At 69.7% G+C, this 43,265-nt stretch carries 48 protein-coding genes; 9 read left to right on the top strand and 39 right to left on the bottom strand.

Features of this window, described 5'->3' with window-relative positions; translation table 11 throughout:
- The 3 genes from N803_RS16520 to pyrR all read right to left on the bottom strand — a co-directional run.
- Window positions 1–802 (bottom strand): dihydroorotase (locus N803_RS16520; RefSeq protein WP_035907458.1); only part of this gene is annotated, 802 nt, incomplete at its 3' end.
- Window positions 799–1,794 (bottom strand): aspartate carbamoyltransferase catalytic subunit, encoded by a 996-nt coding sequence (locus N803_RS16525; RefSeq protein ID WP_035907461.1) that lies wholly within the window; start codon window positions 1,792–1,794, stop codon window positions 799–801. The genes N803_RS16525 and N803_RS16520, both read right to left, overlap by 4 nt.
- A 17-nt stretch (window positions 1,795–1,811) precedes the next feature.
- Window positions 1,812–2,390: a bifunctional pyr operon transcriptional regulator/uracil phosphoribosyltransferase PyrR gene (gene pyrR / locus N803_RS16530; protein ID WP_052112410.1), complete on the bottom strand. Its 579-nt coding sequence runs from the start codon at window positions 2,388–2,390 to the stop codon at window positions 1,812–1,814.
- A gap of 219 nt (window positions 2,391–2,609) precedes the next feature.
- On the opposite strand from pyrR, the gene N803_RS16535 reads away from it, so the two are divergent.
- Entirely contained in the window at window positions 2,610–2,789 is a 180-nt protein-coding gene (locus tag N803_RS16535) for a hypothetical protein (RefSeq protein ID WP_035907394.1), read from the top strand.
- 59 nt (window positions 2,790–2,848) lie between these two features.
- Here N803_RS16535 and N803_RS16540 read toward each other — a convergent pair whose 3' ends face one another.
- The 7 genes from N803_RS16540 to N803_RS16570 form a co-directional block, all read right to left on the bottom strand.
- Entirely contained in the window at window positions 2,849–3,430 is a 582-nt protein-coding gene (locus N803_RS16540) for a dihydrofolate reductase family protein (RefSeq protein ID WP_035907397.1), read from the bottom strand.
- 13 nt (window positions 3,431–3,443) lie between these two features.
- Window positions 3,444–3,863: a type II toxin-antitoxin system VapC family toxin gene (locus N803_RS16545; RefSeq protein ID WP_035907398.1), complete on the bottom strand. Its 420-nt coding sequence runs from the start codon at window positions 3,861–3,863 to the stop codon at window positions 3,444–3,446.
- Window positions 3,860–4,114, bottom strand: coding sequence for a FitA-like ribbon-helix-helix domain-containing protein (locus N803_RS16550; protein WP_035907400.1), 255 nt, complete (start codon window positions 4,112–4,114; stop codon window positions 3,860–3,862). The genes N803_RS16545 and N803_RS16550 overlap by 4 nt, the downstream gene beginning before the upstream one ends.
- Before the next feature lie 182 nt (window positions 4,115–4,296).
- Complete coding sequence (gene nusB / locus N803_RS16555) at window positions 4,297–4,710, bottom strand: transcription antitermination factor NusB (RefSeq protein ID WP_035907403.1); 414 nt, start codon at window positions 4,708–4,710, stop codon at window positions 4,297–4,299.
- 3 nt (window positions 4,711–4,713) lie between these two features.
- Complete coding sequence (gene efp, locus N803_RS16560) at window positions 4,714–5,274, bottom strand: elongation factor P (RefSeq protein WP_035907406.1); 561 nt, start codon at window positions 5,272–5,274, stop codon at window positions 4,714–4,716.
- A gap of 163 nt (window positions 5,275–5,437) precedes the next feature.
- Window positions 5,438–6,004, bottom strand: a complete 567-nt coding sequence (locus N803_RS16565; RefSeq protein ID WP_035907408.1) for an NYN domain-containing protein — start codon at window positions 6,002–6,004, stop codon at window positions 5,438–5,440.
- Between the two features lie 37 nt (window positions 6,005–6,041).
- A complete protein-coding gene (locus tag N803_RS16570; RefSeq protein ID WP_035907410.1) occupies window positions 6,042–6,920 on the bottom strand; it encodes an intradiol ring-cleavage dioxygenase in 879 nt (292 codons plus the stop codon).
- Window positions 6,921–7,027: 107 nt separating this feature from the next.
- On the opposite strand from N803_RS16570, the gene N803_RS16575 reads away from it, so the two are divergent.
- Entirely contained in the window at window positions 7,028–8,608 is a 1,581-nt protein-coding gene (locus tag N803_RS16575; protein WP_035907411.1) for an FMN-binding glutamate synthase family protein, read from the top strand.
- A gap of 19 nt (window positions 8,609–8,627) precedes the next feature.
- On the opposite strand, the gene aroB is transcribed toward N803_RS16575, so the two are convergent.
- From aroB to aroC, 3 genes are read right to left on the bottom strand one after another with little or no spacing between them, the layout of a single operon-like run.
- On the bottom strand, window positions 8,628–9,692 hold the full coding sequence (aroB, locus tag N803_RS16580; RefSeq protein WP_035907412.1) for a 3-dehydroquinate synthase: 1,065 nt from the start codon (window positions 9,690–9,692) through the stop codon (window positions 8,628–8,630).
- Window positions 9,689–10,213, bottom strand: a complete 525-nt coding sequence (locus tag N803_RS16585; RefSeq protein WP_156969839.1) for a shikimate kinase — start codon at window positions 10,211–10,213, stop codon at window positions 9,689–9,691. The genes aroB and N803_RS16585 overlap by 4 nt, the downstream gene beginning before the upstream one ends.
- The gene (gene aroC, locus N803_RS16590; RefSeq protein ID WP_035907414.1) at window positions 10,207–11,430 is read right to left on the bottom strand and encodes a chorismate synthase; all 1,224 of its coding nucleotides are present in this window, start codon (window positions 11,428–11,430) and stop codon (window positions 10,207–10,209) included. The genes N803_RS16585 and aroC overlap by 7 nt, the downstream gene beginning before the upstream one ends.
- Before the next feature lie 113 nt (window positions 11,431–11,543).
- On the opposite strand from aroC, the gene N803_RS16595 reads away from it, so the two are divergent.
- Window positions 11,544–12,068, top strand: coding sequence for a hypothetical protein (locus N803_RS16595; RefSeq protein WP_035907415.1), 525 nt, complete (start codon window positions 11,544–11,546; stop codon window positions 12,066–12,068).
- Between the two features lie 21 nt (window positions 12,069–12,089).
- Here N803_RS16595 and N803_RS16600 read toward each other — a convergent pair whose 3' ends face one another.
- Genes N803_RS16600 through alaS form a run of 5 tightly spaced genes read right to left on the bottom strand, consistent with a single transcriptional unit; the run spans window position 12,090 to window position 17,983 of the window.
- Window positions 12,090–12,788, bottom strand: a complete 699-nt coding sequence (locus N803_RS16600) for a prepilin peptidase (RefSeq protein ID WP_052112411.1) — start codon at window positions 12,786–12,788, stop codon at window positions 12,090–12,092.
- Window positions 12,785–13,609, bottom strand: a complete 825-nt coding sequence (locus tag N803_RS16605) for a shikimate dehydrogenase (protein WP_245617360.1) — start codon at window positions 13,607–13,609, stop codon at window positions 12,785–12,787. The genes N803_RS16600 and N803_RS16605 overlap by 4 nt, the downstream gene beginning before the upstream one ends.
- A complete protein-coding gene (mltG, locus tag N803_RS16610) occupies window positions 13,603–14,772 on the bottom strand; it encodes an endolytic transglycosylase MltG (protein WP_035907418.1) in 1,170 nt (389 codons plus the stop codon). Before mltG ends, N803_RS16605 begins: the two co-directional genes overlap by 7 nt.
- The gene (gene ruvX / locus N803_RS16615; protein WP_035907420.1) at window positions 14,769–15,287 is read right to left on the bottom strand and encodes a Holliday junction resolvase RuvX; all 519 of its coding nucleotides are present in this window, start codon (window positions 15,285–15,287) and stop codon (window positions 14,769–14,771) included. Before ruvX ends, mltG begins: the two co-directional genes overlap by 4 nt.
- A 2-nt stretch (window positions 15,288–15,289) precedes the next feature.
- Window positions 15,290–17,983 (bottom strand): alanine--tRNA ligase, encoded by a 2,694-nt coding sequence (gene alaS, locus N803_RS16620; RefSeq protein ID WP_035907422.1) that lies wholly within the window; start codon window positions 17,981–17,983, stop codon window positions 15,290–15,292.
- A 154-nt stretch (window positions 17,984–18,137) separates the two neighbouring features.
- On the opposite strand from alaS, the gene N803_RS16625 reads away from it, so the two are divergent.
- From N803_RS16625 to N803_RS16635, 3 genes are read left to right on the top strand one after another with little or no spacing between them, the layout of a single operon-like run.
- Window positions 18,138–19,178 (top strand): LLM class flavin-dependent oxidoreductase, encoded by a 1,041-nt coding sequence (locus tag N803_RS16625; RefSeq protein WP_035907424.1) that lies wholly within the window; start codon window positions 18,138–18,140, stop codon window positions 19,176–19,178.
- A 53-nt stretch (window positions 19,179–19,231) separates the two neighbouring features.
- Window positions 19,232–19,558 (top strand): PadR family transcriptional regulator, encoded by a 327-nt coding sequence (locus tag N803_RS16630; RefSeq protein ID WP_245617362.1) that lies wholly within the window; start codon window positions 19,232–19,234, stop codon window positions 19,556–19,558.
- Window positions 19,555–19,932, top strand: coding sequence for a hypothetical protein (locus N803_RS16635; RefSeq protein ID WP_035907428.1), 378 nt, complete (start codon window positions 19,555–19,557; stop codon window positions 19,930–19,932). The genes N803_RS16630 and N803_RS16635 overlap by 4 nt, the downstream gene beginning before the upstream one ends.
- Window positions 19,933–19,934: 2 nt before the next feature.
- On the opposite strand, the gene N803_RS16640 is transcribed toward N803_RS16635, so the two are convergent.
- Window positions 19,935–21,308: a replication-associated recombination protein A gene (locus N803_RS16640; RefSeq protein ID WP_035907431.1), complete on the bottom strand. Its 1,374-nt coding sequence runs from the start codon at window positions 21,306–21,308 to the stop codon at window positions 19,935–19,937.
- Between the two features lie 206 nt (window positions 21,309–21,514).
- Here N803_RS16640 and N803_RS16645 point away from each other — a divergent pair, with 206 nt between their 5' ends.
- From N803_RS16645 to N803_RS16655, 3 genes are read left to right on the top strand one after another with little or no spacing between them, the layout of a single operon-like run.
- Window positions 21,515–22,330, top strand: a complete 816-nt coding sequence (locus tag N803_RS16645; protein WP_035907433.1) for an alpha/beta fold hydrolase — start codon at window positions 21,515–21,517, stop codon at window positions 22,328–22,330.
- Window positions 22,327–23,091, top strand: a complete 765-nt coding sequence (locus N803_RS17725; protein ID WP_052112412.1) for a GNAT family N-acetyltransferase — start codon at window positions 22,327–22,329, stop codon at window positions 23,089–23,091. The genes N803_RS16645 and N803_RS17725 overlap by 4 nt, the downstream gene beginning before the upstream one ends.
- 4 nt (window positions 23,092–23,095) lie before the next feature.
- Window positions 23,096–23,419 carry a TfoX/Sxy family protein gene (locus tag N803_RS16655; protein WP_035907435.1) on the top strand — a complete coding sequence of 108 codons (324 nt, stop codon included), beginning with the start codon at window positions 23,096–23,098 and terminating at the stop codon, window positions 23,417–23,419.
- A 5-nt stretch (window positions 23,420–23,424) separates the two neighbouring features.
- Here the strand turns inward: N803_RS16655 and N803_RS16660 are convergent, their stop codons facing one another.
- The 20 genes from N803_RS16660 to N803_RS18650 form a co-directional block, all read right to left on the bottom strand.
- Window positions 23,425–24,447: a GTP pyrophosphokinase gene (locus N803_RS16660; RefSeq protein WP_035907470.1), complete on the bottom strand. Its 1,023-nt coding sequence runs from the start codon at window positions 24,445–24,447 to the stop codon at window positions 23,425–23,427.
- Window positions 24,444–25,115 carry an HAD family hydrolase gene (locus N803_RS16665; RefSeq protein ID WP_035907437.1) on the bottom strand — a complete coding sequence of 224 codons (672 nt, stop codon included), beginning with the start codon at window positions 25,113–25,115 and terminating at the stop codon, window positions 24,444–24,446. Before N803_RS16665 ends, N803_RS16660 begins: the two co-directional genes overlap by 4 nt.
- On the bottom strand, window positions 25,115–26,947 hold the full coding sequence (gene aspS / locus N803_RS16670; protein WP_035907439.1) for an aspartate--tRNA ligase: 1,833 nt from the start codon (window positions 26,945–26,947) through the stop codon (window positions 25,115–25,117). The genes N803_RS16665 and aspS overlap by 1 nt, the downstream gene beginning before the upstream one ends.
- 162 nt (window positions 26,948–27,109) lie before the next feature.
- On the bottom strand, window positions 27,110–27,583 hold the full coding sequence (locus N803_RS17730) for a LysM peptidoglycan-binding domain-containing protein (protein ID WP_052112413.1): 474 nt from the start codon (window positions 27,581–27,583) through the stop codon (window positions 27,110–27,112).
- 157 nt (window positions 27,584–27,740) lie between these two features.
- Window positions 27,741–28,154 (bottom strand): YchJ family protein, encoded by a 414-nt coding sequence (locus tag N803_RS16680; RefSeq protein ID WP_035907472.1) that lies wholly within the window; start codon window positions 28,152–28,154, stop codon window positions 27,741–27,743.
- Window positions 28,151–28,801 (bottom strand): NUDIX domain-containing protein, encoded by a 651-nt coding sequence (locus N803_RS16685; RefSeq protein ID WP_342666697.1) that lies wholly within the window; start codon window positions 28,799–28,801, stop codon window positions 28,151–28,153. Before N803_RS16685 ends, N803_RS16680 begins: the two co-directional genes overlap by 4 nt.
- A 5-nt stretch (window positions 28,802–28,806) precedes the next feature.
- Complete coding sequence (locus tag N803_RS16690) at window positions 28,807–30,516, bottom strand: CTP synthase (RefSeq protein WP_035907475.1); 1,710 nt, start codon at window positions 30,514–30,516, stop codon at window positions 28,807–28,809.
- Between the two features lie 78 nt (window positions 30,517–30,594).
- Complete coding sequence (locus N803_RS16695; RefSeq protein ID WP_035907441.1) at window positions 30,595–31,677, bottom strand: glycosyltransferase family 4 protein; 1,083 nt, start codon at window positions 31,675–31,677, stop codon at window positions 30,595–30,597.
- Complete coding sequence (gene murJ, locus N803_RS16700; RefSeq protein WP_035907443.1) at window positions 31,674–33,326, bottom strand: murein biosynthesis integral membrane protein MurJ; 1,653 nt, start codon at window positions 33,324–33,326, stop codon at window positions 31,674–31,676. Before murJ ends, N803_RS16695 begins: the two co-directional genes overlap by 4 nt.
- Complete coding sequence (locus tag N803_RS16705) at window positions 33,323–34,135, bottom strand: hypothetical protein (RefSeq protein WP_035907445.1); 813 nt, start codon at window positions 34,133–34,135, stop codon at window positions 33,323–33,325. The genes murJ and N803_RS16705 overlap by 4 nt, the downstream gene beginning before the upstream one ends.
- Window positions 34,132–35,085 (bottom strand): copper transporter, encoded by a 954-nt coding sequence (locus tag N803_RS17735; protein WP_052112416.1) that lies wholly within the window; start codon window positions 35,083–35,085, stop codon window positions 34,132–34,134. Before N803_RS17735 ends, N803_RS16705 begins: the two co-directional genes overlap by 4 nt.
- Window positions 35,082–36,263 (bottom strand): putative cytokinetic ring protein SteA, encoded by a 1,182-nt coding sequence (gene steA / locus N803_RS16715; RefSeq protein WP_035907447.1) that lies wholly within the window; start codon window positions 36,261–36,263, stop codon window positions 35,082–35,084. Before steA ends, N803_RS17735 begins: the two co-directional genes overlap by 4 nt.
- Window positions 36,264–36,350: 87 nt before the next feature.
- Entirely contained in the window at window positions 36,351–38,054 is a 1,704-nt protein-coding gene (gene recN, locus N803_RS16720) for a DNA repair protein RecN (protein ID WP_035907449.1), read from the bottom strand.
- A 6-nt stretch (window positions 38,055–38,060) separates the two neighbouring features.
- Window positions 38,061–39,038: an NAD kinase gene (locus N803_RS16725; protein WP_052112417.1), complete on the bottom strand. Its 978-nt coding sequence runs from the start codon at window positions 39,036–39,038 to the stop codon at window positions 38,061–38,063.
- A complete protein-coding gene (locus N803_RS16730) occupies window positions 39,035–39,910 on the bottom strand; it encodes a TlyA family RNA methyltransferase (protein ID WP_084764635.1) in 876 nt (291 codons plus the stop codon). Before N803_RS16730 ends, N803_RS16725 begins: the two co-directional genes overlap by 4 nt.
- Window positions 39,840–40,208: a hypothetical protein gene (locus N803_RS16735; protein ID WP_035907454.1), complete on the bottom strand. Its 369-nt coding sequence runs from the start codon at window positions 40,206–40,208 to the stop codon at window positions 39,840–39,842. The genes N803_RS16730 and N803_RS16735 overlap by 71 nt, the downstream gene beginning before the upstream one ends.
- Window positions 40,205–41,026 carry a hypothetical protein gene (locus N803_RS19070; protein ID WP_052112419.1) on the bottom strand — a complete coding sequence of 274 codons (822 nt, stop codon included), beginning with the start codon at window positions 41,024–41,026 and terminating at the stop codon, window positions 40,205–40,207. Before N803_RS19070 ends, N803_RS16735 begins: the two co-directional genes overlap by 4 nt.
- 66 nt (window positions 41,027–41,092) lie before the next feature.
- Window positions 41,093–41,998: an HAD-IIA family hydrolase gene (locus N803_RS16745; protein WP_035907456.1), complete on the bottom strand. Its 906-nt coding sequence runs from the start codon at window positions 41,996–41,998 to the stop codon at window positions 41,093–41,095.
- A complete protein-coding gene (locus N803_RS16750) occupies window positions 41,995–42,687 on the bottom strand; it encodes a tetratricopeptide repeat protein (protein WP_052112420.1) in 693 nt (230 codons plus the stop codon). Before N803_RS16750 ends, N803_RS16745 begins: the two co-directional genes overlap by 4 nt.
- Window positions 42,684–43,148, bottom strand: coding sequence for a hypothetical protein (locus N803_RS18650; RefSeq protein WP_052112421.1), 465 nt, complete (start codon window positions 43,146–43,148; stop codon window positions 42,684–42,686). The genes N803_RS16750 and N803_RS18650 overlap by 4 nt, the downstream gene beginning before the upstream one ends.
- Between the last annotated feature and the right edge of the window lie 117 nt (window positions 43,149–43,265).

Below are 43,265 nucleotides of genomic sequence, written 5' to 3' on the forward strand. Positions count from 1 at the left end.
GGAGGTCCTGGGTGAGCAGCAGGTGGTGCGGCGTCACCTCGGCGGTCAGGTCGATGCCGCGCTGTTTGGCCCACCGGATGACCTCGACACCCTCGGCGGTGCTCACGTGGGCCACGTGAACGCGCGAACCGGTGTGCTGTGCCAGCTGGGCGTCGCGGGCGATGATGCTCGACTCCGCCACTGCAGGCCACCCGGGCAGACCGAGCCGGCCGCTCAGTTCCCCCTCGTGGCAGCACGCGCTGCTCCCGGCGAGATACGGGTCCTGGCTGTGCTGGCTCACGACGCCACCGAAGGCGCGGACGTACTCGAGCGCGCGGCGCATGACTCGGGAGTCGTGGACGCAGCGGCCGTCGTCGGAGAACACGCGCACGCCGGCACGCGAGCGATGCATGAGGGCGAGCTCAGCGAGCTCTTCACCGGCCAGTTCCTTCGTGACCGCCCCGATGGGCTGGACATCGACGAGGCCGGCGGCACGACCAAGGTCATGGATGCGTTCGGCGGCCTCGGCCGTGTCCGTCACCGGGCTGGTGTTGGCCATGGCGAGCACAGCGGTGAATCCGCCGACCGCCGCAGCCGCCGAACCGGTCGCGATGGTCTCCGCGTCCTCGCGGCCGGGTTCGCGCAGGTGGGTGTGCAGGTCGACGAAGCCGGGCAGGAGGGCGAGGCCGTCGGCATCGAGGCGCTCGGTGTCCTTCGGGGCGTCGAGGCCGGTGCCGATCTCGGCGATCGCACCATCGACGACGAGGACATCCGTGGCCTCGCCGTCGAGGAGTCGGGCCCCCGTGATGAGCACGTCACTCATGCCGCGCTCCCCTCGCTCGTGGCCGCCGCTTCGGTGGGCGAGTCCTCACCGGCGAGCAAGTGATAGAGCACGCTCATGCGGACCGCCACACCCGCGCTCACCTGGTCGAGGATGAGGCTCTGGGCGGCATCGGCCGCGTCGGCGCTGATCTCGAGTCCGCGGTTCATGGGGCCGGGGTGGCAGATGACGATCTCCGGGTTCGCGTCGGTGAGTCGGGTGAGGCGGTCGCGGGTCAGGCCGTAGCCCACGGTGTATTCGCGTGCCGTCGGGAAGAACCCGCCACTCATCCGCTCCTTCTGCACGCGCAGCATCATCAGCGCGTCGATCGGCTTCGTGGACCCCGTGGCCTGCAGCACATGGTCCAGGTCGTTGCTCAGGGCGAACCCGTCGCGCTCGGCCCAGCCCGAGATGCCGCTGGGCATGAGAGTCGGCGGGGCGACGAGGGTGACGTCGGCACCGAGCCGGCGCAGCGAGATGAGGTTCGAGCGCACGACGCGCGAGTGGGTGAGGTCACCGACGATGGCGACGCGCTTGCCCTCGAGCGAGCCGAGCCGCCGCTCCATCGTGTAGGCGTCGAGCAGGGCCTGCGTCGGGTGCTCATGGGTGCCGTCGCCGGCGTTGATGACGTGGGCGTCGACCCACTGGGCCACCTGGTGTGCGGCACCGGAGGCGCCGTGGCGCATGACGAGGGCGTCGACACCCATCGCGTCGATGGTCCGCACCGTGTCACGCAGGGACTCACCCTTGGATGCGGACGACCCCTTGCCCGTGATGTTGATCGTGTCGGCGCTCATCCACTTGCCCGCGATCTCGAAGGAACTGCGGGTGCGGGTGGAGTCCTCGAAGAAGAGGTTGATGATCGTGCGTCCACGCAGGGTCGGGATCTTCTTGACCTCGCGCTTCTGCACGTCGTGCATCTGCGTCGCCGTGTCGAGGATCGTGCGGATCCCGGCAGCATCCAGGTCGGCCATGGACAGGAGGTGGCGCGGCATACGCGTCGCCTGCGAGGTCATCGGGCTCCTCCGGCGATCGTCACGCTGTCGGCCTCGTCGAGCTCGGCCAGGCGGACGCGCACCTTCTCGGTCTGGGCGGTGGGCAGGTTCTTGCCGACGTGGTCGGCGCGGATCGGCAGTTCGCGGTGGCCGCGATCCACGAGGACGGCGAGGCGCACGGCAGCCGGGCGTCCGTGGTCGGCGAGCGCGTCGAGCGCAGCGCGCACCGTGCGGCCGCTGTAGAGGACGTCATCGACGAGGACGACGACCTTGCCGTCGACGCCACCTTCGGGGATGTCGGTCGGCATGGGCGCGCGCGTGGGCTGGTGGCGCAGGTCGTCGCGGTACATCGTGATGTCGAGTGCGCCGACCGGGATCTCCCGGCCCTCGAACTCGGCGATCGTCGCCGCGAGCCGGCGTGCGAGCGGAACTCCCCGCGAGGGGATGCCGAGGAGAACGAGGTTCTCGGCGCCCTTGTTGGCCTCGAGGATCTCGTGGGCGATGCGACGCAACGCCCGGGAGATGTCGGCGGCTCCGAGGACCGTCCTCCCGGCGTCGTTCACGGGGTCGGTCTCACTCGAGGAGCGAGCGGGCATGGCTGCGTCTGGACACATCAGTGTCAAGACCTCCTTCCCTGCCTCACGGGACAGGTCGTTAAAGGATGTCGGTCGCCCCACTGTAGCGACTCCCCGCGTCGTCCCCCAAAGCGACCCGGCGTGGCCGTTCCACCGATCGAGACACATAACTGACTGCTATGTCTCCCCCAACAGCATGTGATGTACTGGGGCACCACCCCACTCACCGAAGGAGGCGCGATGCACCCGCAAACCAGCACCAACCAGGCCGGAGGAACCTGCGCCTCCTCCACCGAGCGGTCGCCGATCTTTCCGCCGCGCGACGCCGACATCGAGACCTACCGCGCGTGGCTCGCCCGGGCCGCCTGGCCCGAGGTCGTCTTCGGCGCCCGACTCCCAGCACCGGTCACCTCGCGCTGAACACGAGAAGCACGAACACGCCGGTATGCCGGTCGTGACAGTCCCGTTCCGGGCTCGCCTCAGACCCGGTCGAGGGTGACGACGCTGACCCCGCCCGCAAGGTCAACCTGATCGACGCGCGCGAAGCGTGCGTGCGCGGATTCCCCTGCGAACAGGCTGATTCCGGATCCGATCACCGACGGATTGACCTTGAGGACGAGTCGATCGATCTCGGGGAGCAGCGCGTGGGCGAGCGTGCCGCCTCCCACGAGCCAGATGTCGAGCCCGTCCTCGGCCTTGAGGTCACGAACCCTCGCCAGTGGGTCGCTCGACACGATCTCGACGGGGAGGTCCGTCCGGTCTGCGAGCGTGGTCGACACGACCAGGTGGCGCAGGTGCGGATAGGTGTCGTCCATGCCGGCCACCAGCCCGAGGTCATAGGAGGCGCGCCCCTCGATGACGGTGTCGAAGTGCGCGCCCGGCGCACTGATCCCCATCGCGTCGCGCGCGGGCCCCGGCAAGGTCTCGGGGTAGTTCGCGACGATGAACTCGATGAGATCCGGCGTGATCGGGAAGAACTCGGCCCCACTCGGGTCTCCCCCGTCCGGTCCGGCGATGAACCCATCGAGCGTGACGGCGACGTAGTAGACCAGTTTGCGCATGGAGCCGATCCTGTCAGGCCGGCTCCCACGGGTTGATCACGGCGATGCCGGTGCCCTCGAAGTCCTTGACGTTGCGCGTGGCCAAGGGCACGTCCCAACGTCGGCACACCGCAGCGATCCACGCGTCAGCCGTGCGAATGGGGCGCCCGGTGTGGCGTCGCCGGGCCCGAATCTCGGCGAAGTAGGGCGCGGAGCGCGCGTCGACGTCCAACACCTTCCCGCTGAAGGTCAGGAGCACACCCTCCACCCCGGCATGCACCTGGTCACGCCGTCGACCTTCCGGCAGAACGAAGACCCCTTGGAGAAGCTCCCCCACCGTGATGGCGCTCAGCCGCCGCACGGGATGAGGTACGCCCCGCAACCAGTCCACGACGCCGGGATTCGGTTCTGACCGAAGGACTTCCGAGACGAGGTTGGTGTCGAGAACGATCATGAGAAGTCCGGCACGCGGTGGTCATCCACATCGGTGCGGGCGGAAAGTTCAAGCTCCACGCCTCCGGTGAGCCGACGAAACTCCCCCAACGCTTCGAAGAGAGGGTCACCAGCGTCGACTGCCGCGGGCGCGACGGCCTCGTCGAGGATTGCGCGCACCTCGGCTTCCATGGAACGCCCGTTCTGAGCGGCCCGCACCTGGAGGCGGCGTTTCACGTCCTCGTCGACCTTGCGGATGGTGAGCGTGCTCATCCCGACCCCTCCCTACTCTCGATGACGTGCTGTCAATGCTAGCACCGCTGGCGCCGCACCGATCTGCGCAACTCGAGCACGCGGCATACCGAGAAGACGAACCGGACCACAACGCGAACGGCCACCGACCCACATGGGTCGGCGGCCGTTCGTACGACACCAGGGGCGTCAGCCCAGGGGCGTCAGCCCAGGGTCGGCTTGACCTCGACGAGACGCGCGAGCAGTCCGTTGATGAACTTCGGCGAGTCGTCGGTCGACAGTTCGGTCGCCAGCGCGACGGCCTCACTGATCGCCACGACCTCGGGCACGTCCGGCGCGAACAGCACCTCGTAGGCGCCGAGCCGCAGGATGGCGCGGTCGACGGCCGGCATGCGGTCGAGGGTCCAGCCCTGGGAGTAGGTCGTCAGCAGGTCGTTGATCTGCGTCCAGTTCGCGACGACTCCCGTGACGAGGTCGGCCGTGAACTCGTTGAGCGGAGCCTCGGTCACGGGTGCGGCGAGACGCTCCTTGAGCAGTTCGCCGGCATTGAGCTGACGCTGCTCGGCCTCGAAGAGGAGATCGATCGCGCGACGGCGCGACTTGGTGCGTGCAGCCACAGGTCAGTTGACGCGGCTCAGGTAGGACCCGTCGCGGGTGTCCACCTTGACCTTGTCGCCGGTGTTGAGGAAGAGCGGGACGGCGATCTCGGCGCCGGTCTCGAGCGTGGCGGGCTTGGTGCCACCGGTCGAGCGGTCGCCCTGGAGGCCGGGCTCGGTGTACTGGATCTCGAGGACGACCGACGCCGGGAGCTCGATGAAGAGGACGTTGCCGTCGTGGCGGGCCACGATCGCTTCCTGGTTCTCGAGCATGAACTTCGAGGCGTCGCCGACGATCTCGGGCGAGACCGAGATCTGGTCGTAGGTGTCGCCGTCCATGAAGACGTAATCGGTGCCGTCGTTGTAGAGGTACTGCATCGTCCGCTTGTCCACGTTGGCCGTCTCGACCTTCACGCCGGCGTTGAACGTCTTGTCGACGACCTTGCCCGAGAGGACGTTCTTGAGCTTGGTGCGCACGAAGGCCGGACCCTTGCCGGGCTTGACGTGCTGGAACTCCACGACGGTCCAGAGCTGGCCCTCGAGGTTGAGGACGAGGCCGTTCTTGAGGTCGTTCGTCGATGCCACGTGTGTGTTCGCTTTCGATGTGATTGACAAGATTCGGTATGCCGTGTGCGCAGTCGCGCGTCCACGTCCCGGAAGTCTTTGGCCGGTAATGCGCAGGCGAGTCTATCCGGCAGCCGGCTCCAGCCCCGAATCCGCGAGTCGGTCACGCGGCCCGGCGCGCTGCTCAGAGGAACTGCGACGGGTCGAACTGCTCGATCGGGATGACGCGGATGCGCGGCAGCGGCGACGTGAACGCCTTGACGTCGTACTCGAGGTCGAAACTCTCGAGCCCGTCGTCCTCGAGCGCGGTGAAGCCGCTGTTGCGGAACTCACGGAAGGCCATGAGCCCGACCCGCCGGTCGTCATCGTCGAGCAGCGCCTCGAGCTCCTCGAGGAAGTCGCCGTCGTGGCTGACGAGCATGACGTCGGCGTCGCGCTCCTTGATGGCCCGCAAGGTGCGCTGGATGGCGACGTCGACGACCTTGACGTCCGAGTCACCCGAGAGCGGGACGGGGGTGAAACCGAGTGCGTTGAGGGCCTGGATGAACGACATCGGCATCGTCGTCGTGGCATTGAGGAAGAACAGGCCACGGACGTCCTGCTCCCACGTCTCCCGGGCGAAGGCCAGCAGGCGGTCCCAGCGCGGTCGCTCGTCCGGCTGGGGCCGACGCCCGAGGATCGAGGTGCCGAGGGTGGCGTCGATGTTCTCGCCGTCGACGAGGACATAGGTGAGGACCGGTTCGTCGGACATGATGGCGAGTCTAGGTGGCGCTGGCCCGACGGTGGGATCAGACGCCGATGGTCAGGTTGGCGACATAGCCGCTGCTCACGTCCCCGGTCACGGTGGCCAGCTGGTGAATGCCGCCGTCGTCGCCGAACACGTTGTCGGAGGTCAGCGTGGTCTGCTCGTGCGTGCGGGCGCTCTGCTCATAGCCGGCCGTCGCATAGACCGCCCGACACACCGCGTCGGGGAGCGCGATCTGCGAGGTCTTGACGATCTGTCCGCTGCTCGTGGCGTCGGCGGTCGAGCGGTAGACCTCGAAGTGGATGTGTGGCCACCGGCCGCTGTAGGCCGCGGGGAAGATCGTCGTGAACGTCGCCGTCCCGTTGGCATTCGTCGGCTGGACCCCGCGAAGGTAGTTCTCGTTCTCCACGCCCTGCGAATACATCGAGTAGTTGCCGTCACGGTCGCAGTGCCAGATGTAGACGGCGGCACCCTCCATCGCCGCGTAGCCGTTCTCGCTGTCGGTCACGGTGAGGTTGACGGTCAGCGGCACGCCCTCGGCCTTCGTCGTCGACGTGCCGAAGGAGCTCGTGATGTCGGACCGGATGATGCCGCTGTCGTCGAGGACGTTCGTACCGTTGCTGCCGTCTCCGGGATAGGGGCCCTGGGTCTCGTCGGGCACCTCGGTCGACACCGTCGACGCAGTGCCGCTCGACGTGGCCGCGCCCGCGGAGGTCGATGCCGAGGCGCTCGAGGTGATGGTCGATCCGCCGGTCGCACTGGAGCCGGTGGAGTCGGACGCTGCGCATCCGGCCAGGGCGAGCAGACCGGCGCCCCCGAAGATCCCCAGGGCCCGGCGGCGATCGAGGAGGGTGGCGACATCGAACTCGAGGCCGCGGTCGTGGTCGGGGTGAGGCTGCTGGGGTGAGGGTCGCGAAGTCATGGGACAAGAGTGGCCCGGCAGCGCATGACGCAATCATGAGTCGGCTGTGCGGCTCCTGTGAGCGTGTTTGCCGCTCACGCCGTCTCGGGAGAGGCAGACTGCGAAGCATGAAAGCGAAGTCGCTCGTCGGTGCCCTCGTCGTCGGTCTCGCGGGGGTCGCCGTCAAGGACCTGACCCAGAAGAAGCACTCGCTCAGGCGGAACTTCCCCGTCGTCGCGAACTTCCGCTACATGCTCGAGAAGATCGGTCCCGAGCTGCGGCAGTACATCATCACGAGCAACGACGCGGAGCGTCCGTTCTCGCGCGACCAGCGGGCGTGGGTCTACGCGAGCAGCAAGCTCGAGAACAACTACGTCGGGTTCGGCACCGACAACGACGTCGAGCACCTCGAGAACTACCCGATCATCAAGCACCGCACCTTCTCTGCCGGGGCGCCGTCGACCGCCGTCGCGCACGGCCACCACGACGAGAAGGTCGATCTGCCCGCGGCCAAGGTGCTGGGACGACCTCGTGGGCGCAGGCACGCCTTCCGACCCGCGTCGGTCGTGAACGTGTCGGCGATGAGCTTCGGCTCGCTCTCCGGCCCGGCCATCGAGGCGATGAACCGGGGCGTCGCTCTCGCCGGGGCGCTGCACAACACGGGCGAGGGCGGCCTGTCGGACCACCACCGCAAGGGTGGTGACCTCATCCTCCAGATCGGGACGGCCTACTTCGGGTGCCGCGACGACAAGGGCCGCTTCGACCTCGCTCGGCTCAAGGACCTCGTCCAGGGTGCCCCGGTCCGAGCCATCGAGGTCAAGCTCAGCCAGGGCGCCAAGCCCGGCCTCGGCGGTCTCCTCCCGGCGGCGAAGATCACCGAGGAGATCAGCCGGATCCGTGGCATCCCGATGGGAGAGGACTGCGTCAGCCCGTCACGGCACGCCGAGTTCGACAGCGTCGACTCGATGCTCGACTGGGTCGAGCGCATCGCCGACGAGACCGGACTTCCCGTCGGCATCAAGTCGGCCGTCGGCGAGATGGATTTCTGGACCGAGCTGGCCGACCAGATGTCGAGCCGCACGCGCGGGGTCGACTTCATCACCGTCGATGGTGGCGAGGGTGGCACGGGCGCCGCACCACTCGTGTTCACCGACACGGTGGCGCTCCCCTTCCGGGTGGGCTTCGCGCGGGTCTACTCGACGTTCGCCCGGGCTGGCCTCACCGACGACGTCGCCTTCATCGGTAGTGGCAAGCTCGGCCTGCCCGACAACGCCCTCGTCGCCTTCGCCCTGGGCGCCGACATGGTCAACGTCGCACGCGAGTCGATGCTGTCGCTCGGATGCATCCAGGCGCAGAAGTGCCACACCGACCGCTGCCCCACCGGCGTCGCGACCCAGGACCCGTGGCTCGCCCATGGCCTCGACCCCGACCTCAAGTCCGTGCGCCTCGCCAACTACCTGCAGACGCTGCGCCGCGACCTCCTCAAGGTCTCCGAGGCCTGTGGCGTCCCGCACCCGGGTCTCATCGATGCGGAGTCGGTCGAGATCCTCGACGGCAACCGCACCGGGACACCCCTGCGCAAGGTCTACGGCTACGAGCCGGGCTGGGGCGCCCTCGGCCCGGAGCTCGCCCGCGAGATCACGTCGATCATGTGGCCCGAGCGCGACGACGACACGAGCGCGCCGGCGTCACCGACGGCCACCATCTGACGGACAACCGCGTCACGTCTCAGGCAGAGACGGCGGCGTATGCCGTGCGCAGTTGTTCCTCTGTCGGCCCTTCGAGCCGCACCGGTCGCGCCACGTCCTCGAGGACGACGAACCGGAGCAGCGCGCCGCGAGTCTTCTTGTCGCGCCGCATCGCCGTCTCGAGCCGAGCCCAGTGGCCCGACTCATAGGCGGTCGGCAGGCCCACAGAGCTCAACACTGCGCGGTGCCGGTCGACCACTTCACGTGAGAGCACGCCTGCGGCACAGGCCAATTCGGCCGCATAGACCATGCCGATGGCCACGGCCTCCCCGTGCCGTCGGCGGTAGTGCTCCACCTGCTCAATGGCGTGCCCGAACGTGTGCCCGTAATTGAGGATCTCCCTCAGCGACGACTCGCGGAGGTCCTGGCTCACGACGTCGGCCTTGACCCGGATGGCGCGTTCGATGAGTTCGAGCGCGTGCGGGCTGTCCGGTGTGGTGGCCCCCTGGGGGTCGCTCTCGACGAGGTCGAGGATCACGGGGTCGACGATGAAGCCACACTTGATGACCTCGGCGAGGCCTGCGACGTAGTCCTCGCGCGGCAACGTCGCGAGCACATCCATGTCACACAGCACGGCCCGCGGCGGGTGGAACGACCCGACGAGGTTCTTGCCCTCGGCGGTGTTGATCCCCGTCTTGCCACCCACGGCTGCGTCGACCATCCCGAGGAGTGTCGTTGGCACCTGGATCACCGGCACGCCCCGCAGCCACGTGGCGGCGACGAAGCCGGCGAGGTCGGTGACCGTCCCGCCACCGACACCCACGATGACATCCGTGCGGGTGAACCCGTGACGCCCGAGCAGGGCCCACAACTCGGCGGCGACCACCGCGGTCTTGGCGTCCTCGGCGTCAGGGACGCCCACGGCATACGCGTCAATTCCCCTGTCCCGCAGCGATGCGGTGACTCGCTCACCCACGCCGCGCATGGAATCCGGATGAACGACGAGCGCGCGCTGGACGCCGTCTCCGACGACATCGGCGACCCGCCGGGAGCACCCGGACTCGATGACGACCTCGTAGTCACCGCCCACGGACACCACGCTCACGCCTGCTCCCCCAACGCCTCGACGATCTGTGCGACGACGTCCTCGATGCTGCGGCCAGCAGTGTCGACCCGATGCGTCGCCACTGCCTCGTAGGTCGGTCGACGCTCGTTCATGAGCTTGGTCCAGGCGGCCCGTGGATTGATCGCGAGCAGCGGCCGACTGCCGTCGAATCCGACTCGCTTGGCCGCATCGGCGATGCCCACGTCGAGGAAGATCACTGTGTGGCCCGCGAGCGCGCGCTGGGTCGACTCGTCCATCGGCGCACCTCCGCCCAGGGCCACCACTCCGCGCTCGGCAGCCACGGCACGGGCGACTTCGGCCCGCTCGAGGGCACGGAAGGCCGGTTCACCCTCGAGCACGAAGATGTCGGAGATCGAGCAGCCCTGGGCCTCCTCGATGGCAGCGTCGGTGTCGTGGAACGCCACGTCGAGCGCGGCCGCGAGCGCCTCGCCGATCGTGCTCTTGCCGGCGCCGGGTGGGCCGACGAGGACGACGGGGCGCTGGTCCGATGTGGTCACCACGTGCGCATCGTCTCGGGGATGGCAGCGAGGTATGCCGCGTGGTTGCGTCGTGTCTCCTCGACCGAGTCGCCGCCGAACTTCTCCAGACAGGCCTCGGCGAGCACGAGGGCCACCATGGCCTCGGCGACCACGCCGGCTGCCGGGACAGCGGAGACGTCGGAGCGCTGGTGGATGGCCTTGGCCTCACCCTCGCCCGTCGTGTCGATCGTGTCGAGTGCGCGCGGGACCGTCGAGATCGGCTTCATCGCGGCTCGGACCCGCAGAACGTCACCGTTGGACATCCCGCCCTCGGTGCCGCCGGCCCGGCCGGTGCGGCGCCGAATCGTCCCGGACTCGTCGCGCTCCATCTCATCGTGCGCCTGCGACCCGCGCCTTGCCGCCGTGCGGAAGCCGTCGCCGACCTCGACACCCTTGATGGCCTGGATGCCCATGAGGGCGCCGGCGAGCCGAGCGTCGAGCCTGCGGTCCCAGTGGACGTGCGAGCCAAGGCCCGGCGGCAGACCGTAGGCGAGCACCTCGACGACGCCACCGAGGGTGTCCCCGTCCTTCTTGGCGGACTCGACCTCGGCCACCATGGCCGCGGAGCCCTCGGGGTCGAGCGTCCGCACGGGGTTCGCGTCCAGCTCGGCCACCTGGTCCGGCGTCGGCAGCAGGGCATCATCGGCCACAGCGGCAGTGCCCATCGAGATCGTGTGCGACACGAGGCGGATTCCGTAGGCCTGCTCGAGGAAGCGAGCAGCGACCTCACCGAGTGCCACGCGCGCCGCGGTCTCGCGCGCCGAAGCGCGCTCGAGCACCGGCCGGGCGTCGGCAAAGGCGTACTTCTGCATTCCGACGAGATCGGCGTGCCCCGGGCGCGGACGCGTCAACGGTTTGTTGCGCGCAATCTCCTTCTCGGCATTGACGTCGTCGGAGGCGGCGTAGGCCTCGTCCGACACCGGGTCGGCCGACATGACCGTCTGCCACTTCGGCCACTCGGTGTTGCCGATGCGGATCGCCACCGGCGAACCCATGGTGATCCCGTGTCGAACTCCCCCGAGGAACTCCACCTCGTCCTGCTCGAACTTCATGCGTGCCCCTCGACCCGCGCCGAGCCGGCGTCGGGCCAGGGCGTCGGCGAGGTCGGTCCGGGTCACCTCCACCCCGGCGGGCAGGCCTTCGATCGTGGCGAGGAGTGCGGGGCCGTGAGACTCACCGGCGGTCAACCAACGAAGCATGGGGCAGATCTTCCCACGGCCCCATCCACCGGGCCGGGCGCGGTCACGACGTGGGCGCCCACGCAAGGCGGGCGGACGGCATACCGGGCTCCTTCCCCGGCTACCCTCGCGACATGACGACTCCGGCCACGACGCCCGCTGCCTTCGCCCTGTCCGCACGCATCCTGTGCGGCGCCCTCATGGGCGCACTCGTCCTCATGGGCCTCGTGCTGTTCTTCGTCCTGCCCAGCGACGAGACTCCGCCCATCTGGGTGCCGCTCGCGCAGGTGGTTGCCGCAGTGGTGGTCCACGTCGGCCTCGAGACGATCGGCTACCGCATCGCACCCCTCGAGTCGGCCCTGAGCGACGACGAAGCGGCGGCCGAGGCACGCACCCGCTGGCAGAGCTCGATGATGGTCCGCTTCGCCCTCAGCGAGGCCATCGCCATCGGGTCGATCGCGCTGGCGTTCGTCGTCGACGGCGGCATCTGGGTCTATCTCGTGGGCGCCGCCGTCTCCCTCGTCCTGATGTGGATCCACGTCTGGCCGGGTGCCCGGTCGGTGGGTCGCACGGCCGATGCCCTCGAGGCCGGTGGCCGCGCGTCGCACCTGCGGGAGACGTTCGGCGCGTCCGCCCCGGGACCGATCCAGCAGTTCTGAGTCAGCGGCGCCGTCGGCCGGTCACTCGCCGATGAGGCCGCGCACGATCGCACCCGTCCATGCGAGGGCGATGATCGCGCCGGCGCACATCGACGGCCCGAATGCCATCGCGGACTTCCGGCCGGCCCGCCCGGTCAGGAGCAGGACGAGCGCTGTCACTCCCCCGACGACGAACGCCGCCATCGTCCCGATGACGACGTGGCCGACCGAGAACCACCCGAGGAGCAGCCCGATCGTCGGCGCGAGCTGGATGTCGCCACCGCCGAACCCGCCGCCGGGCAGGAAAGCGAAGATCACGTACAGGACGGTCAGTCCGACGCAGCACAGGCCGGCGGTCAGCAGCCGATCCCATTCACCCGTGGCGATCGTCGGCGGCAGGAGCAGCACCGCGAAGGCCGGCAGTGCCGGCCGGGTCAGCCCCACGGGCAGCCGGTGGACGTCGAGGTCGATCCACACGAGACACACGGTCAGCCAGGCGAAGAGCAGGTATGCCGGGAGCGCGGCGTAGTCGGCCACGTCACCGATCGTCGTCGCCAGGACCACGACGATGACGGCCAGCAGCGGGGCGACCCACCACGAGGGCGGAGTCGGGTGGGTGGCTTCGTCCTCGGGAATCCGATAGCCACCCGTGGCGAGTTCACGGGCGGTGATCCGTCCGATGACGAGTGCCCCGACGACGAGTGCGACCAGGGCCAGGACCCAGAGGACGTCGCGGTTCATCGACTCGCCATGGCTTCCCGAGCCGCATCGAACATCGCCTCAACGGGCGGGCGCTGTCCGGTGAAGAGGCGGACCTGCTCCGCTGCCTGGTGCACGAGCATGTCCAGACCCGAGATGACCTCGGACCCATGAGCGACAGCAGCCTGCGCCAGGGGGGTCGGCCAGTCGGCATAGACCACGTCGAGCAGCGTGGCTTCGTGCCACTTCTGTTGCGCGACCGAGTCCAGTCCGGCAGCAGTCGCGGAACTGGCCGCCGGGGGCAGGGTGGAGATGACGAGCCGTCGGGGTTCACGGGCCCACACCGCGAGAGGGATGGCCATGGCCGTCACGTCGTGTCGCTCGAGCAAAGTCACCACCTCTTGGGCGGCGTCGGCGTTGCGCGCCGCGACGACGACGTCGCGCACCCCGAGGTCGACCAGAGCCAGTGCCGCCGAACGGCTCGTCGCGCCGGAACCGAGGAGGAGCGCCGCCCCCTCGTGCGCCACGTGCTCGACGGCGCGCACGATGCCGATCACGTCGGTGTTGGCGCCATCCCAGCGACCGTCCTCGCGGCGGACGAGGGTGTTGATGGCCCCGGCCTCGCGCGCGACGTCCGTGACCGAGGCGGCCACGTCGAACGCGGCCTCCTTGAGCGGCATCGTCAGGCTCAGCCCGCGCCACTCGTCGTCGAGGGCGCCGACCACGCCGGGCAATTCGACTTCGGTGACCTCACGACGGACGTACGTCCAGTCGTCAAGGCCGAGTGCGGCATACGCGGCGTGGTGCAGGACCGGAGACAGCGAGTGAGCGACGGGTGAGCCGAAGACGGCCGCCCTCAGCACTTGTCGCGGTTCTCCGAGCACCACTTGTTGAACTCCTGCACGTTGCGATCGTGCTCGGCCTGGGTGACGGCGAACTTGGTCTCGCCCGTCGACGGGTTGACGGCGACGAAGTAGAACCACGGTCCGTCGGCAGGGTGGGCCGCCGCTTCGATCGAGGCGGCACCCGGGTTGTTGATCGGTCCCGGAGGCAGGCCCTTGACCCGGTAGGTGTTGTAGGGGCTGTCCGAGTTGCGCGCCTCGTTGGAGGTGCCGGCGCGGCCCCGCTCCTGCTCGATGTAGTGGATCGTCGAGTCCATCTGCAGCATGCCGACCGTCGGCCCGTTGGGGTCGTCGAGTCGGTTCTCGATGACGCGGGCCACTTTGGCGCGGTCGGCGTCGCCGTTGACCTCGCCCTCGACGATCGAGGCGACCGTGAGGATGCGGGTGTAGTCAGCAGGGTCCACGCCGGCCTTCTTCAGCTCGGTCAGGGTGAGGGCGATCATCTGCTTGAGCTGCGATGCCGCCGGGGTGCTCTTGTCGAACTCGTAGCTCGACGGGAAGAGGTAGCCCTCGACCTTGCCCTTGGCCTCAGCCGGAAGGCCGAGCTCGGCGGGGTTCTGGAGGGCAGCCTCGTAGTCGGCGACGGGGACGCCGGTCGCCTTGCTCAGGCGCGGGATGATCTCGCTGGCCCAGAGCCCTTCGGGGATCGTCAGGCGCGGTCCCTGGCGGTTGGCCGGGTCGCTGAGGATGGTGAAGGCATCGACGGCCTTCATGCCCTTGCGCAGGGCGTAGGTGCCCGCCTGGATGCGGGAGCTGGCGGCGGGATCGGCGCCGGAGGCCTCGAGGTATGCCGTTCGCGTCTTCACGACACCGGCAGTCTTGAGTGTCGTCGCGATGCTCTCGCCACTGTCACCCGGCTTGACGGTCACGGAGACGTCGCCCTCACCAGGGCCGGGGAAGTCCTCACCGCCGCCGGAATCGCCACCGCCCACGAGGGACGAGACGACCGGCTTGAGCAGCGTGAAAGCCATCGTGGTCGCTCCACCCACGAGCACCACGGCGAGCAGCAGCGTGAGCAGGCGGCGACCCTTGCCACCACGACGCTGGCGCTGGCGACGCGAACGCCGGGAGTCTTCGGGCGGAGGCTCTCCGAAGAGAGTCGTCTCGAGGTGGTCCTGGGTCACCGTTGTCCGTCCTTGTTCTTCGGCCTGCGCCGCTTCTGTCGCTCCACTGGTTCACCCGGTGGGCGACCCGAACTGCGTTCCTCGTCCAGTGCCGCCTGCAGAATCAGCACGGCGGCCGCCTGGTCGACGACTGCACGCTGCCGACGTCCATCGACTCCACTGTCGCGCAGGACCCTGTGGGCGTCCACACTCGTGAGGCGTTCGTCGACAAGACGGACGCCCACGGGTGCCACCCGGCGGGCCAACTCCGCAGCATACGTGCGCGCGGCCGCTGCCGCGGGACCCTCGTCACCCGAAAGTGAACGCGGCAGTCCGACAACGACCTCGACGGCCTCCCGTTCCACGCACAGGGTCGCGAGTTCGGCGACATCGTCGTCCCCCGCCTCCGGGGCGTTCGGAGCCCAGGCACGCGCCAGCGTCGCGTGCGGGGTGGCGAGGATGCCCGAGGGGTCGCTGAGGGCCACGCCGACACGAACCGTGCCGACGTCGACCCCCAGACGGACTCCGGGGCGCACGCTCACCCGCCGAGTTCCCCGACGCGCCACTCCACGGCGTTGATCGCCTCGCCGGACTTGCTGGCGTCCTGGCCACCGCCCTGGGCGATGTCGTCCTTGCCACCACCACCGCCACCCAGGGTCTGGGCGGCGATCCGCACGAGCTCGCCCGCCTTGATGCCCTTGTCGCGAGCCGCCTGGTTCGTCGCGATGACGACGACTGGACGACCCTTCGCCGCGCCGGTGACCGCCACGACAGAGGGGGCGCCGTCGCCGAGCTTCTGGCGGGCGTCGAGGACCATCGCGCGCACGTCATCGGCGCCGGTGCCGGGGCCGGCGTCATGTCCGACGAAGCGGATTCCGTTGACGTCCTTGGCGTTGTCGCTGAGGGAGCCGGCGGCCGCGAGCACGGCCTCCTTGCGCACCCGCTCGAGTTCGCGCTCCGCGTCCTTGAGCCGCGTCACCATCGCGCTGACGCGTTCCGTGAGCTCGCCCGCTTGACCACCGACGATGCCACTGAGCTCGGCCACGATGGCGCGCTCCCGCGCGAGGTAGCGCAGCGCGTCCATCCCGACGAAGGCCTCGAGGCGGCGCACACCCGAGCCCACCGAGGACTCACCCGTCACGGTCAGCGCACCGACCTGCGACGAGTGGCCGACGTGGGTGCCACCGCAGAGCTCGCGCGACCAGGGGCCACCGATCTCCACGACGCGAACGGCCTCGCCGTAGGTCTCACCGAAGAGTGCGAGCGCTCCGGCCTCGCGCGCCTCGGCGAGCGACATCCACGACGCCGAGACGGGCAGGTCCTTGCGCACGGCGAGGTTCGCGACCTCCTCGATCTCGCTGCGGGTCTCGGGCGAGAGCGCCTGTCCCCACGCGAAGTCGAGCCGGAGGTAGCCGGGCTTGTTGTAGGAACCGGACTGCAGGGCGGACGGGCCGAGCACCTGACGCAGGGCCGCGTGGATGACGTGCGTGCCCGAGTGCGCCTGACAGGCCGAGAGCCGCCACTCGGGGTCAACCTCCGCGAGCACCGGGACACCGGCACGCAGCGGACCGTGGACGACCTCGACCGTGTGGGCGATCAGTCCCTTGACCGGTCGCTGGACGTCGACGACCTTGAGGTGCACGCCGTCGGCGGTGATGATGCCCTCGTCGGCGATCTGCCCACCGGACTCGGCATAGAACGGGGTCCGGTCGAGGATGACCTGACCGCGCTGTCCCGGCTCGATCTCCTGGACCTGCTCACCGTCCACCACGAGGCCGATGACCTTGGCCTCGCTGGTGAGCTCCTGCCACGCCCGGAAGTCGGTCTCGCCGGCAGCCCGCAGGTCCTTCCAGACCTCGGTGTTGGCGTGACCGGACTTCTTCGCCTTGGCGTCGGCCTTGGCCCGGTCGCGCTGCTCCTGCATGAGGCGCGTGAAGCCCTCGCGGTCCACGGCGAGGCCCTGCTCCTCGGCCATCTCGAGGGTGAGGTCGATCGGGAAGCCGTAGGTGTCGTGCAGCTGGAACGCCTGGTCGCCGGACAGGACGCCGGACCCCTGCTCACGGGTCCGCACCACCGCGGTGTCGAGGATCGTCGTGCCGGCAGCGAGGGTGCGGCGGAACGCCTCCTCCTCGGCGTAGGCGATCTTGCTGATCCGGTCGAACCCGGTCTCGAGCTCGGGGTAGGACTGCTTCATGCGGTCCATCGAGACGGGCAGCAGGTGCGGCAGCGCCGGCTCGTCGAAGCCGAGCAGTCGCATGGAGCGCACGGCCCGGCGCAGCATGCGGCGCAGCACATAGCCGCGACCCTCGTTGCCCGGGGTGACACCGTCGCCGATGAGCATGAGCGAGGAACGGACGTGGTCGGCGACGACGCGCAGCCGCACGTCGTCCGGGTGCGACTCGCCCGCCGAGTGGCCGGACTGGGCGCCGTAGTTCTTGCCCGTCATCTCGGCGGCCTTGGCGAGGACCGGATAGACCTCGTCGATCTCGTAGAGGTTGTCGACGCCCTGGAGCACCGACGCGATGCGCTCGAGGCCCATGCCGGTGTCGACGTTCTGCGCGGGCAGCGGGCCGGAGACGTCGAAGTCCTCCTTGGACCGCACCTCACTCAGCTCGTACTGCATGAAGACGAGGTTCCAGATCTCCATGTAGCGGTCCTCGTCGACCGCGGGACCGCCCTCCTGGCCGTACTCGGGGCCACGGTCGTAGAAGATCTCGCTGCACGGACCGCCCGGACCGGCAACGCCCATGTGCCAGTAGTTGTCCTTCTTGCCGCGGCGCACGATCCGCTCGAGCGGGATCGCGGTGTACTCGGCCCACAGCCGCTCGGCCTCGTCGTCGTCCTCGTAGACCGTGGCCCACAGCCGGTCGGGGTCGAGGCCGTAGCCCCCCTCGTCCTGCGACGTCGTGAGCAGCTCCCAGGCGAACCGGATCGCGTCCTTCTTGAAGTAGTCGCCGAAGGAGAAGTTGCCGTTCATCTGGAAGAACGTGCCGTGCCGGGAGGTCTTGCCGACCTCCTCGATGTCACCGGTTCGCACACACTTCTGCACGCTCGTGGCGCGCTGCCACTGCGGCGTCTCCTGACCGAGGAAGTACGGCTTGAACGGCACCATGCCTGCGTTGACGAACAGCAGGTTGGGGTCGTCGTGGATGAGGGGCGCGGAGGGCACCACCGTGTGGCCCTTCTTCTCGAAGAAGGTGAGCCAGCGGCGCCGGATCTCTGCGGTTTCCATGTCGTCAGTCCTGGAGTCTCGTGGTTCGAGTCGGGTCATGCGGGTCCTGCAACGCGCCCGGGTTCACGGGCACCGGTGAATCCTACGTGCCAGCCGGTCACGCGGACCTGCGCATTCCCTTCGCACGGCTCCCCGGCCTTCCTAGAGTGGGTTCATGGCACTCGAACTCGGGCTCGACACGTTCGGCGACATCGCACTCGGGCCCGACGGCGAGCCGCTGACCGCCGCCACGGTGGTCCGTGAGGTCCTCGCCGAGGGACAGCTGGCCGATCGCCTCGGCCTCGACTTCTTCGGCATCGGTGAGCACCACCGGCCCGACTACGCGGTGTCCGCTCCCGACACGCTGCTGGCAGGTCTCGCGACGACGACCGAGCAGATCCGCCTCGGAAGCTCCGTCACGGTGCTGAGCTCGGACGACCCGATCCGGGTGTTCCAACGCTTCTCGACGGTCGACGCGATGTCGAACGGCCGGGCCGAGATCACCGTGGGGAGAGGCTCATTCATCGAGTCCTTCCCCCTGTTCGGCCTGGCGCTCGAGGACTACGAGGTCCTCTTCAGCGAGAAGCTCGACCTCCTCGCCAGCGTCCTCGAGGAGCAGCCGTTCCGTTGGGAGGGAACCGTGCGTCCCCCAGTCGAGTCGGGTCCGGTCATGCCACCGACGGAGTCCGGTCGCCTCCCCACGTGGGTCGGTGTCGGCGGAACGCCGGCGTCGGTCGTGCGCGCCGCGCAGTACGGCCTGCCCATCGTCATCGCGATCATCGGCGGGGCGAGCGCCCAATTCGCCCCACTCGCAGATCTCTACCGTCGCGCGTGCACCGAGTACGGCCACGAGGGCCTCCCCATCTCCGTGCACTCCCCCGGTCACCTCGCCCCCACCGACGAGCAGGCCCAGGAGGAATACCTCCCGCACTTCATCGAGCAGATGCGCAAGATCGGCCGCGAGCGCGGGTGGGCGCCCATGACCGAAGAGGCGGCCCGGGCGCAGCTCTCACCTGAGGGCGCCGTCTATTGCGGTTCCCCCGAGACCGTCGCGCGCAAGATCGTCGCCACGACTCGGGTCCTCGGAGCGACGAGGTTCCAGTTCAAGTACTCCAACGGGCACCTCCCGCACGACCTGCGGATGTCGTCCATCCGCCTCTTCGGCGAGGAGGTCGCGCCCCGGGTCCGCGAACTCCTCGCGACGGACGACGCCTGACACTGCCGTTCCGACCCTTGTCGAGACACCTAGACCCTAGGTAGAGTTAGACCATGGTGTCGCGAGCTCCACGGATGACCGGCCCGACGAGGGCCGTCCTCGACGTGCTTCTCGCCGACCCGGAGGCCGACCACTACGGCCTCGCGATCGGAGCGGCCACCCGGCTGCCCAGCGGGACGATCCACCCGATCCTCGCTCGACTCGAGGGCGTTGACTGGGTGAGCAGCACGTGGGAGGACATCGACCCGTCCGAGGCCGGTCGCCCGCGACGTCGCCTCTATCGGCTCACCGACACCGGGGCGACCAAGGCGCGGGCTGCGTTGGCTGCGGCCGACGCCCGCCGCGCCCGGCTTCCCTCTCCCGCGACGGTGACCCCGTGACCCGCCTCGCGAGTGCCATCGTCGCGCTCGGTGTCCGAGTCCTGCCCCGGCAGGACCGTCGACGCTACGGGGAGGAGCTCGACGCCGACCTGCGGTCCCAGCCCGGTTGGCGACGACTCGGGTATGCCGTGTCGTTCCTTCTCGCGACTCCTCGCCTGCGCTGGGAGTTGCTTGCCAGGCACGCCGGTCAGCCCGTGCCGAACTGCTTTGTTGGAATGCACCGTGACCGCGATACCCACCCCAATCGCGAGGCGTCATGGGTGATCGTCCGTGAATGTGTCCGGTGCCGCCGCCTGACGGACCCGCCTCAGTACGAACCCCGACGTCGGGTCAACGACATTCGAGCGTGGTATTCCGCCAACGGTGGTCGCTGAGGTCAGCCGCGGCCGAGGCGCTCCTTGAGCCAGGTCCAGCGCTCCTGCAGTCGTGCCTCGAAACCACGATCACTCGGCTGGTAGTAGTCGGTCTTTCCGACGAGGTCGTCCGGGAGGTACTGCTGCTTCGCGACGGCGTCCGGCTCGTCGTGCGCATAGACGTAGCCCTTGCCGTGCCCGAGACGGGCCGCACCGGCATACCCACTCCCGCGCAGGTGGGCGGGAACCGCCCCACCTCGTCCGGCACGCACGTCGGCCACGGCAGCGTTGATCCCGGCATACGCCGCATTGCTCTTCGGCGCGAGCGCGTTGTGCACGACCGCCTGGGCAAGGATGATCCGCGCCTCCGGCATGCCGATCTGGGCGACGGCGTGCATCGCGGCGACCGCGGTCTGGAGTGCGGTCGGGTCGCCCATGCCGACGTCCTCGCTCGCCGAGATGACGATGCGGCGCGCGATGAAGCGGGGGTCCTCCCCCGCCTCGAGCTGGCGCGCCAGATAGTGCAGGGCGGCGTCGACGTCGGAGCCGCGCATCGACTTGATGAAGGCCGACGCGACGTCGTAGTGCTGGTCGCCCGTCTTGTCGTAGCGCACCATCGCCTGCGCAACGGCCTGCTCCGCATGTTCGAGCGTGATGACCAGGGGCGAGTCGTCGGTCCGTCCGGCGGGTGCGTCGTCGAGAGCCACTCCCGCGGCCGCTTCCAGGGAGGTAAGCGCCCTGCGGGCGTCGCCCTGGGCGATGCGGACGAGGTGCTCGCGCGCCTCCTCCGCCAGCGTGTATGCCGCGTCGAGACCACGCTCGTCGGTCACCGCCGCGTTCAGGACGTCTTCGACCTGGGCGTCGTCGAGGGAGGTCAACGTGATGAGCATCGACCGCGACAGTAGGGGCGCGATGACCGAGAAGGACGGGTTCTCCGTCGTGGCCGCCACGAGGATCACCTGCCGGGTCTCCACTCCCGGAAGGAGGGCATCCTGCTGGGCCTTGCTGAAGCGGTGGATCTCGTCAAGGAAGAGGACGGTCTGGCGACCGTAGAGGTCGCGGTTGCGGGCAGCGGCCTCCATGACTGCACGCACGTCCTTGACCCCAGCCGTCACCGCGGAGAGCTCGACGAACTCGCGGTCGGCCGCCGTCGCGACGAGGTGGGCCAGCGTCGTCTTGCCGGTGCCGGGCGGACCCCAGATGATCGCGCTGAGCGGGCCCGCCGTGCCTCCCGAGCCCTCGATGAGGCGGCGGAGTGGACTGCCCGGCCGGAGCACGGACTCCTGACCGCGGACCTCATCGATGGAGGCGGGGCGCATCCGGACGGCCAGTGGTGGAAGCGTCGCGGGGGTCGCCTCGGTCACCGAGGAGGCGAAGAGGTCGTCACCGGCTGCCACCGAAGCAGCCTAACGTCCGGCGCCGACACCACAGGTGCGCCGGTCGCGCGACCGGCGCTCCCCGTGGTGACCGGCGTTCGCATACCTGCACCGGTCACCAACCTCTGCGCCGGTCGCGCGACCGGCGCAGAGAACAGGGTGGTCACACCTGCCCGCACTGCGTAGGTTTGGTGCCACCCCGAAGTCCGTCGACGAGAGGTCCTGCCATGCCCGACGCCACGAACGTCACGCTGCACCACGAGGACACCGGCGGCGACGGCCGGCCCGTCGTCCTGATCCACGGTTGGCCCCTGTCGGGAGCCTCGTGGAAGGACACCGTCCCGGCGCTCACGGACGCCGGACTGCGGGTCATCACCTACGACCGTCGTGGCTTCGGCCAGTCCGACCCGGCGCCCGACGACCGCTACGACTACGACTCACTGGCCGCGGACCTCGCGGACCTCATGGAGCGGCTCGACCTGCGCGACGCATCCCTCGTGGGCTTCTCCATGGGTGGAGGCGAGGTGGCCCGTTATGTCGGCAACTACGGCACCGACCGGGTGCACAGCGTCGCCTTCGCCGCAGCCATCCCGCCGTGGCTGGAGAAGAGCGACGCAAACCCCGACGGCGGCCTCCCCCCGGAGCAGGCCGCCGCGCTCCAGGATGGCCTCAGCGCCGACAGGGTCGGCTTCCTCGAGGGCTTCACGACGAACTTCTTCAGCGCCCACGGCGACCTCAAGGTCACCGAGGAGCAGCTCGCCGAGGCACGCGAGCAGGCGGCACAGGCCGACCTCGACGCCGCGCTGGCGTGCATCCACTCATGGCTCACGGACTTCACCGACGACATCGCCGCGATCACCGTGCCCACGCTCGTCATCCATGGCGACGCGGACGCGATCGTGCCGCTCGAGGTCTCGGGTCAACGCACCCACGAGCAGGTGCGCGGCAGCGAGCTCGTCGTCATCAAGGACGGCCCCCACGGCATCAACACCAGCCACGTCGAGGAGTTCAACGCCGCACTCGTCGAGTTCCTCGGTCGGTGAGCAGCGGGAGACTGCTCGAGCTCGACACAGCCGAGGCGATCACGGAGGCGAGCGGAACCCATCCTTTCGTCGCGCACGACCTCTCACCGACGTTCGTCGCTCCGGCACTCCATCTGGCCGGGACGGACACGGTTGCCTGGTCCCAGGAGTGGGCGGACGGCCGGACCGGAGTCGTCGTCCTGGGTGACCCGGAGGACGTCGCGACCCTCGCTGTCGACCCGGGATTCGTCGCCCACGTCCACGCCTGGCACCCGGACCACGTCTCGGCACCGGCCGATGCCTACGACGCGGTGGCGGCCTCGCTCGGTCTCCGCGGCGGAAACGCCTGGGACCGCATGGCGACGACCAGCCCTCCCCCGGCCATCCCTGCGGAATCGGACGTGACGTGGTTCGACGGCGACGAAGACGAGCTGACGACATTCGTGCGCGCCCACAACCCACGCCCGCACGCCCTCCCCGGGCGGCACGCGGAGCAGCGCTGGGTCGTCATTCGCGAGGCCAGCCCGATCGTCGCCTGCGGGTGCACCGAGCCCGGCAACACCACAGTCCCTCTCATCGGCGGCATCGCGGTTGACCAGACACAACGGGGACGTGGGCTGGGAGCCGCTGTCACGGCATACCTCACAAGGGACGGGCTCGACCGCGAAGGTGCGTGCACGCTGGGAGTCTTCGCCGACAACGCCCACGCGCGACACCTCTACGAGCGCCTCGGCTACGCGGTGACTCTCCACGCCCGCACCGGCTTCCCGGTGCGACACTGACGCCATGGCCTACGACGCCGAACTCGCCGACCGCATCCGGACCCTGCTCGCCGACGAGCCGGGACTGACCGAGAAGGCCATGTTCGGCGGACTCGGCTTCATGCTCGACGGACACATGGCCGCCGCCGCGAACAGTTCGGGTGGCCTCATGGTGCGCGCCGACCCGGCTGGACCGGGCGACCCACTGCTCTTTCCCATGGTGATGCGCGGGCGCGAGATGGCGGGCTGGCTGCAGAACGACCCGGACGTCCCGCTCACCGATGCCGACCTGTCGCGGCTCGTCGGCATCGGCGTCGCCTTCGTCCGGACGATGCCGGCGAAGAGCTGACGCGGTCAGGCCTGTGGCGCCCGCACCTTGTCGAGGCGCGCGGTGAGCGAGTCGACCCGGTGGGCGTTGCCGTGGAGATTGATGTAGCGGGCACCGAACACCGCGAGCAGCGCGTCGTCGAGCCGGCGGACAGCACCGGCGGGGTACTTGTAGTCCATCCGCTCGTTGATGCCGTCGACGTCGATGGTCCCGAGCAGCCCGCCGAGTTCGTCGAGCGAGGTGATGCCGAGTTCGAGCAACAACCCTGAGATCCACGAGTAGTGGTCGGTGCGCGACCAGCCAGCACCCTTGAAGTGTGCCGAGAGGAATGCGGCGAGGTCGGTCCCGCTGATCCGCGGGTCGTCATCCGCGGCGGCACTCCCCTGCCCCGCAGCGCCAGCCTGAAGCCGGTCGCGAATGGCGGTGAACTCGCGGTCCGCCAGCTCCAACAGCCCCGCGGCGAGGGTGAATCGCCGGTCCAGGTCCGGGACGTCCTCCGCCGGCACCGATCCCTTGTAGCGCACGTCGTGCTCGAACTCTGCCCACGCGTGCTGGAGGATCGTGCGGACCTGCACCGAGGCGGACCTCCCCCGCAGATGCGCGTATGCCGGGTCGCTGGCCTCGTCGTCGAGGGTCACCAGGAGGTGCCGGCTGGAGTATCCGAAGCGACCCTGCTGCGCGGTCTCCTGACCGAGGTCGCGGTCGTCGAGGACACTGAACTCACCCGCGAGCAGGTCCGCCACGGCGGTGACATCGCCCTGGAGGTACGTCACGACCCGGACCCCGATCTGGTCGGTGATCTGGCTGAGCGGGTCGGTGTAGACCGGCCCACCATCGCGAGTCTGCGCGGCCTTGCCGGCGAAGGACGCGACGCTCTTGGCCCGGCCCGTCACCGAGACATAGTTGATGCCGGCGTCGTCGAGGAGTGCCTGAACCATCGTGACGAATTGATCAGTGACCTCGCGCAACTCCGGCTGACGCTGTGCGTAGCGCTGCACGGCATCCTGCAGCCCCGGCGCAGCCTCCGGCCGAGAGGCCCGGCGGCTCACACCGACCACCCCAGGACGTTGCGCAGGCCTTCGACGCCGCCGTCCGGGTCGTGGTGCACCGCCCGGATGCCGAGGGCGGCAGCGGTACGGACGTTGGCCTCGTTGTCGTCGACGAACCCGACGTCGCCCGCGTCCTCGGGACGGATACCCAGGGCGTCGAGGACCCGCTCGAAGTAGGCCGGCTCGGGCTTCATGGCACCCATGTCACACGAGTAGAAGGACTGCGCGAAGACGTCGTCATAGTCGAAGTGGTGCCGCAGGAACTCCTTGCGGTGGTCCTGCTGGTTCGTGGCGAGGACGCACTCGACACCCGAGGCGGCCACCTCGTGCACGAGGTCGATGGCTTCGCTGTCGACCGCGACCTCTTCCCAGAGGGAGAGCAGATCATCGACGTCTGCGGTCACGCCGGGCCATGTGTCCAGCACGTCGGCGAGCACCTCACGGAAGGGGCGTTCGCCGCGCAACGCGGGCACTTCGGCGGCAAAGACCGCCTCGGCGAAGCCCTCGCCACCCCACGCGTCGAGTCTGGGCGTCCACGCGGCGTCAGGCTCGCCGCGGCGCAGCTGGTGCTGCAGCACGCCGTCCGCGTCCCACAGGAGGACGCGGACGGGGCGTGCCGGATCGAGCGGCCGGGCACCCACGATGTCGATGTCCGCCGCCGTCGTCATCAGGCCGGGTCTGCCTGGGTCTCGGGTCCGGCGTCGTTCTTGGCCTCGGGCTTGGCGTCGATGCCCGCCTCCTTGCGCTGCTCCGGGGTGATCGGAGCAGGCGCCGCGGTGAGCGGGTCATAGCCGCCACCGGACTTCGGGAAGGCGATGACGTCGCGGATCGACTCGTAGCCGCCGAGCAGCATGACGATCCGGTCCCAACCGAAGGCGATTCCACCGTGCGGCGGGGCGCCGAACTGGAAGGCGTCGAGCAGGAAGCCGAACTTCTCCTGCGACTCCTCCTGCGACAGGCCCATGACCTTGAAGACGCGCTCCTGCACGTCGCGGCGGTTGATACGGATCGAGCCGCCGCCGAGCTCGGTGCCGTTGAGCACCATGTCGTAGGCGTACGCCAGCGCCGGGCCGGGGTCGGTGTCGAAGGTGTCCTCGAACTCCTTCTTCGGCGAGGTGAAGGCGTGGTGCACGGCGGTCCAGGCGCCCGTGCCCACGGCGACGTCACCGGCCGCCACGGCCTCGGAGGCTGGCTCGAAGAGGGGAGCGTCGAGCACCCAGAGGAAGGCCCACGCGTCCTCGTCGATGAGGTCGCAGCGCTTGCCGATCTCGAGACGGGCGGCGCCGAGCAACGCCCGCGAGGACTTCGTCGGTCCGGCGGCGAAGAACACGCAGTCGCCCGGCTTGGCGCCGACGTGCGCCGCCAGTCCGGCCTTCTCCTCGTCCGAGAGGTTCTTGGCCACCGGACCCGAAAGACCGAACGAACCATCCGCGGTGTCTTCACCAACGAGGACGTAGGCCAGACCCTTGGCGCCGCGACTCTTGGCCCAGTCCTGCCAGGCGTCGAGCTGCTTGCGCGGCTGGCTCGCGCCGCCGGGCATGACGACGGCACCGACGTACTCCGCCTGGAAGACACGGAACGGGGTGTCCTTGAAGTACTCGGTGCACTCGACGAGCTCGTTGCCGAAGCGCAGGTCGGGCTTGTCCGTGCCGAAGCGGCGCATGGCGTCGGCGTAGGTCATCTGCTCGAAGGGCGTCGTGAGCTCGACACCGATGATCGACCAGATCTCCTTGACGATCGCCTCACCGAGCTCGAGCACGTCCGCCTGCTCGACGAAGCTCATCTCGATGTCGAGCTGGGTGAACTCCGGCTGACGGTCGGCGCGGAAGTCCTCGTCGCGGTAGCAGCGCGCGATCTGGTAGTAACGCTCCATGCCCGCGACCATGAGCAGCTGCTTGAACAGCTGCGGGCTCTGCGGCAGGGCGTACCAGCTGCCGGGCGCAAGACGCGCCGGCACGAGGAAGTCGCGAGCGCCCTCCGGCGTGGAGCGGGTGAGCGTCGGCGTCTCGATCTCCACGAAGTCGCGGGCCTCGAGGACGCGGCGGGCAGCAGCGCTGACCTTGGAACGCAGGCGCAGGCCGGCACCGGCCGACGAGGCACCGGGGCGACGCAGGTCGAGGTAGCGGTGCTTGAGACGCGCCTCCTCACCTACGGTGACGCGCTCGTCGATCTGGAAGGGCAGCGGCGCGCTGGGCGCGAGCACCTCGATCTCGGAAGCGACGACCTCGACCTCACCGGTCGGCAGGTCGGGGTTGACGTTGGCCTCGCTGCGGGCGACGACCTCGCCGGTCACCTTGATGCAGAACTCGGCCCGCAGGTCGTGCGCGGCACCGGTGAGCACCTCGTCACGCGCGACGACCTGGACCACGCCGCTCGCATCTCGCAGGTCGATGAAGGCCACTCCCCCGTGATCGCGACGCTTGCCGACCCAGCCGGTGAGCGTGACGGTGGTGCTGGTGTGGTCGGCGCGCAGAGTGCCGGCCTCGTGGGTGCGGAGCACGGAAGATCCTTCTCGAGGGTGTTGGATGAACGCCCGTCATCCTACGGAGTGGAATGCGGGCGGAACGAACCGGTTTGGGCCCGCGCCATCGACGAGGCCACGCCTCCGTGATGGTGGCGTGGCCTCGTTGTGCCAGACGTGGGTCAAGCCCCACGCGGACGATCAGTCCGGAATGATGAACTTCTGGCCCGGGAAGATCAGGTCCGGGTTCTTGATGTTGTTGGCCTTGGCGATCTTCTGGTAGCTCACGCCGAACTTCTCACCGATCTCGGAGAGCGTGTCGCCCTTCTTGACCGTGTAGGTCCGCTGCGCCGGGGCCGGAGCCTTCTTGGGCGCGGGCGCGGGAGCCTTAGGGGCAGGAGCCGGAGCCTTCGGGGCCGGCGCGGGGGTCCCCGCCCGGTCGGCAGCCTCCTTGGCCGCCTTGTCGTACTCAGCCTTCTTCTTCGCAGCCTCGGCGGCGGCCTCGTCGGCCTCCTTCTTGGCCTTCTCTGCCTTCTCGCCACTCTCCTTGCGAGCCTTCTCGGCGGCCTCGTCGGCCTTCTTCTTGGCCTCTTCTGCCTGCTTCTGCACCTCGTTGACGGCGTCGTTGTCGTCGTCGAAGCCGAGACCCTTCTTGAGGTCGTCCAGGAAACCCATGGGGGCTGGTCCTTCCGATTCGATCCTGCCCCTCGGCCATACGGCCGCGAGGCACCCCGGATGCGATGTGGGGGCGTTTCGACGCTACCCAAGGTCGGCGTGCCGATGGGCGGTCAGCCTCAGGGCAATCGTGGAGCGGCCCCGGACGTGCCCGAGTTCAGGACTCCGAGACGAAGCCGTCGCGATAGAACCAGCGACCCGCTCGACGCACGAACGTGCTCCGTTCGCGGATCGCGCCGCTCTGCCGGGTCACTCCCTCGCCGGAACGCCAGTGAGCCGCGAACTCCACCACTCCCTCGGTGTCGTCGCCGGCCACGTCGACGACGTCGAGTCCCAACCATTCAATTGCCGGGTCGAGTTCGATGACGTCGGGTCGCGCTGCCGGGTGCCACGTGCGGAACACGTGGTCGGCCTCACCCACGGCGTATGCCGTGTAGCGCGATCGCATGAGCGTTTCCGGTGTGGTCGGCCAGGTTTCACCCGACACGGCTGGCCCACAACAGTCGGCGAACAGCGCCCCGGCCGGGAGCCCACCGCAGGGGCAGGGTCGCGACGCCGAGCCGGGGATCATGCCCGAGCCGATCCGCCCGGGCCCTGGGGCCACGGGGTGTCATAGGGTCGCAGTGTCGACCAATTCCGCTGTCCCGCAACGTGGGCCGAGAGGACGGCAGCGGCGAGGATCGAGTTCTGTATTCGACCCTCGAGGACCGCGGAGACCGCATCGTCGAGCGGAACCCAGGCACGCGGCATACCTTGCTCCTCCGCTTCTCTGACGTGCCGCTCGCCTTCGGGGACGGCCGACAGGTTGCGTGCGAGGTAGACGCGGATCGCCTCGTCGAGACCACCGGGCGACGGTCGGATGTCGACGAGGACGTCGAGTCGACCCGCGACGAGGTCGGCCTCCTCGTGCAGCTCCCGGGCGGCCGCCTCCCACGGCGGCTCGCCCTCCACGTCGAGCAGACCCGCGGGGATCTCCCACTCGCGAGTGCGAATCGGGTGCCGGTACTGCTGGATCAGGCACACCCGGTTCTCGTCGTCGAGCACGAGCACCGCCACGGCGCCGGGATGGCGGACGTACTCGCGCACGTGCAACCCGGCGTCGCCAAGGTCGACCTCGTCCCGCACGACGTCCCACACGCGACCGGCCATGACCACTTCGGAGGAGGTCACCGGTCGCGGGTCGAACGCGTCGACGAGTCCGCCCTCAGCCAACGCCACCTCGGTCACGAGACCTCGGCGTCGACGCTCACCTTGGGGCGCTCCACCTCGACGAGACGGGCCGCGCGCTGCTCCTCGATCGCCGCCCCGATGAGACCGGCGAAAAGCGGATGCGCGCGCGTCGGACGCGACTTGAACTCGGGGTGGGCCTGCGTCGCGACGTAGTAGGGGTGGTCCTCGCGCCGCAATTCGACGAACTCGACCAGGCCTAGCTCGGGGTGCGTGCCGGAGATGACCAGGCCGGCCCCCTCGAGCTGGCCGCGGTAGGCGTCGTTGACCTCATAGCGGTGGCGGTGACGCTCGTCAGCGCTCGTGACGCCGCCGTAGACCTCGGAGACGACCGAGCCGGCCTTGAGGTCGGCGCGCTGCGAACCCAGGCGCATCGTGCCGCCGAGGTCACCCGCGCCCTCGACGAACTGCTTCTGCTCCTCGATCGTCGCGATGACCGGCGCAGGGGTCTCGGGGTCGAACTCGGTCGAGCTCGCTCCCTCAATGCCGGCCACGTTGCGGGCGAATTCGATGACCATGCACTGCAGGCCGAGGCAGATGCCAAGGGTCGGGACGCGGTGTTCGCGGGCCCAGGTCAGAGCGCCGAGCTTGCCCTCGATGCCGCGGACGCCGAAGCCTCCGGGCACGAGCACCGCGTCGACACCGCCGAGCGACTTCTGCGCACCGCTGGGTGCCTGGCACTCGTCGCTGGCGACCCAGCGGATCTTCACCTTGGCGTCGTGGTGGAACCCACCGGCACGCAGCGCCTCGGTGACCGAGAGGTAGGCGTCGGGCAGGTCGATGTACTTGCCGACGAGGGCGACCTCGACCTCGTGCTCGGGGTTGTGGACGCGACCGAGGAGCTTGTCCCAGTCCGTCCAGTCGACGTCGCGGAAGATGAGCGAGAGGCGGCGGATGACGTAGGCGTCGAGTCCCTCGCGGTGCAGCACCTTGGGAATGTCGTAGATGCTCGGCGCGTCGACCGCCGCGGCGACACCGTCGACCTCCACGTCACACATGAGCGAGATCTTGCGCTTGATCGGCTCCGGGATCTCCCGATCGGCCCTCAGGACAAGGGCATCGGGCTGGATACCGACCTGGCGGAGGGCAGCGACCGAGTGCTGGGTCGGCTTCGTCTTGAGCTCGCCGCTCGGTGCGAGGTAGGGCACGAGCGACACGTGGAGGAAGAAGACGTTGTCCCGACCGAGGTCGTGACGCACCTGGCGGGCCGCCTCGAGGAACGGCAGCGACTCGATGTCACCGACGGTGCCACCGATCTCGGTGATGATGACGTCGGGCGCCTCCGCGTCGTCGACGCCCGGTGCGCCGGCCGCCTGAGCGCGCATGCGCTCCTTGATCTCGTTGGTGATGTGCGGGATCACCTGGACCGTGTCACCGAGGTACTCGCCGCGACGCTCCTTGGCGATCACTTGGCTGTAGATCTGGCCGGTCGTCACGTTGGCCTTGCCGACGAGGTTGCGGTCGAGGAAGCGCTCGTAGTGCCCCACGTCGAGGTCGGTCTCGGCGCCGTCGTCGGTCACGAAGACCTCGCCGTGCTGGAACGGGTTCATCGTCCCGGGGTCGACGTTGAGATAGGGGTCGAGCTTCTGCATCGTCACGCGCAGACCGCGTGCCCTGAGCAGGAATCCGAGGCTTGAAGCCGTGAGGCCCTTGCCGAGCGAAGAGGCGACGCCTCCGGTCACGAAGATCTGTTTCGTCTGAGCCACCACGGACTTCAACAATACGTCATCGATGCCGGTGCCGAGACCATCGCCCCACGCGACGCGCGGACGGATCGCTGCGAATCAGAGAACCGACCGGTATGCCGTGAGCGCTGCTTCCAGCGCGTCCTCGCTCGTCGGGAGCTCACCACCACGGCTGATGGCCCGGGAACGCAGGTCGTCACGGACCGCCCCGTGGAGCAGCACGTCGGCCAGTGCACGGGCCATCGACGGAACATCGCCGACGGGGACGAGGATCGCCGCGTCGCCCACGACGGCACCGGTGCCCCCGGCATCCGTCGCGACGATGGCCGCACCGGAGTGAAGGGCTTCCTGGAGTCCAACGGGTTGGCCCTCCCACCGCGCAGTGGAGACGACGGCATCTGCGGCGGCGATGAGATCGGGCACGTCGGAGCGGTGACCGAGGAGCCGCACCGGGACGTCCGTCGCGTCGATGCGAGCCTGGAGTCGTTCCCTGTCGGGACCATCTCCGGCAACCACGGCGACGGCGTCGATGGCGTGGCGCGCACGCAACTCGGCCATCGCGTCGACGAGGAGGTCGAGGTCCTTCTGGGGTGCGAGACGCGCGACGGTGACGAGGAGCATCGTGCGCGGCTCGATGCCCAGGTCGTGTCGAACGGCGTGGCGGTCGCGGGTCACCGCGCCCGGTGGAGGGGCAGCGATGACGGCGAGGTCCGTGGCCCGGGCGCCGAGTTCCCGCTGGCGCTCGACGATGTCGGCAGACACGCCCAGAACGAGGTCCGCGCCGCGGGCGATGGTCGACTCGAGGACGCGATGCACCCGCCCCAGCAGACCAGCACCGGGCGACGCGTTGTGCAGCGTGACCACCAGTGGTGGCGCGAGGCCGGCCAGAGCCAGGACGGACAGCGCTCCGACCCGAGCACCGTGGGCGTGGACGACATCGGCTCCACCGCAGACGTCCCGCAGGATCGCGAGCGCGCGCGCATCGCGCACGGGATGGGGTCGGTCGGCAACGGCCAACTCGACCGTCGCGGCACCAGCCTCCGCGAAGGGGAACTGGTCCAACTCGGCGCGCGGCGCCAGGACGACGACATCGTGGTCGGCCTCGACCAACCCGCCGACGAGGTCGAGCACGTGCTTGCCCGTCCCGCCGGCGCTCGTGCCCATGACCAGGGCGATCCTCACTGCTCCGGCCCCTTTCGGCGACGCTGTCGCCCACGCTCTCGAAGTGCCTGCATCCCAGTGCGGTCGCCCACGGCCATCACGCCGAGGTGGACACCCATGGTCACCACCGCAACGACGACTCCTGCGGCCAGCGCACCCCAGAGACCACCCCACCGAACTCCGCGCTCGACGACGTCGCCCACGGCGATGGCCACGGCAACAGCCACGACCGCGGCACCGAGGGTGCGACCGGCCCCGGCGAGGGCCTCACTCCCCCATGCGTAGCGGACCAGCATCGCGAGGGAGAAACCCGACACGGTCATGCCGACGGTCGAGGCGATGCCGAGCAGCCCCAGCGTCGTGCCGGCATCGGAGCCGTCCGGGATGAGCGCCACGGGCAAGAGCGCCGCAATGATCCAGCCGCCCGCGACAACAGCCCCGGCGAGCATCGGACGGCCGCGGACATAGAGCGCCCGCGTGAGCAGCGCCGCAGCGCTGAAGCCCACGAGCCCCGGGGCGTAGGCGGACAGTCCACCGGGAAGAGCCTGCAGCGCCGAGTTGCCGGCTCCCTCTCCGCCGCGGTCGAACTCGAGGAAGAACCGGCCGACCGGTCGCGAGATGGCGATGAGCACCGCCGCCGCACCGGAGGTCAGGAGCAGAATGCCGCGAAGGCTGTTTGCCAGGGTCCCGGCGGCATCCGTCGCCGTGGCGTCCTCCTCGCGGGCGCCCTCTGCGTGCGCAAGTGCCGGGAAGGCGGCCGTGGCCACGGGCACCGCCAGGACGGCATACGGGAGGAGATAGACGGCCTGGATGTAGGCGTAGACGTTGACCACGCCGATGTCGAGCGTGCGTGGCTCGTGGGTGATCCACAGCGTGACGGCCACCGCCGCCTGCTGTGCCGCCAGGGCGAGGACGCCGGCGCCGGCGAGAACGCCGGCGCGCTGGCCCAGACCTCCGGGGAAGGACAGGGTCGGACGGAGTCGCACCCCTACCCGCAGCGCAGGCACGAGGAGCGGCAGGCTGAGCACGACGACGCCCAGGGTCGTGCCACCGGCGAGGACCCAGACCGAGCGGTCGTCGACGTCGGCCGCCGACACCTCCCCGGTCTGCATGGCCCAGTACGCGAAGTACGCCGCCATCACGACAACGCTCGACAGCAACGGGGCGAGGGCCGCAGCGAGGAACCTGCGGTGCGCCTGGAGGATGCCGGCCAGCACCACGCCCACGCCATAGAGCGCGACCTGCGGGGCAAAGATGCGCAACATCTCGGTGCCGAGGGCCACGCTCCCGGGTCGGCTTCGGTCGTCGAGCAGCAGGTCGCTGAGCCACGGTGCCGCGACGAGCACGACGAGCGACAGCGGCACGAGCACGACGATGGCCCAGGTGAGCAGGGCGGAGGCGCTGCGATCCGCATCCTCACGACGGCCGGCACCGAGTTGGCCGGCCACGAGTGGCACGGCGATCGCGGCGAGAGCACCACCTGCCGCGACTTCGTAGATGACGTTGGGAAGCGTGTTGACGGTCTGGTACGTGTCACCGACCGGGCTCGTCCCGACGCCCCAGGAGAAGACGAGAGTGCGGGCGAAACCCGCGAGGCGAGCCAGCAGAGTGGCGATCGCAACGATGAGCGCGGCGCGCGCCACGGAGTGACCCACGGTGCGCGTGGTCACTCGCGACCCCAGCGATCGAGCCGCCGCAGGACGTCATTGCCCTCGATGACCTTGCTGAACGACACCTTCTCCGAGAGCACGGTCAGCCCTGCGGTGACGGCCAGGACGGCCAGCCGACCGCGCAGGCCGGTGCGTTCTACGAGCGCCACACCGATGAGGGCACCAGCTGCGTTGGCGCCGGTGTCACCGAGCATCGACTCCCCACGCAGGTCGCTCGGCAGCGCTCCGGCCGCCGCACCGAGGGCGGCTGCGGCCGTGGCTGCGCCCGGGTTGCCCGGTGGAAGGAGGACGGGCAGACCGGCCGCGGTGACGACCTTGAGGGTCCGGCCAGGTCGGAGGTCGAAGAGGTTGGCGATGTTGGCCGCGCCGGCAATGGCGGCACCGCCCACGAGAGTGGCCAGGAAACCTCGGCCCGTGCGCCGGTCGGCCAGCGCCGCGGCCGCGAGACCGGTGGCACCGAGACCGACGATCTTGATGGCTCCGGTCGTCACCTCACCGCGCGCGAGGGCGCCGAGGTGACCCTTGAGGCCCTTGCTCGATGCGTCCCCCGCGAGGTCATCGAGGGCACCGAAGGCTCCGGCCCCGAGACTGGTCACCAGAGCGGGGCCGGCCGGGGCACCCGCGGCGACGGATCCGACTGCTGCAGCCACGGCATACGCCGGTCCTTCGAGGAGCGTGACGGTGCGCCCGGCATGGTTGGTGCGCTCCCAGCGAGTCCGGACACCGACCGGCAGACGGTCCTTCAGGAAAAGTGCGCCACCGGCGACGGCTGCTGCAGCAGCGGCGCCGAGGAGTGGGCGGCGGCTCATGGAGCCGGGATCGGCGGATATCCGCCAGACACGCCGTCGCCCAGGCCGTACTGACCCACGCCTCCGGTGAACTGCTGTGCCAGGGCATAGACGACGCTCACCTGACCGATCGAGAGACTCACGTCGTCGACGGTGGACAGCGCGCGCGCCGTGGACGCGTCTCCGCGCGCCGCACGCACGACCGAGCTCGTGCCGGCGAAGCCGGTGACACCCACGTCCTCGGTCAGTACCGCACCCTTGCCGGCCCGATCGAGCGCGGAAGCCAGACCCGCGAAGCGCGTGGCCTGACGGTCACGGTCGGCCATGACGTCGCCCTTGATGGGGGCGCCCACGAGGACGGCGCTGCTGGCACGGACGAGGTCCGCGGTCTCGAGGTCGATGAGCTTGGCACCCGCGAGCGCCTCCATGGCCGCCTTGCCGGCGTCGTTCGCCGCGGCGGCATCCGTGGCAACCAGAGCAGTCGCGAGGACGTCGTCGAGCGGGCTCCCGTTGGACTCGTCGGCCGCAGGGAGGCCCAGAGCCTGACGCTGCTCCGTGGCGAGCTGGGTCAGCTTGTTGGCAGCCTCATCGTTCTGCGGGACCCACGCGTCCTCGACGGTCGTCTGGGACACCACGGCCGCCCCGGCGGCGACGAGGGTCTCGGAGACCGCCTTGACGTGGTCGGCGTCCGCGCCCGGCAGGACGACGAGGGCGACCTTGGCGTCGGGCAGGGTTCCGCCGACGAGGCGCCCACGGGCGTCGGCGGTGAACTCGTCGCGTGTCGTGGCGGCCTTGCGGGCGGCCTCGAGTTCGGTGCGCAGGGACGCCCGGTCCTCGCGGAGCTGGGTGACCTCCTGCGTGAGGGACTCACCGATCGTTCCCTTGAGGGGTCCCGCACCGAGCACGATCCCCACGGCGAGGGCCATGAAGATCGAGACGATCGAGACGAGGTGGTAGCGGAAGTCGATCACGTGAAGATTCCTCCGAGTGCGGACCAGAGATCGTCGAGGCGGGCACCGAGCACCTGGAGCAGGACCTTGCCTCCCGGTGTGGCCCAGAGCGCGGCGCCGAGGGCGAGAAGTCCGACGAGGACCATCGCCACGAGCCACATGCCCGAGATGCGGGAGCGATAGAGCCGGCTCACTCCCTTGGCGTCGACGAGCTTGCCGCCGACGCGCAGGCGCGTAAGGAAGGTGCTGGCCATGCCGGCCCGCCCCTTGTCGAGGAACTCGATGAGCGTGGCGTGGGTGCCGACGGCGACGATGAGGGTGGCTCCCTTGTCGTCGGCGAGGAGCATCGCGACGTCCTCGCTCGTCCCGGTCGCCGGGAAGACGACGGGCTCGACTCCGAGGTCGCGAACCCGCTCGAGTCCGGGGGCGTTGCCGTTGCGGTAGGCGTGGACGACGACCTCGGCACCGCACTTGAGCGTCGCGTCGGACACGGAGTCCATGTCACCGACGATGAGGTCGGGCTTGTGCCGGGCCTCGACGATCGCGTCCGCTCCCCCGTCGACGCCGATGAGGATCGGCTTGTATTCGCGGATGTAGGACCGCAGCATCTGCAGGTCCTCCTTGTAGTGGTATCCGCGCACGACGATGAGGACGTGACGTCCCTCGAGGTCGGTCTTGATGTCGGGAACGCCGACACCATCCAAGAGCAGCGCCCGCTCCTGCTTGAGGTACTCCATCGTGTTGGCCGCGAACGCCTCGAGCTGATTGTTGAGCCCGGCTCGGGCGTCGGCCATGGACTCCGTCACACCCTCGGAGTCGAGGAGCGTGCCCGTCGCCAGGACCGTGTCGCCGGCACGGAGCTCGTTGCCCTCGAGGTGGACCTGGGTCCCCTCGGCGATCTGCATCGCTGCCTCGCCGACCTCGTCGAGGAGGGGGATGCCTGCCCCGAGCAGGATCTCGGGGCCGAGGTTGGGGTAGCGACCACTGATCGACGCGGCCGCGTTGACCACGGCGGACGGACGGCAGGCGACGAGCGCCTCGGCGCTGACCTTGTCGATGTCGACATGGTTGATCACCGCGACGTCGCCCGGCTTGAGGCGCTTGGTCAGGTCCTTGGTGCGCGGGTCGACGCGGGCGGTTCCGCTGACACCGGCAGGGCCGGGGTCGCGGTCGCGGCGAAGTCGGGTCGTGAAGGGCATCCCAACCATCCTGCCACGCGTGGGTGGGCCGGGCGCAGTCGACGCGGCGCGGTGGGCCGGTGACGTGGGCCTCGTGCTCGTCGCCCCTCAGGCGCGGGCGCTCTGTCCCCGCTCCGCCAGGAGATCCCGGGCGTGCTCCAGCGCTGCGTCGCTCACCGTTCCGGCCAACATCCGCGCGAGCTCGGTGACGCGCTCGTCGCCCTCGACCCGACGCACCCCGCTGCGGGTGACGTGTCCATCGTCGGCCTTGGAGACGACGAGGTGGTGGTCCGCGTGCGCGGCCACCTGGGCGAGGTGAGTGACGACGATGACCTGGGCCGACCGCGCGAGCGCGGCGAGTCGTGCCCCGACGTCGAGTGCGGCGCGTCCGCCGACGCCGGCGTCGACCTCGTCGAAGACGAATGTCGGCACGGTTCCGGTCGCTTCCGCGGTCGCCACCTCGATGGCGAGCATGACGCGGGAGAGCTCACCGCCCGAGGCGGCCTTGCTGACGCTGCGCGGGGTGCTGCCGACGTTGGCGGCGAGCCCGATCTCGACGTCGTCGCCACCGTGCGGTCCCAGCCGGCCCGCGGGGTCGACCGCGATGACGACCCGGGCAGAGCCCATCGCGAGGTGGGACAGTTCGTCGCTGATGCGCTCGGCGAGGGCATCAGCGACCGTGCGTCGCTCCTGCGTGAGGTCCTGTGCTGCCTGCGTGCGTTCGGCCTCGAGCTCGTCGGTGCGTCGCTCGAGCTCCTCGATCCGGGAGTCGTCGCCCTCGAGTTCGACAGCGCGGGCGGCGGCCCGTTCACCCCAGGCGATGACGTCGTCCACCGAGTCGCCGTAGCTGCGGGTCAGTTCCGTGAGCGCCGCGCGACGCTCCTGAACCCATTCGAGTCGTCCCGGGTCGAGGTCGACGTCGGCGACGTAGCCCGACAGGTCGGCCGCGAGATCCGTCACGAGGTGACTGATCTCGGTCAGGCGGGTCTCGAGGTCGGCCAGGGCCGGGTCGTTGGCGCTCACCTGCGCAAGGGCCGACCGAGCCCGAGCCAGCGAACCCAGGATGCCGTCGTCGACGGAGCCGTCGGCCTCGTCTCCACCCGACAGCAGGTCGTGGGCCTCCGACGACCCTCGACGCAGTTCCTCGGCGTGCGACAACCGCTCGTCCTCCACGCGCAGCGACTCGTCCTCACCGGCCTGCGGTTCGACGGCCTCGAGCCGCTCGAGGCCTCTCGTGAGCAGGTCCAGTTCCTGGGCGCGCTCGCGCGCGGCAGCGCGCAGCGACTCGAGTTCCGCGCGAGCCGCGGCGTGTGCGGCATACACGCTCTCGTATGCCGTCCGCACGTCTGCGAGGTCAGCTCCACCGAACGCGTCGAGCAGTTCGCGGTGCTCCTCCGGGCGACGCAGGCGCCACTGGTCCGCCTGTCCGTGCACGGCGACGAGGTGTTCGCCGAGCTCTCCCAGAACGCCGACGGGTGCGCTTCGCCCGCCGACGTGGGCGCGGGAGCGGCCCTCCGCCTGAACCGTGCGGACGAGCACGAGTGACTCGTCGACATCTCCCCCGGCCTCGGTGGCCCGGACGGTGGCGGGGTGGTCGGGCGCCACGTCGAAGACACCCTCGACGACGGCGCGGTCGGCACCTTCACGGACGAGGCCCGTCTCCGACCGGGCACCGAGGAGGAGGCCGAGACTTGTGACGACCATCGTCTTGCCGGCGCCGGTCTCACCCGTGAGCACTGTCAGGCCCGGGCCGAACTCGATGAGCGACTCATCGATGATGCCCAGGTCCTGGATCCGGATCTCCTGCAGCACTGCCCGTCAATCCTTCTGCGGTGAGTCGTCGGTGTGGGGCGCCGAGGCTGATCCCCCGTCACGCCGGGCCGCGGACTCGTTGGCGCGACGGGTAGCCCCACGCCAGCCGTGCACGGACAGGTCGAACTTCTCGACGAGCCGGTCGGCGAACGGGTCGGCCGCGAACCGGGCGAGTCGCACGGGGTCGGAACTGCGCTGCACCTGGATGCGAGCACCCGGCGGCAGGTCGACCGCCCGACGCCCATCGCACCAGACCACCCCGGCACCCTCGGTGCGCGGGACGACCTCGACGGCGAGGTGGCTCTCGGGTCCCACGACTAGTGGACGGGCAAACAGCGCATGGGCGCTGATGGGGACGAGCAGGAGCGCTTCGACGTCCGGCCACACCACCGGACCACCGGCGGAGAACGCATAGGCCGTCGAGCCGGTGGGCGTGGCCATGACGACCCCGTCGCAACCCCAGGTCGACAGGGGCCGTCCGTCGATCTCGGCGGTGAGCTCGATCATCCGCTCCCGGGAGGCCTTCTCGACCGTGACCTCGTTGAGGGCCCAACTCTCGAACACGGTCTCGCCATCGTGCGTCGCGACGACGTCGAGCGTCATGCGCTCCTCGACGGTGTAGTTCTTGGCAACGATCCGCTCGACGGTGACGTCGAGGTCGTCGCGTTCGACCTCGGCGAGGAAGCCGACGTGCCCGAAGTTGACCCCGAGCAGCGGGACTCCCGAGCCTCGCGACAGCTCGGCCGCACGCAGGATGGAACCGTCACCGCCCAGGATGCACACGAGCTCGCAGCCCCGGGTCGGGTCGTGCGGGTCGGCGCTGATGAGGTCCGGGGCGTCCTCGAGCGGGGTCCCGCGCATCTCCTCGCTGATGACGGCGACGGCGACCCCGGCTGCCTTGAGTCGTTTGACGACCCCCAGCGCGTGGTCGTGCACCTCGGTCCGGGCCGGGTGCACGACGAGCAGGATGCGACGGTCGCTCATGCTCGTTCCTCCTGGCTCAGGTCGCGGATCGCGGAAGCCACCGCGCTGGGGTCCATCGTGCCCGAGATCCCCGACCTCGCCCACAGGAGGTACTCCGTGTTGCCCTCTCCGCCGTGGATCGGGCTGCGGGTCAGGCCGTGGATGCCGAGTCCGACTTCGTCGGCGGTGGACAGGACGTCGGTCAGGGCCTGCCGCCGGTGGCGCGGATCGGTGACGATGCCGTTCTTGCTCAACCGTCCTCGGCCGACCTCGAACTGCGGTTTGACGAGCAGGACGACGTCCGCGCCCGGTCGAGCGAGGGCGGCGACGGGCGCGAGCACGAGGCGCAGGGAGATGAAGGACAGGTCGCCGACGATGACGTCGAAGGTGCCGAGGTCTTCCCGCGTGACGTCACGAATCGACGTCCCGCTCCGTTCGGTGACCCGGACGTCCTCCCGGAGCTCGGCGACGAGCTGGTCGTGGCCGACGTCGAGTGCCACGACGTGGCGAGCACCCTGCGCGAGCAGGACCTGGGTGAAGCCGCCCGTCGACGCACCTACGTCGAGACACTCCCGTCCCTCGGCGGACAGACCCGCTTGGCTCCAGGTGCTGAACGCGTGGTCGAGCTTGTGCGCCGCCCGACCCACCCAGCGCGGGCCATCCGAGGTGACCTCGACGACCGTCGCCTCGTCGGCAGGGCTTGCGGGTTTGCGAGCCGCGCGACCGTTGACGGAGACCGCCCCCGCCTCGATGAGTTCCCTCGCCTCACCACGCGACCGGGCGAGCCCACGACGCACGAGCTCGGCATCGAGCCGGGCGATGTCAGCCTCCGAGGTCGCTGAGCCGGCCCTGCAGGGTTCGCTGGACCTGCTCGCCGCGCTCGATCTGGGCATCGAGGTCGCCGATCGGGGCCTCGGCGAGGTCACGCAGGGCCGCGTCGATGACGAGGTCCCCCGTCTCCGGCGCCGGCTCGGCGGCCGGGTCGACGTCCTGATGGTCTTCCGGGTTCTCGTCAGTGGCGTCGTCGAGGGAGACCTCGTCCTCCGGCGCTGGCCCGTCGTCGAAGATCTCGCCAGCAGTGGCGAGCTCGACGTGCGGCTCCTCCACGTCCCGACCCACGACTCGCTCCACGTCGTGGTCGACGTGGAGCGAGTCGTCGTCGGTCTGATCCTGGGTGAAGTCGCTGCTCACGCGCCGCTCGCCGACGATGCCGAGGCGGCCGGAGCAGCCGACGTGGCGGTGCTCGCCTTCTTCGCCGGAGCCTTCTTGGCCGCGACCTTCTTCGCCGGGGCGGCCTTGGCGGCACCCGCCTTCTTCGCGGGAGCCTTCTTCGCGGGAGCCTTCTTGGCCGTGGACTTCTTGGCGGGAGCCTTCTTCGCCGCAACTGCGGTGCCGGCAGACGTGGCCTTCGTGACACTGGCCTTCTTCGCGGGAGCCTTCTTCGCGAGAGCCTTCTTGGCTGCGGACTTCTTTGCCGTGGTCGCCTTCTTGGCGGGGGCGGCCTTCTTGGCGGGGGCGGTCGTCTTCTTGAGGGCGGCGCGAGCCGGACGACGCGAGCCTGCCTTCGGTGCGGGAGCGGCCGCTGCAACGGCGTCGCTCGCGGTGTCCTCGACCGACCCGGCGAGTCGAGACACACCGGGGGCTGCACTGGTCGCCGCTGCCGACGAACGTGCCGAAAGGTTGGCGGCGAGGTCTTCGACCTGGCCCCGCAGGGAGTTCACGGTGTCGCTCATCGTCGCGAGTTCGCGCTGGAGCGAGGTCACATCGAGACGACCCACGGCCTTGTCGACCTCCGAACGCACGAGCGAGACGAGGTTCTTGCGGTTCGTGTTGGCTGCGGCGATCAGGTCATCGGCCAGCTTGCTCGCCTGCTTCGTGACCTTCTTGGCAGAGAGGTCGCTGTTCGTGAGCGCGACGAGCTCGGCTGCCGCATCCTTGGCAGCACCCTTGGTCATTTCCCCGAGACCCGAGGCGAGCTCGACGTATCCCTGGATCGAACGCTTGGCCATGGTTCCTCCTGTGACTCGTGGTGGTTCCGGCCCACGCTACTCGGCGTCCACCGCATCTGGCGCCCGTCAGCGCAGGAGAGACTCCAGTTCCGACGGCAGCTCCGCCGCTGAAGCGGGACCAGCGCCAGTGTCGGCGCCCTCCCACGCGGCGCGCAAGGCGGCCCTGGCGGGCTCGAGTTCCTCGACCTCCACATGCAGTGCGCGCAGATCAGCGGCAACCCACGTGGGGCGTGACTCCGCCGGGGCCATCAGGGCGTCACGGATGTCGTGGACTCCGGTCATCACGAGCAGTGAGTCCATGCCGGCCATGTGTGCACCCTGGATGTCGGTTTCGAGCCGATCGCCAATCGCGAGAACCCGATCCGGCGCCACTCCGAGGCGCTCGGCGCACATGAGATAGAGCGGTTCGTCGGGCTTGCCGGCCACCAGCTCCGGCCCACGCCCCACCGCCGCGCCAACCGCCAGCACGAGGGCACCGTTGCCCGGCGCGTAGCCGTCCGCCGTCGGAAGCGTGTGGTCCGTATTGGTGGCCAACCACAGCGCTCCCCGCTGAATGGCGTATGCCGCCTGCGCCAGATCCGTTGCCGTCACCTGCGGTCCGTACCCCTGCACGACTGCGGCCGGCTCGTCCGATGCCGAGAACACGGGTCGGAACCCTCGGTCGCGCAGGGCCGTCGCGACCCCCTCTCCGCCGATCGCAAGAACGGCCGCGCCCGGCTCGAGGTGCCGAGTCAGGACCCACGCCGCGGCCTGGCTGCTCGTGGCCACATCCGCGTCGGCGATGTCGAGACCGAGGCTGCGCAGGTGGTCGGCCACCTCCGCCGGGGGCCTTGAGGCGTTGTTCGTGGCGAACTGCACCGGCTTGGCGGCAGCGGTCAGCGATTCGACCGCATGCGGCACGGCGGGCTCACCGCGGTACACCACACCGTCGAGGTCGCAGATGAACGCGTCGTAGCGATCGAGCAGCCTCACTCGGAGTCCTCGATCTCCTCGTCCTCCTCGTCGGCTCCCCCGAGAAGATCCGTAGGAACCACGCCGTCGAGCTCTTCGAGGCGTTCAACCGCGTCGGTCTCGTAGTCGGTGTCGGCATCGGCAGCGCGCTGGAACCACTCGCGAGCCTCGTCCGCGCGTCCCAGTCCGAGCAGGGTGTCGGCGTAGGCGTAGGCTAGGCGGGGCTGATTCGACTTCTTGAGCTGGGGAATCTGCAACGCGAGCAGCGCAGCATCGGTCTGCCCCAGATCGCGGCGGATCCCGCTCACGACGATGGCCAGCTCGACCTTCTCCTGAGTCGGAAGGCGCTTGGCCTCCGGCGACTGGGCGAGATCCAGGGCCCGCTCGTGGCGGCCCAGTCCTCGTTCGCAGTCGACCATGAGCGGAATGAGGTGGTCCGATCCACTGATCCGACGCACCGTGCGGAACTCACCGAGCGCCCGCGCAAAGTCGCCCGAGCGATAGGCCACCATCCCGAGGGCCTCCCGGGCCGCGGGCACTCGTCCCGCCCGGCGCACCGCGGTCTCCGCGTGCGCCATCGCAGCGTCGATCTCGTCGGCCTCGAGGAGGGCAGCCACCATCACGAGGTGCTGTGCCACACCATCGGCGTTCTCCTTGCTCAGGGTCCGCAACTGCAGATGCACCGAGCGGTCGAGCTCCTTGCCGGTCACTCCGTCCGGGATCCGGGGTTCGGGCAGTCGCGGCGTCTTCGGCGCCAGACGTGAACCGCCACGCTGCTCCCTATCGCGATCGGCACCACCGCGGTTCGGGCGCCCGGCGCCTCCACCTGTGCGTCGATCCCCCGAGTCGCGTCGGTCGCCTCCCGCGCGACGCATCCCGCCGTCACGGCTGTCGCCACTGCTCGTGCGACGGTCGCCGCCTTCACGGAAGGGGCGGTCGCCGCCGCGGGGTGCGCCATCACGACCCTCGCTGCTCCCCCGCCGACGGTCATCGCCGTCGCGGAACGGCCGGTCGCCACCGCGGGACCCGCGGCCGCTGGCGTCACGCCCACGAGAGCCACCATCGCGCCCCCGGGCGCCGTCGCCTCGGCCGCGCGCACCACCGTCGCGCCCCGAGCCGCCACGACGGGAGTCGTCCCGTCCGCCGTCACGGCGTGGTCCGCGATTCTCATCGGTCATGAAGAGCCTCCAGGGCAGTCGGGCAGCGTCAGCCGCAATGCACGTGCAGTCTAGGGGCCTGTCGCCTGAGCGCGTCGAGGCCCGGAAATGAGAAATGGCCCGCCGGGTGG

Source organism: Knoellia subterranea KCTC 19937 (assembly GCF_000768685.1).
GTDB classification, from domain to species: Bacteria; Actinomycetota; Actinomycetes; order Actinomycetales; family Dermatophilaceae; genus Knoellia; species Knoellia subterranea.

What these genes read in the sequence shown, in the direction of transcription:
- N803_RS16725 (WP_052112417.1), bottom strand. Translation starts at nt 39,038, where the DNA reads ATGAGCGACCGTCGCATCCTGCTCGTCGTGCACCCGGCCCGGACCGAG.
- N803_RS16680 (WP_035907472.1), bottom strand. Translation starts at nt 28,154, where the DNA reads ATGATCCCCGGCTCGGCGTCGCGACCCTGCCCCTGCGGTGGGCTCCCG.
- N803_RS16645 (WP_035907433.1), top strand. Translation starts at nt 21,515, where the DNA reads ATGCCCGACGCCACGAACGTCACGCTGCACCACGAGGACACCGGCGGC.
- N803_RS16595 (WP_035907415.1), top strand. Translation starts at nt 11,544, where the DNA reads ATGACGACTCCGGCCACGACGCCCGCTGCCTTCGCCCTGTCCGCACGC.
- N803_RS16545 (WP_035907398.1), bottom strand. Translation starts at nt 3,863, where the DNA reads ATGATCGTTCTCGACACCAACCTCGTCTCGGAAGTCCTTCGGTCAGAA.
- N803_RS16540 (WP_035907397.1), bottom strand. Translation starts at nt 3,430, where the DNA reads ATGCGCAAACTGGTCTACTACGTCGCCGTCACGCTCGATGGGTTCATC.
- N803_RS16630 (WP_245617362.1), top strand. Translation starts at nt 19,232, where the DNA reads ATGGTGTCGCGAGCTCCACGGATGACCGGCCCGACGAGGGCCGTCCTC.
- N803_RS16550 (WP_035907400.1), bottom strand. Translation starts at nt 4,114, where the DNA reads ATGAGCACGCTCACCATCCGCAAGGTCGACGAGGACGTGAAACGCCGC.
- N803_RS17730 (WP_052112413.1), bottom strand. Translation starts at nt 27,583, where the DNA reads ATGGGTTTCCTGGACGACCTCAAGAAGGGTCTCGGCTTCGACGACGAC.
- N803_RS16535 (WP_035907394.1), top strand. Translation starts at nt 2,610, where the DNA reads ATGCACCCGCAAACCAGCACCAACCAGGCCGGAGGAACCTGCGCCTCC.
- N803_RS16565 (WP_035907408.1), bottom strand. Translation starts at nt 6,004, where the DNA reads ATGTCCGACGAACCGGTCCTCACCTATGTCCTCGTCGACGGCGAGAAC.
- N803_RS16570 (WP_035907410.1), bottom strand. Translation starts at nt 6,920, where the DNA reads ATGACTTCGCGACCCTCACCCCAGCAGCCTCACCCCGACCACGACCGC.
- N803_RS16705 (WP_035907445.1), bottom strand. Translation starts at nt 34,135, where the DNA reads ATGAGCCGCCGCCCACTCCTCGGCGCCGCTGCTGCAGCAGCCGTCGCC.
- N803_RS19070 (WP_052112419.1), bottom strand. Translation starts at nt 41,026, where the DNA reads ATGGCCAAGCGTTCGATCCAGGGATACGTCGAGCTCGCCTCGGGTCTC.
- alaS (WP_035907422.1), bottom strand. Translation starts at nt 17,983, where the DNA reads ATGGAAACCGCAGAGATCCGGCGCCGCTGGCTCACCTTCTTCGAGAAG.
- N803_RS16665 (WP_035907437.1), bottom strand. Translation starts at nt 25,115, where the DNA reads ATGACGACGGCGGCGGACATCGACATCGTGGGTGCCCGGCCGCTCGAT.
- N803_RS16525 (WP_035907461.1), bottom strand. Translation starts at nt 1,794, where the DNA reads ATGCCGCGCCACCTCCTGTCCATGGCCGACCTGGATGCTGCCGGGATC.
- N803_RS16655 (WP_035907435.1), top strand. Translation starts at nt 23,096, where the DNA reads ATGGCCTACGACGCCGAACTCGCCGACCGCATCCGGACCCTGCTCGCC.
- steA (WP_035907447.1), bottom strand. Translation starts at nt 36,263, where the DNA reads ATGCCCTTCACGACCCGACTTCGCCGCGACCGCGACCCCGGCCCTGCC.
- N803_RS16730 (WP_084764635.1), bottom strand. Translation starts at nt 39,910, where the DNA reads ATGCCCAGATCGAGCGCGGCGAGCAGGTCCAGCGAACCCTGCAGGGCC.
- pyrR (WP_052112410.1), bottom strand. Translation starts at nt 2,390, where the DNA reads ATGCCCGCTCGCTCCTCGAGTGAGACCGACCCCGTGAACGACGCCGGG.
- N803_RS16625 (WP_035907424.1), top strand. Translation starts at nt 18,138, where the DNA reads ATGGCACTCGAACTCGGGCTCGACACGTTCGGCGACATCGCACTCGGG.
- N803_RS16600 (WP_052112411.1), bottom strand. Translation starts at nt 12,788, where the DNA reads ATGAACCGCGACGTCCTCTGGGTCCTGGCCCTGGTCGCACTCGTCGTC.
- N803_RS18650 (WP_052112421.1), bottom strand. Translation starts at nt 43,148, where the DNA reads ATGAGAATCGCGGACCACGCCGTGACGGCGGACGGGACGACTCCCGTC.
- aroC (WP_035907414.1), bottom strand. Translation starts at nt 11,430, where the DNA reads ATGCTTCGTTGGTTGACCGCCGGTGAGTCTCACGGCCCCGCACTCCTC.
- N803_RS16575 (WP_035907411.1), top strand. Translation starts at nt 7,028, where the DNA reads ATGAAAGCGAAGTCGCTCGTCGGTGCCCTCGTCGTCGGTCTCGCGGGG.